Here is a 57671-nt window from a genome sequence, read left to right as displayed (position 1 = left end):
GGGTTATTAAGTCCTACCGCATCAGCTAGTGCTAGTTTTGACGAAAACGTCATGATTGAGTTTAACATTGACAATACAGGAGACAATGTTGAAGATTTAGTAATCCAAGCTATACCAAGAGATGGTAAAATGTACTTTTTTGGGCCAGTGGCTCCAGGTACAACAGGATTAAGTAGTACAATTTTGACTAATGCAACGCAAACTGTAGTAGATATTACTGCTTATGGTGAAACTGCAATGACTGAGTCAAGTAATGGTATTACTGCTTTTGCAGGACCAAGAGATGATCCTTTTTTCTTTGATTTTAACCAATATTCTGCAATTATTGGTGGTACTGCTACAGCGTTTAACAATCCTGGAACAGACACTTTTGCTGGTAGTAATGTGATGTCTATAGTAATTGAAGTACCAAAAGCAATGATTGGTGGATCTGGAACAATAAATACTTGGGTAGAATCTAAGTCTAAATAATAACAAACTTTTTAAAACTTACAAATTATGAAAAATTTCAAAAATATATTTACCGTACTTCTAGTAACATTGGTAGCGTTTAACTGTTCAGACGATGATGATGCAACAGGTATAGTTACACCAACAGGACCAGATTTTGCGGGTACTTATACTCAACAAGACCAAATGGGTAGACCGGCTGTAAATACAGTATTTGTGTCTTCAGGATCTAAAGATATGTTTAACACAACAGTACCAACTGCTCAAAGTGGTGCTTTTCAAGCCATGTTTGAAACTAACTTAACAGCATTAAGTCCAGCTTTTGCAAATGCAGGAGACGCTAATGCTTTAGGACAAGATGCTGCTACTTTTACAGGATTGTTAGCTACAGATGTGCTTAATGTGTCTTTAGACGGAACAACTACTTTTTATGACGGTACAAATGTATTAACAGGGCGTAATTTGGCTGATGATGTTATTACTGTAGAGTTATTATTGATTTTTGGTGGAGAAGATTTTACCGAAAACCCTACACTATCTAATGATAATGTAGATGTAAATGATAAAGCATTTTTAACAACTTTCCCTTATTTAGCGTCTCCTTGGTAGACCAAATTTTAACCTAGAGTACTTTTAACATACTCTAGGTTTTTATTATTTCCATTTCCTAAAACAGCAAACAACAAACAACAAAACATTATGAACACAAAACTATACATGCTACTACTTGTTATAATCACAGCAACTAGTTGTTCAGAAAACACTAAAAACATTACTAATCCAGAAGATTATAACCAGTTTTTATCTTTAAAAACAAATACTGAAACACTCAATGCAACTTCAGAATATGATTTTTGGTCCAATAAGCTGGAGATAGCACCAAACCAAATTTCTTATTTATCTCAAATAGCAGGTGCAGAATCTAGGTTATTTAAATCTACAGGGTCTATCAGTCATCTTAAAAATGCTGAACATGCATTAGTAACTTTAAACGAAAAAACACAATATAAAGCTGCCGGATACTTAAGGGCTTTGGCACGTAATTATATTTCTCAACATAAATTTAAATCAGCTTTAGTACTACTTAATAAAGCGGAAGAAAATGGTCAAAACCTTGATGGCACTCAAAAAATGCTTTTTGATGTACATATGGAATTAGGGAACTATGATCTAGCTAAAAACTATCTAGAAACGGTTAAGGATTTAAATAATTTTGGTTATTTAATTAGATTGTCTAAATGGAGTGATCATAATGGTGATTTAGATTCGGCAATAAAATATTTAGAAAAAGCAACAGCTAAAGCAGAGTCTTCTAAAGTAGATAATTTAAAAGAATGGTCTTATACTAATCTTGCCGATTTTTATGGACACGATGGACAAATACAACAATCTTATAATCATTATTTAAAAGCATTAGCTCTAAACCCAAACGACGCTTATGCTAAAAAAGGAATTGCTTGGATTGTTTATTCTCATGAAAAAAATCCAACAGAAGCTAATCGTATTTTGGATGCCATTACACAATTACATAATGCACCAGATTATTTGTTGTTTAAGGCTGAAATTGCAGAATTTCAGAATAAAGAGTTAATTAAAAACAATTATTTAAAGTCTTATTTTTTAGCAATTGAAGATCGTGATTATGGCGATATGTATAATGTGTATTCTTCAAAAATATTAGCAGAAAGTAAAAGCGAAAAAGCAATTGCCTTAGCTAAAATAGAAGTAGAAAATAGACCAACACCGCTATCTTATGATTTATTAGCATGGAGTTATTTTAATAATGATAATCCTACCGAAGCTTTAAAAATAGCAGAACAATACGTTGCGGGCAAAACATTTGAACCAGAAGTGCAGTACCATTTAGCAAAAATTTATAAGGCTAATGGTAAGCTAAAAGAAGTAGCAATGTTAAAAGAAGATTTGTTAGACAGTGGGTATGAATTAGGACCTTTAACTTTTAAAAATGTCAATAATTTATAATATTTGCGCCCATGAAAAACACACTTCTTTTAATAGTTTTAGTAGGTTTTATTTTTTCCGCTAAAGCTCAGACCATTAAGGGGATTGTTCTAAGTGACAATCAACCTTTAGAGAATGCTTATGTATATAATCAAAACTCAAAACAACATGCGCACACTAACCAATTAGGACAGTTTGTAATTAATGAAACTAAAGTTGGAGACAGTTTAGTTATTGGGCTACTAGGGTATCAAAAGCAAAACATCTTGTTAACAAAAGGGCTTTTAAATTCGTCATTAATTATTAATTTAGAAACGAAAGCTTTTTTATTAGACGAGTTGGTTTTAACAGAGCCGGTTAATGTTATTAATAGCATGGTTAAGATTGATTTGGCGACGAGTCCGATAAATTCGTCTCAAGAAATTTTAAGGAAAGTACCTGGTTTAATTATAGGTCAACACGCTGGTGGTGGTAAAGCTGAGCAACTGTTTTTAAGAGGTTTTGACGTAGACCATGGTACTGATGTTGGTCTATCTGTAGACGGTATGCCTGTAAACATGGTGTCTCATGCACATGGTCAAGGGTATAGTGATTTACACTTTTTAATACCAGAAACAATTAATACAATTAGTTTTGGAAAAGGACCTTATTATGCTAATCACGGTGATTTTAATACTGCTGGATTTGTAGATTTTAAGACTAAAGACAAGTTAGATGATAATTTAATTAGCTTTTCTGCAGGTCAGTTTAATTCACTTAGAACTTTAGGTATGTTTAATCTTTTGGATAAAAACAATTCTCAAAATGCCTATGTTGCTGTAGAATATATTGAAACGGACGGTCCTTTTAAGTCACCACAAAATTTTGATAGATTAAACCTTATTGGTAAGTATAATGCCTTTATAAACTCTAATTCTAAAGTCGCGTTAACGTTAAGTCATTTTACCAGTCAATGGGATGCATCAGGGCAAATCCCGCAGCGTTTAGTAGATAACGGAACGCTTTCTAATTTTGGAGCGGTAGATGATACGGAAGGAGGAGAAACTAGTCGTACAAATTTTAATATTCAGCACAGTACTATTTTAGATAATGATGTTGAAATGCAAACCAATGCGTTTTATTCTAATTATAAGTTTCAGTTGTATTCAAATTTCACCTTTTTCTTGGACGACCCAATAAATGGAGATCAAATTAAGCAAAAGGAAAACCGAAATATTTTTGGATTTAATACACAGTTCAAAAAAAACGTAGATTATAATACGTTTGATGTTAGTTATACTTCAGGAGTTGGTTTACGATATGATGATGTTAATGATATCGAATTGTCACATACTTTAAATAGAAAAACAACTTTAGAAAATATACAATTAGGAGATGTTAATCAGCGTAATTTATATGGGTTTTTTAATGCTGAAATTGATTTGGGAAAAGTAAAAATTACACCTGCAGTACGTTTGGAGTATATCAAGTTTCAGTACCAAGATCAATTAAGTGATACGTATAGTAATCTGACACAAAGTGAAGTTGCTGTATTACCAAAATTAAGTATTCAATATAATCAGAATAATAATTTACAATGGTTTTTAAAATCAGGAATTGGATTTCACTCAAACGACTCTAGAGTGGTTTTAAATCAAAATATAGATAATGCTTTACCAAAAGCATATGGCGTCGATTTTGGTAACATTTGGAAACCATCAAGTAAAGTTGTTATAAATACGGCATTATGGTATTTATTTTCTGAAGAAGAATTTGTGTACGTTGGTGATGCCGGAATTATTGAGCCTAGCGGAAAATCTGAACGTTATGGATTGGACTTAGGGATAAGATATCAGTTATCAGACAACATATATTTTAATACAGATGCAACGTTAACAAGAGCAAGAAGTTTAGAAGAAACGGATGGTAACGATTATATACCATTAGCTCCAGATTTTACTTTAGTAGGAGGGGTGTCTTTTAAGGATATTAATAATTTTTCAGGAGGAATAAATTACAGGTATGTGGATGACAGACCCGCAAACGAGGATAATTCGGTTCAAGCCGAAGGTTATTTTGTAACCGATCTAAACCTGAACTATGCTTTTAATACCCAATGGAAATTAGGCGTAAGTATTGAAAATGTTTTTGATACTGATTGGAAGGAAACTCAGTTTTTAACGGAGTCAAGATTACAAAATGAAGACCAGGCTGTAGAAGAAATTCATTTTACACCAGGAACACCATTTTATTTTAAAACGACATTAAGTTATTCGTTTTAAAAACAATAAAACCTTACTCATAAAATTTACGTAAGTATAGTGCAATCAATTTAGGGAAATAATTAATTGCACAACTAACAAGTATAATGTTTGATACTATGAAAAAGTAAGGTTGGTTTTTGTTAGTTTGTTTTGAAAGTGTTTGATAATTTAAATTATCAAACACTTTCTTGTTTCTAATCCTTTGGTAGTGTTTTTATAAGTTGAATGTACTCCAATAAAAAAGACACCCAATGTGGTGTCTTTTTTATTACTATTTAAAATTAGGATTTGTTATAATGACGCTAATACTCCTAATGTGTATAGTTGTTCCATTGTTGGTGTCGGACTTCCGCCAGCAGGCTCTAACGTTATACCAAAAGCTTGAGATTGATTAGCGTTTTTAAGCTTAAAAATTTTGTTGTCATCCTGTATAAAGTCGTTTATTGTACCTAAACTAGTGGGTGTTAACGGGTTTAATGTTAACGACCATACTTGGTACTCTTTACCTTCAGGTGGTTCCGGTAAACCTTTTAAATCTAAATAGACTGTATCATCTTTTTTATCCCAATATACGTTAGCATAAGCTCCTGGAGCGGCTGCTTGACCTTCTAGAGGGATGTTAATAATACTTTTGTCTCTAATTATATTTAGTAAGTTTTTAGTTTCGGCTAAATCTGTTTTAGAAGTTTCCATCTGGATTTCTAAAAAGTCTTTTTCCGTAGTAACCGTTTGTATTTGATTTTCTAAAGTAGATTTCATATTAATAGTCCAAATTAATCCACCTGCTAATACTACAGCAGCTGCCCAACCTGAATAATTTATCCATTTAGTTTTAGATCTATTTAAGCTAATAACTTTACCAGAAGTACTATTATTATTTAATCGCCCTTTAATAGTATTAAACGAAATATCTTTTTTAGGAGAGACGCTTGCTGTTAGTTTTACTATGGCTGCCTCAATCTCTAAAACTTCTTTTAATACTTCAGGGTGTTTTAACATTAGGTCATACACTTCTTTACTCTCTGTTTCAGAAAGCTGACCTGCAACGTATAGTTCTAGTATACCTGAGTTTATGTAGTCGTTAATGTTCATATTATAATACGGATTCTCTTAATTCTTTAATGCAATTTCTATTTCTAGTCTTTATCGTACCAATAGGCATATTCAATTCTTCTGAAGCTTCTTTTTGTGTAAAGCCTTTAAAGTATAATAGCTCTATAACTTCGATACATTTTTTTGCTAATTTGTCTACAAATTTCTTTATTCCAATAGCATCAGTACTACTGTCTAAATTATCTTGAGACTCTATTATATCTACGAAAAAATCGGAGTTAAGGTTTTTACTTGCATTTTTAAACGCTTTAGATCTTGTTTTGTCTATCGCCGCATTTCTAGCAATATTAATTAACCAAGTAAAAAAACGTCCTTTTTTAACGTCGTAGCTATCTGATTTGTGCCAAGCTTTTATAAAAACGTCTTGCATAAGTTCTTCAGCAATAGTGTTATCTCTAACAATATTGTAAATAACGCCATGCATACTATCACTATACATATTGTATAGTTTCTCGAATGCTTTTTCGTCCTTATTTTTAAATTGTATTACTAAATTGTCTAAATCCATATACGAATTAATGTGACTTCTAAGATATGATTTAATGGCATAAAAAAATCGCTTAAAAGCGATTTTTTTATAATAATATGGTAGGGTAATTATTCTATAATTCCACCACAGCTTACACGTCCACCAGCTGCACCAGTTGGTTGCGTTGTGTAGTCATCTGTACCTGCATGTACAATAATTGCTCTTCCTACAATGTCTTTGTTTTTGTCTCCACATCCAATACACCATTCATCAGTAGATAGCATAATTGTTGCATGTCCATTAGCATCTGCTTCCATGTTTCCAATATCTCCTTTATGGTAACCTTCCGGGCTTCCCCATTTTCCGTGAGGTGCTCCAGTTGGGTTCCAATGTCCTCCTGTAGATTTTCCGTCATCTGAAGAACAATCTGCTGTTTGATGAATATGGATTGCATGCATACCTGGCTCTAATCCACTTAACATTGCAGTAAATTTAATTTTTCCGTCTTCTTCTGTAAATACAGCATTTCCAGTTGCAGTACTTCCGCTTTTAGATTCTAATTTTAATTTGATTTTTTTAGCAGTTTCCGCTACTGTTTTTTCAGTTTCAGGTTGTGTTTTGTCCTTTTTACAGCTTATAAATACGCCAAAGGTTAACACTAATAGTAGTAATGATATTTTTTTCATTGTATGATTTTTTTATTTGATTTGTTTAAAGTTAAGCAGATAATTATGCTTTTGCAAATTACAAACAATTAATCTAAAGTAAAGGTTTTAATTTCATCTATTGCTTTAGTCATATTTATCTTAATAATGGACTGGTAATAAGGTTTAAAGGTCTCATCAAAAAAGCGATTTGTTTTATCAAGTGCTGCTTTTAAATCGGTTTTAGCATGCTGTAGCAACGTATGTTCTGTACTTGTTAGTCCAGATTGTCTTGTTGCTGTGTACCAAGAAGCGCCTCCTAATCTGTTATTAACACTTACATCTAAGGTTTTTGTAATTCCTTGTCGCTTATCTTGTTTTCCAACATAGATATCTAAAAGCGTATCTATCTCTTTAATAATGTCTTTAGAGGCTTTTATTTGGTCTTTATACTTGTCTTTATCTAATGCTGTTAATTCTGTTTTATACTTTTCAGCTAAGGTTTTATTTTTAGCTAATTGCTTTGTGGCATCCGCAGCAATTTGTCGCATGTTTTGTATTTCTTTTAAAGCAGCATAAACGTCGTCCGTGTTTTTTGCAGAGACCTCTAATCTAGGGTCTGAAGCTACCGTGATCATCGTTTCAGAAGATTGATCGCCATATTCTAAAACAGCTTTGTATGTTCCGGGTTTTACATCAACACCACCAGATTCTCTTTTTTGTTTTCTAATGGTTCTTGAAGGTCTATCGCCTCCTTTTTCGTCCATGTACCAAGTCCATTTGTGTAGGCCTTTTTCCTCAGGAACTTTACGTTTTAAGGTTCTAATTAATTTGTCTCCGTTGTATAGTTTAAGTGAAATAGAATCCCACTTGATAGCGTTTTTACTGCTTTCTGTTTCAGCTTCAGCGTTATCATCATCTGTATCTTTTTTATCTTCTTTTAAAGCTTTTACCGGATTAACTAAATACGTGAATTGTGCACCACGACCTCTGTTTTCTCCATGAAACATGGCGTCTGCACCAAATCGACTTCCTGTAGGCTGTTGGTAAGCAGCTTGATAAGCAGTAGGAGGTGAGAATAGTTGAATTTTATTAGCAATTACCTGCTTGCTTTTTGCAATAGCACGCAATGGTCTAATATCATCCAATACCCAAGCAGCACGTCCAAAAGTACCAATTACTAAATCGTGTTCTCTTGGATGGATTACTAAATCTTTTACAGATACCGTAGGGAAACCTGAAGTCCATTTAGTCCATTTATCTCCTGCATCAACAGATATGTATAACCCATCATCAGTCCCTAAAAACATTAAGTTTGGCTCTACTAAATCTTCAACAATAGATAAGGTGTAACTTTTAACATCATTTTCATCTACGATACGTTCCCAGGTCTTTCCGTAGTTTTTAGTACGGTAAGCATACGGTGTGTAATTAAAACGTCTATAATCATTCGCGATAAGCAATGCTTCTCCTTTATTTTTATTACTTGCTTTTATTTGCGCTACCCAACTTCCTTTTGGCAAACCTCTTAGGTTGTTAGAAACGTCGTCATAACTCTGTCCTCCATTTTTAGTGACATGTACACGACCATCATCTGTACCTACCCAAAACACATCTTTTTCAACAACAGATGGTTCGATAACCAAAATAGTACAATGGTTTTCTGCACCCGTTGCATCCATTGTTAAACCACCACTTTCGTGCTGTTTTTGTTTTTCAGGATCGTTAGTGGTTAAATCTGGAGAAATAACCGTCCAAGTCAATCCTTTATCTGTAGATTTATGTACAAATTGACTACCAAAATAAATGGTGCTATTATCAAATGGATCAATATTTATAGCACTATTCCAGTTAAATCTAAGCATTACATCTTTATCAGGATGTATTGGTTTTACAGTATAATTGTTTCCTGTCTGCCAGTCGTATCTGCTCACAGAGCCTTGCTGACTCATAGACCAACCGTAACGCGAATTGTCTTTATCCGGTACGACATCAAACCCATCTCCAAAACTAATTTCTTGCCAATAGCTATTTCTTATAGCTTGTGCACGCCAAACGTAAGCTGGACCTCTCCAAGATCCATTATCTTGCATCCCTCCATATACATTATATGGATACTCATTATCTACATTGATATGGTAAAACTGTGCAACTGGAATATTACCAACAAAACGCCAGTTTTTTCCACCATCTTTTGTAATGTTTAATCCACCATCATTACCATCAATCATAAAATCACCATTAGTCGGGTGGATCCACCAAGCATGATGGTCAGGGTGTACACCATTGTCTGCGCCATAAGCAGGCATTAATTGCTTGAAGTTTTTACCGCCATCTTCACTAACATTTATATAGGTGTAAACAGAATACACACGGTTTTCGTTTTGTGGGTCTACATATATTTCAGAATAATAAAAAGGTCTATTTCCAATATCACTTTTGTCATTTACTTTTTTCCATTTAAAACCTCCATCTTCACTTTTGTAAAGGGCATTTTTTTTAGCTTCGACTAAAGCATAAATAATATTTGGTTTATTAGCAGCAATTGCAACACCAATACGCCCTAATTCTCCTTTAGGAAAACCTTCTTTTTCTGTTACTTTAGTCCAGTGTTCTCCACCATCATGAGTAATATGTAATCCAGAACCTGATCCCCCAGATTTAAAAAACCAAGGGTCACGTTTGTGCTCCCAAAGTGTTGCAATTAATTTGTTAGGATTGGTAGGATCCATAACTAAGTCTGCAGCTCCTGTTTTATTGTTAGCAAATAATATTTTTTTCCATGATTTACCACCATCTGTTGTTTTAAAAATACCACGTTCTGGATGTTCTCCCCATGGACTACCAATTGCAGCAGCATAAACAATATCAGGATTTGTTGGGTCTATGACTACGCGATGGATATGTCTCGTGTTTTCTAAACCCATAGATTGCCACGTTTTTCCTGCGTCTAAAGATTTATATATTCCGTAACCACCATTTAAACTATTTCTAGGATTACCTTCTCCTGTACCAACCCAAATAACGCTAGGGTTAGATTGTTGTATAGCAACAGCTCCCACAGATGCGGTAACCTCTTTGTCAAATACAGGGTTCCATTTTATACCACCAGAAGTCGATTTCCATAAACCGCCAGATGCCGTACCAACGTACATAATATCTGGGTTGCTATGTACAACGTCTATAGATGTAACGCGTCCAGACATTCCGCCAGGACCAATGTTTCTTGGTGTCATGTTTTTGACTAAATCCATAGAGAATTCTTGCGAAAACCCTGTCAAAGAGAAGAGTAGTAAAAAGATAAAGGATAATTTTTTCATATTGGATTGATTAGTTTGCCTAAAGTTAATCAACATTATCTTAAATAGATGTTAAGACATTTATTTTGGTGTTAAAATGTCGTATTTTTATACTGCATGAAAAACAAAAATAATAACAGAAAAGGCTTTGTATTTAAACCATACGAAGCCCCTTCACAATCCCCTTTCGAAAAGCTTTTTGATGTTTTTAAAGAGTTGATTACGCATACCTCCGGAGATTTTGACGAAGCTATAGATTGGCTTCGCGAGTTAGATAAAGAATACAAATTAACGACTCCGGATTATACAATTGACGACTTTGTAGAAGACCTTAAAGCTAAAGGCTACATACGTGAAGAAATTAAACCAGACGGTAAAAAAGGTAACGCTATTACAGCAAAAACTGAGCGCGCTATTAGACAATCTGCGTTAGATCAAATATTTGGTAATATTAAACGCAGCGGATCCGGAAACCACAAAAGTAAAGGTGTTGGAATAGGAGATGAGCATACTGGCGATTTTAGAAACTACCAATTTGGAGACAGTTTGGATAAAGTGTCTATGACGGAAAGTTTGCGAAACGCACAAATTAATCATGGTATTGGCGATTTTAATTTAACCGAGGATGATTTGGTGGTTGAGGAAACCACACACAAATCGCAAATGAGTACGGTGTTAATGATAGATATCAGTCACAGTATGATTTTGTATGGTGAAGATAGAATTACGCCTGCCAAAAAAGTCGCGATGGCTTTAGCCGAATTAATTACAACACGCTACCCAAAAGATACCTTAGATATTTTAGTTTTTGGTAACGATGCTTGGCCAATTAAAATTAAAGATTTACCCTATTTAAATGTTGGACCTTACCATACAAACACTGTAGCCGGTTTAAAATTAGCAATGGATTTATTGCGTCGTAAGCGTAATACTAACAAGCAAATTTTTATGATAACAGATGGTAAACCAAGTTGCTTGCGTTTGCCTGACGGAACCTATTATAAAGATAGTAATGGCTTAAATCCATACATCACTAATAAATGCTATGCCCAAGCGCAGCAAGCTAGAAAATTGCATATTCCAATCACTACATTTATGATTGCTCAAGATCCTTATCTAATGCAATTTGTAGAAGAATTTACGCATGCCAATCAAGGAAAAGCCTTTTATACAGGTTTGAAAGGACTAGGTGAGATGATTTTTGAAGATTACGAAACAAACAGAAAAAAGAGAATTAAAGGATAGTGTTTTAGTTAAGAATTAAGAGTGAAAAGTGAAAAATTTCTCACTCCAATTAATAAAAAAAATAAAAGAATAAAGAGGATAGAAAAAACAGAGTAGAGAAGACGTAATGTTAAGTCTATTTTCTTTTGTCTATTATCTCTTTTCTAAAAATTAGATATGGAAATAAAAAATATAAAGATTTTAGGCGAATTAAAAAAAGCTGGATATAAAAGTAAGTCTATTAAAGACGAATTAAGAGATAATTTAATTGAAAGAATAAAAAGTAAAACAACTGTTTTTGAAGGTGTGCATGGTTACGAAAATACTGTGATTCCTGAGTTATAACGTGCTATTTTATCACGACATAATATTAACTTTTTAGGATTACGTGGTCAAGCTAAAACCCGCTTAGCGCGTTTAATGCTAAATTTATTGGATGAGTATATTCCTGTGGTTGAAGGGTCCGAAATTAATGACGATCCATTACAACCAATCTCACGTTTTGCAACAGAATTGATTACAGAAAAAGGAGATAAAACACCAATTACTTGGATGCATAGAAGCGAGCGTTTTGCAGAGAAATTAGCAACTCCAGATGTTACTGTTGCAGATATTATTGGTGATGTAGATCCAATAAAAGCAGCAAACTTAAAGTTGAGTTATGCAGATGACAGAGTAATACATTATGGGATGATTCCGCGTGCAAACCGTTGTATTTTTGTTATTAATGAACTACCAGATTTACAAGCTAGAATACAAGTGGCTTTATTTAATATTCTACAAGAAGGTGATATACAGATTAGAGGATTTAAATTGCGTTTACCTTTAGATATGCAGTTTATTTTTACTGCAAATCCTGAAGATTATACCAATAGAGGAAGTATTGTAACGCCTTTAAAAGATAGAATTGGATCGCAAATTTTAACGCATTATCCAAAAGATATTGAAACTGCTAAAATTATTACGCAACAAGAAGCTAAATCTGATGGTCGTCAAAAAGATAGTATTCATGTACCAGAATTAGCAAAAGACTTATTAGAACAAATTGTATTTGAAGCTAGAGACAGTGATTTTATTGACGAAAAAAGTGGTGTAAGTGCACGTTTAAGTATTACCGCTTTTGAAAACTTATTAAGTACTGCAGAACTTCGTGCTTTAAAGAATGGAGATGATACTACAACCATTAGATTATCTGACTTTTTAGGAATTATTCCTGCAATTACAGGTAAAGTAGAATTGGTTTATGAAGGAGAACAAGAAGGCGCAGCACAAGTGGCTTACAACTTAATTGGTGAAGCAGTTAAAAGTTTATTTCCTGAGTTTTTTCCTAAAATAGAAAAACTTCAAAAGCAAGAAGACGAAAGTCCTTATGACGATATCGTATCATGGTTTTTTAATAATTCAGAAGGGTTTGAATTGTTAGATGGTTTGCGTGATAAAGAATACAAAGCACTATTAGATGCTGTATCTCCTTTAGATGATTTATTAGGAAAACACCAAGCCAAACTAACAAAACAAGAAAGTTATTTTGTTAAAGAATTTGTACTTTGGGCTTTAGTAGAATATAAGCAATTAAGTAAATATAGATTTACGGAAGGGATTCAGTTTAAAGACCCTTATGGTAGTTTTATAAGTGGATTATAAAATAATAACACTAGAATAAATAAAAAAAAGCAATCTCAATTTGAGGTTGCTTTTTTTATATTATTAATTGTTTACTGCTCTGATAGGATGCGTTTATTTTTTTTAATCTGTTTCGGTTTTAACCATAATAAAAAACCACTAAAAGAAATAAATAATAAGCCTAGTCCAATAATCGTGGAGTAGATCAATTTTAGAGGCGTCGTTTTGAAGTTTAATAAATAATCGACAATAGAGCCATCATGAATCATTTCAATTAAATCCGCTGTTCTTGTTTTTGCCGAAATTATTTCCCCAGTATAACAATTGATTTGTAACTCCGTAAAATGGTCTTCAAATCTAACTTTAGCAATACCTTTTCTAGGTCTGTAGTCTATCCTATTTATAGCGGTTGACAGTTTAAGACTATCAATATATTGTATTGCGTTTTGCTCTATTTTAGCTAATGAAATTAAAGGGGTGTTGTTAGATGCTACTTTTACGGTAGAAGGTTTAAAACCAAGTTGGTCCTTCCATGCTAAAAGTAAACCCGTTGCACTCATGATAACTATAAATAGTAATAATGAGACAGCTACAATCCGGTGCGTTTTACGATACCAACGTGTCGATTTTGCTAAGTTTTTGTTCTTCTTTTTCACGGGATATAATTAACAACTATTCTAAAGAATTTGATGAACAAGAATTCTTAAAAATTAGTTAATTTTAACTTTCCGTAACATTAAAAACACACGGTACTAAACTATTTTAGTTACTACGTCTATATCGCTATGTAGTGTTTTATGCACTGGACATTTATCAGCAATTTGAAGAATACGCTGTATTTGTTTATCGTCTAAATTTCCTTTCAGTTTAATTTCTCTATTAAAAGTGTCTACTTTGATTTCTTTTTGCTCACCATTTTCAACAATCTGTTTCGCTACTTTAGTATGCGAGGTGTGCACTTCAATGTTTTGCAAATCCCAACCTTTTCGTTTAACATACATCTGAACAGTCATGGCCGTACAAGCAGATAATCCCGCAGAAACAAACTCATATGGTGAAGGACCAAAATCATTTCCACCAAAACTAGTAGGCTCATCAGCCATCATGGTATGGCTTCCCACGGTCATTTGTGTAGTGAAACCATCTTCTGCATCTAGACTTGCAACTGCTTGGTGTGTTGTGGAAACCGTATCTGTTTTAGGGATAGAAATATAGCGTTTTGCCCAACTAGCTATTACACTTCCAACATAAATAGAATCTTCCTTTCGCATTAATAAATGATCGGCACCATCAAGAGATACAAAACTTTTTGGATGTCTAGCAGCAACGTAAATTTCTTCTGCATTTTCAATTCCAACCGTAGTGTCTTGTGGCGAGTGCATTACTAACAAAGCTTTACGTAAGTTTTTAGCAACGTTTGGCAACGACTTTGTTTCTATGTCGTCTAAAAATTGTTTTTTGATTGTAAACGGACGCCCGCCAATACTCACATTTGCTTTTCCTGTAGCTTTTATTTCGTCAACACTACTTTTAATGAGATTCTCGACATGTTTTGGATTTGAAGGCGCTCCAATTGTTGCAACAGCTTTAACGGAATCTATTGTAGAAGCTGCAAAAATAACAGCAGCACCACCTAAAGAATGTCCAATTAAAAGGGTAGGAGCGGTATAGTTTTCTTTTAAATAATTAGAGGCACTAATTAAATCATCCACATTTCCTGAAAAATTAGTATTTTCAAAATCACCTTCACTTTCTCCTAAACCAGTAAAATCAAAACGTAATACACCAAAGCCATTAGAGGTTAATTCGCGAGTAATATTTTTTACTGCAGATAAGTTTTTATTACAAGTAAAACAATGTGCGAATATGGCAAAATTATGAGGATGTTGATTTATTGGAAGTTCTAAACGACCAACTAATTGTTGCCCTTCTGCATTAGTGAAATTTATTTTTTGAATATTCATTGTGTTGCGATTTTATATTAAGTCGAAAAAAAGTGAAAGCCTTTCAAATAATTATATTACCAAGTATTTCTAGATTTAATATTCGCTTCGCAAAATTTAATGATTTCTACAATTCTCTTTTGTTTTGTAGCTTCTCGTTTTGCTTGATTTAGCCAATACAAATAATGTTTTTTGTAAGATGGGGCAAAGTTGTTATAGTTTTCAAAAGCTTTAGGATTATCTTCAAATGCCAATTGTAATGCTTCTGGAATGATACCTTTCTCAACTTCATCTAAAGCAGTCCAACTTCCGTTTTTCTTACCTGTTTTAATTATTTCTAAGCCTTTTGGATGCATTAAATCTTCGGCAAGTAAGGTTTTTATATGTCTTTTGTTAAGTGCACTCCAGACACTTTTAGGATTACGTTTACAAAAGTATTGCCTTCGTTTTCCATCTCCTAAACTCTTGACAGTACTATCTATCCAACCATAGCACAAGGCTACTTTTACAGCTTCTTCCCAACGCATACTTTTGTTTTTGTGGTTTACTTTGTAAAAGATGAGGTAGATACCATCATCACTGTCGTGATTGATGTGTAACCATTCTCGCCATGCTGTGTCTGATTTAAAATAGTATTCTTCTAAATTCATTTTTAAAATTCTTTTACCGTAATATAAAAGTCTCTATCCACGACTACTTTAGAATTTTTAGACTTTAATTTTAAAGTTTGATTTTTTGAAGTTGGCAAAATCCATTGGGACTGACCATTAATTTCAATTTGAATAGGCATTACAAAGCCATCAACGGTATTAGTCCATTTGTAGTTAAGTTTTTTACCTTCAACTTTATATTCTAAAACAGGAATTTTAATACTCCTTAAATACTGATTAAAAAAGCCTTTTAAATCTAAACCAGATGCTTCTGCTAAATAATCTTCAATTTGCTGTGTTGTTACCGTTTGATGATAAAACTTACTATTTAACGTACGTAGTATCTGTCTCCATTTTTCGTCGTCATTAACTAATTGACGTAAGGTGTGTAACATATTTTCTCCTTTGTAATACATATCTCCAGAGCCTTCATTGTTTACATTATATTGCCCTATTAATGGTCTATCGTTTCTTACGTTTTTTCTTTTACCAATGACATATTCAGCAGCAGCTTCTTTTCCGTAATAGTAATCTAAAAATAGGTTTTCAGAATAAGATGTAAAACTCTCATGAATCCACATATCTGCAATATCTATATTGGTAATATTATTGGCAAACCACTCGTGTCCAGATTCATGGATGATTATAAAATCAAATTTTAAACCCCAACCAGTTCCGGATAAATCATCACCTAGATAGCCATTCATATATTTATTTCCGTAGGTTACAGAGCTTTGATGCTCCATTCCTAAATAAGGCACTTCGACTAACTTAAAACTATCTTCGTAAAAAGGATACGGTCCAAACCAATGCTCAAATGCTTTCATCATTTTTGGGGCATCTTTAAAATGCTCTTTTGCTTTTTCAAGGTTTTCTTTTAAGACGAAGTAATTCATATCTAAATCACCTTTTTCACCTTTATAAACTTCAGAGAAATTAGCATAGTTACCAATATTTATATTGACTCCATAATTATTAATTGGGTTGGCAACGTGCCAATTGGTAGTTATAGTTTCATCTTTATTATCAATAACACTTTTAAGTCTTCCATTAGAAACATTCATTAAACCTTTTGGTACAGTGACACTAATATCCATACTATCAACTTCATCATACATGTGGTCTTTGTTTGGCCACCAAACGCTAGCTCCAAGACCTTGACAGGATGAGGCAATAAAATGATTACCATTATTGTCTTTTTTCCAAGAGATTCCGCCATCCCAAGGCGCTCTAATAGCTTCACGTGGTTTCCCTTCGTAATAAGCAATTACGCTATTTGTTTCGCCTATATTTTGTTGGTCTTTAAGTGTAATAAAATGTGCATTTCCATCGTGTTTAATCTCTAATGCTTTATCATTTTGAGTCACTTTAGTCAATACTAATGGTTCTTGCAAATCAATTTGTAATACTTGGTTTGGTTTTAAAACAGTATACTGAATTGTGTTTTTACCAGCAATAGTTTTGGTCTCCGGATTAACCTTTATATCTAAATGGTAATAGGTTAAATTCCACCATTCACGCTCTGGCGTGATACTTCCGCGCAGTGTGTCTTGATGCGTAAACTTGTTTTTTTCTTGAAGTAAGCCTTGTGCATTTGCATTGACACAGAGCGTTATAACTAAAACTAAGGTTGAAATTAGTGTTTTATTCATTCTGAAATTTATCTTATTATTTTATTAGGAAACACCACAGGGCTTTCAAAACCGTCTTTTCCAACAGAAGCAATCCCGAAGAAATAGTTGTCAATAACGATGCCATCTAGCATAAATTCTGAGACATCACCAACATAACGACTGTTGTCCCAAGTAGGAGATGTGGTATCTCTCCAGTAAATTTTATAACCGATTGCACCTTCAACTTTATCCCATTTAAATTTAACGGAAGGTTCTACAATACCACCAATAGCAACTGTTTTTGGAGCAGGAGGTGCCCAAGCCAAATTAGCCATATTTATAGCGTTAACAGTAGTCAGTTTTTTTGCGTATTCAAAATTGACGTGCTCAATAACATCGCCATATTTTATGCCATTTTCTTCTCTAATATCTTGGTGTTGCTGTACATAGTTTTCGTGCGCTTCCATAATTCGGATCCCTGCAAATCCTAAGTCGTTAAAAGGTCTATGGTGTCCACCGCGTCCAAAACGATCTAATCTATAAACCATCATCGGATTCATTTCTGGCATGTATGTTTTTACTGTTTTATGTACGTAACGGGCTAATTGACGAGAAATCCCATCGACTTCTCCCCCATAAAAACGTCTAAGTGTACGTTCTCTCTCGGTTTCGTTAGCAGGAACAGGTTCTGAAAAAATTCTAAAAGTGCGATTATCAATAACACCATCAACACCTTTAATGTTTCCAATCATGTCATTGTTAAGTATTCCGATAATATCCCAACCTTGCGCTTTAGCATATTTTGCTAAGCCACTACCGCCAAAAAGACCTTGCTCTTCTCCAGATAAACCAACATAAACAATACTGTTTTCAAATTTGTATTTGGACAAAACTCTTGCAGCCTCAATAGTTCCGGCCATACCAGAAGCATTATCGTTTGCCCCAGGTGCATCTTTTGTAAACTCCATGGTATCACTTCCACGAGAGTCGATATCACCACTCATTATAATATAACGATTTGGATATTTCGTTCCTTTTTGAATAGCCACAACATTGACAATCCAAGCATCGTGTGGTACGCGCTTGTTACCTTCTTTAGTAACAAAGTCTTTTTGATACGTTACGTCTAAGCAATTTTTACAGTCGGAAGAAATAGCTTCAAATTCTGATTTTATCCATCGTCGTGCAGCACCAATTCCTCTAGTTTCTGAAATAGTATCACTAAAGGTGTTTCTAGTACCAAAATCGACTAATTTTTGAATGTCTTTTTCAATGCGTTCTGCGGAAACAGCATCAATAATATCATATATCTTTTGGCTAGTTTGTGCGGTTGTTATTAAGGTGAAAGTTAAAAAACTTATTACAAGGTATATCTTTTTCATAGTTATTCTTTTAAAATTAAAGTTCCGAAAACGGAAGCGTCTATCCATCCTCTATTTTTATCTTTTCCTTCAATAGCTTCAGACCCAATAAAGTTTTCTCGAGTTTTACTTTTGTCATTATCGCAGTATGCAATAGCAAATCCTATATTTTTATCCGTTTTTAGTGTTACTGGATTATTTTGTTTTCCATCTACAAAACTATCGTCATATATATTTATTTTAAGTTCCCAAATAGACGTGTTTTCAGAAGTGATACGTTTAGATTGGACATGATTATTGTATAATGTTGGTATGTCACCAGGTGCAATATCCACGACATTGCCATCTAATCCTACGTGATAGGCAAAAGCATTATGATTATATTGATGTTGCCCACCACTATTATCTTCATCTATAAACACCTCGACACAATCGTTATCCCACCATAGTTTTAAGGGCTCTTTGTTTATTGTAGTTAGTAAATCATCATGTATTTCTACTAAAGCATATAAAGCATTGGCGTCCCAGGCTAATTTATATTGACCTTTAAAATCGTCTTCAGAGTAGGTGTCTCCCAACCATTTTTGATCAATTGGATACCATTTTGAAGATTTCCAAATAGCTTCTGTAGCTTTTCCATCTATTGTTGGACTAGTAATAGCTTTGTGTACAACTTTAAGTTGTTTAGCTGGTTTTGGAATAATAGTTTTATCTTCCTTACAGCTTATTAATAGAAGTGTTGTAAAGAGTAGAATGATGAGTTGTTTCATTACTTTTAAAATTTCTTCTAAATTAATGAAAAATAAAAAACCACTTCAATTTGAAATGGCTTTTAACTAATAATTTACGACTTAGGTTTTGTTTGAATTAAAAAAAAAGCTGTTTCATTACAAAACAGCTTTTTTAGGGTAATTAAAACTTAATTTTTAGAAGCAGTATTTTCCTTCTGCTTTTACTTTTTCAGCAATCTCGATACGTAAATCTACGATATCTGGATAGTTAGCATATTTTGTAAAACGCTTAAGCCCCATTAACATCATACGTTGTTCGTCTCCTTCAGCAAAAGAAATAATACTTTCTTTTCCTTTTTCTTCAACGATATCTACAGCATGATATAAATATAATTTAGCCATTGCGATTTGAGCAGATTGCTCTTTTTCGCTAGTACGCTTAACATTTTTCTCTGTTCTTAAAATTGCAGATTCTGCCATGTAGATTTCAATTAAGATATCTGCAGCTGCAATTAATAATTGTTGATGATCTTCTAATTGAGGACCATATTTTTGAACAGCACCACCAGCAACCATTAAGAATGTTTTCTTAAGTTTTGCTATCATGATTTTTTCTTCTGAAAATAACTCAGAGTAATCAGGCGTTTCAAAAGATGGTATACCCATTAATTCTTCTTGTACTTTAGAAGCAGGACCTAATAAGTCTACATGACCTTTCATTGCCTTTTTTACTAACATACCAACAGCTAACATTCTGTTAATCTCGTTAGTTCCTTCATAAATACGTGCAATTCTAGCATCTCTCCAAGCTGACTCCATAGGCGTTTCTTCAGAGAATCCCATTCCACCAAAAATTTGGATTCCTTCATCTGCACAATTTTGTACATCTTCAGACACAGCAACTTTTAAGATAGAACACTCAATTGCATATTCTTCAACACCTTTAAGTTCTGCTTCTTGATGTGTATTTCCAGCAGCTTCACGCATTGCGATTCTGTCTTCAATATTTTTAGCAGCTCTATAAGTAGCAGATTCACCAGCATAAGCACTTGCAGCCATTTCAGCTAACTTTACTTTAATTGCTCCAAAATCTGCAATAGGTGTTTTAAATTGCTTACGCTCTTTAGCATAATTTACAGCAGTAGTTAAAATTCTTCTTTGAGAATCTAAACATGCAGCAGCTAATTTAATACGACCAACGTTAAGTGCATTCATCGCAATTTTGAAACCTTCACCACGACCAGCTAACATATTTTCAGCAGGAACAACAGTGTCGTTAAAAAATACTTGACGCGTAGAAGAGGCACGAATACCTAATTTATGTTCTTCTTCACCTAAAGTAATCCCATTTGGAGTATCTCCATTATATTCTACTATAAATCCAGTAATATTTTTATCACCTTCAATACGAGCAAAAACGATCATCACGCTACAGAAACCTGCATTTGAGATCCACATTTTTTGACCGTTAATTTTGTATGATTTTCCATCTGCAGAAAGCTCTGCAGTTGTTTTACCAGAATTTGCATCAGATCCAGCTCCAGGCTCTGTTAAACAGTAAGCTCCAAACCACTCTCCAGATGCTAATTTTGGTACGTATTTTTGTTTTTGCTCCTCTGTACCATATAAAGTAATTGGCATAGTACCAATTCCTGTATGAGCACCAAAAGCAGTACTAAATGATCCAGTTCCAGAAGAAATATAATCACAAGTTAATACTGTAGAAACAAATCCCATTCCCATTCCGCCAAAAGCTTCAGGTACTGCGACACTTAAAAAGCCCATGTCTCCAGCTTTACGCATAACTTCTTCAGTTAATGCATAATCTTTAGCTTCAAAACGTGCTTTATGAGGAATGATCTCACGATCATTAAATTCCATTACAGAATCTTTCATCATTGATTGTTCTTCTGAAAAATCTTCAGGAGTAAACACGTCTTCACAATTTGTTTCTTTTACAAGGAATTGACCTCCTCTTAATATATCTTTTTCTTCTGTTGCCATAACTATATTATAATCTTGTTATACTTATTATTGTTTGTCTGTTCAAGCGTAGTCGAGTACTATTTTTTTTACTATCCGATTTAAAAAGTCTCGACTGCGCTCGACCGGACAGAAATCATGTGTTGTATTAATTAAGGAATTCGAATATTCCGCAAGCGCCTTGACCTGTTCCAACACACATGGTAACTGCACCATATTTGCCTTGCATGTCACGCTTACGCATTTCGTCAAAAAGTTGTACAGATAATTTTGCTCCTGTACATCCTAATGGGTGACCCAATGCAATTGCACCACCATTTACGTTAATAATATCTGGGTTAAGACCTAACTCTCTAATTACCGCTAAAGATTGAGAAGCAAAAGCTTCATTTAACTCAATTAAAGATAAATCGTCTTGTTTTAATCCTGCTTGTTTTAGTGCTTTTGGAATAGCTTTTACTGGTCCAATACCCATAATACGAGGCTCAACACCTGCAGCAGCATAGTTTACCATTCTTGCAATTGGCTCTAAACCTAACTCTTTAACCATATCTTCACTCATAACCATTACAAAAGCAGCACCATCACTCATTTGTGACGAGTTACCAGCTGTAACACTTCCTCCAGCAGCAAATACTGCTCTAAGTTTTGCTAAAGCTTCTTTACTTGTTCCTGCACGAGGTCCTTCATCTTTAGTTACTGTGTAAGATTTTGTTGCTTTCTTTCCGTTAGCATCAATGTAAGTTTGTTCTACTTCAATTGGTACTATTTGATCTTGAAAACGATTTTCAGCTTGCGCTCTTAATGCTTTCATATGCGAATTGAATGCAAATTCATCTTGGTCTTCACGAGATACTTTAAACTGTTTTGCAACAGCTTCTGCAGTATTTCCCATTCCCCAATAATAATCTTCATGACCTGCTTTTACGATATCGTAGTTCAATTCTGGTTTAAAACCAGTCATTGGTACGCTACTCATACTTTCTGCTCCACCAGCAATAATACAATCTGCCATTCCAGCTTGTATTTTTGCAGTTGCCATACCAATTGTTTCTACTCCAGAAGAGCAAAAACGGTTTACAGTTACACCAGGAACATCCACAATATCTAATCCCATTAAAGAGATTAAACGTGCCATATTTAATCCTTGAGAACCTTCTGGCATTGCGTTACCAACAATAACATCGTCAATACGCTTTGGGTCTAAACCAGGCAATTCCTTCATCATATACTTGATGGTTTCGGCTGCCAATTCATCTGTTCTTTTAAAACGGAACACGCCTTTTGGTGCTTTACCAACTGCGGTTCTATATGCTTTTACTATATATGCTGTTTTCATTTTTCTTAGTTTCTTAAAGGTTTACCTTTTGTTAACATGTGCTGAATACGCTCTAAAGTTTTACGTTCTGTACATAAACTTAAGAAAGCTTCACGCTCTAAATCCAATAAATATTGTTCTGTTACGCGTGTTGGTTCAGATAAATCTCCACCAGCCATTACGTAAGCTAATTTATTAGCGATTTTCATATCGTGTTCAGAAATGTAGTTAGAGTCTTCCATAGAGTCTGTACCTACCATAAACATTCCTAATGCTTGTTTACCTAAAACTAAAACGTCATCTCTTTTTACTGGTTGTGTGTAACCTGAATTAGCCATTAGCATAGCGTGTTGTTTTGCAACTGCTATTTGACGGTCTTTGTTTACAACCACAACATCTTTTCCTTTTTGCAATAAGTTTAAGTCAAAAGCTTCGTAAGCAGAAGTAGATACTTTAGCCATACCTATAGTTAAGAAATGCTCTTGTAAAACGTTTAATTGTACATCGCCTTTATGGAAAAGGTCTTGCGCTCTTAAAGCCATTTCTTTAGAACCACCACCACCAGGAATAACACCAACACCAAACTCTACAAGTCCCATGTAAGTTTCTGCTGCTGCAACTACTTTATCTGCGTGTAATGATAATTCACATCCACCACCTAAAGCCATTCCGTGAGGAGCAGAGATAGTTGGGATAGAAGAATAACGCATACGCATCATAGAATCTTGGAAATATTTGATAGCCATGTTAAGCTCATCATATTCCTGCTCTGCAGCCATCATGAAAATCATTCCGATGTTTGCACCAACAGAGAAGTTTGCAGCTTGGTTACCAACTACTAAACCAGCAAAATCTTTTTCTGCTAAATCAATAGCTTTATTTAATCCAGCTAAAACGTCTCCACCAATAGTGTTCATTTTAGATTGGAATTCTAGGTTAAGGATTCCGTCTCCGATATCTTCGATAACAACACCAGAGTTTTTAAACACTTCGTTTGTTTTTCTAATATTATCAAGGATAATAAAACTGTCTTGACCAGGTATTTTAGTTTGTTTTTTAGACGCAATATCATAAAAGAAAGAAGCTCCTTCTTTTACAGAATAGAAAGATGTGTTACCAGAAGCAACCATATCGTTAACCCAAGCAGCAGGTTCTAAACCTTCCGCTTTCATTAATTCAATTCCTTTTTCTACTCCAATAGCATCCCAAATTTGAAACGGTCCGTGTTCCCAACCAAAACCAGCTTTCATGGCATCATCAATCTTATAAAGCTCGTCTGAAATTTCAGGAATACGATTAGATACGTAAGCAAATAATGCAGTGAAGCTTTTTCTGTAAAACTCACCTGCTTTATCTTTTCCTTTTACTAATACTTTAAAACGGTCAACTACTTTATCAATCGTTTTCGTTAATTCTAAAGTTGCAAATTTTGCACGTTTAGCAGCACGGTATTCTAGTGTGTTTAAGTCAAGAGATAAAATTTCTTTTTTCCCTTCAGCAGACACCGTTTTTTTATAAAAACCTTGTCCAGTTTTACTTCCTAACCATTTGTTTTCCATCATCGTGTTGATGAAATCTGGTAATTCAAATAACTCTAAACGTTCGTCTTTAGGACAGTTTTCTCTAATTCCGTTTGCCACGTGAACCAAAGTATCTAAACCAACAACATCAACCGTACGGAAAGTTGCCGATTTTGGACGACCAATAACTGGTCCTGATAATTTATCTACTTCCTCAATAGTTAAATCTAAATCTTTAACTGCGTGAAATAAACTTTGGATACTAAAAATACCAACTCTGTTTCCGATAAAAGCAGGCGTATCTTTAGCAATAACAGATGTTTTTCCTAAGAATTTTTCGCCATATTCATTTAAAAATTCTAAAACAGAAGGATCTGTTTTTGGTCCAGGAATGATTTCGAATAATTTTAAGTAACGTGCAGGGTTAAAGAAGTGCGTTCCGCAGAAATGCTTCTGGAAATCTTCACTACGACCTTCACTCATAAAATTAATAGGGATTCCAGACGTGTTAGACGTAATTAACGTACCTGGAGTTCTGTATTTTTCTAAGTTTTCAAACACCATTTTTTTGATGTCTAATCTTTCAACTACAACTTCCATAATCCAATCTACATCTGCGACTTTTGCAATGTCATCTTCTAGGTTTCCTGTAGTGATACGACTAGCAAAAGCCTGACTGTAAATAGGTGATGGTTTAGATTTTAAAGATGCAGTTAAAGCATCGTTTACTAATCTGTTTCTTACGACTTTGTCTTCTAAAGTAAAACCTTTAGCTTTCTCTTTGTCGTTTAGTTCTCTAGGAACAATGTCTAATAGTAATACATTTACACCAATATTGGCGAAGTGACAAGCGATACCTGATCCCATGATTCCGGAACCAATAATCGCAACTTTTTTAATTCTACGTTTGCTCATATTATTTTAAAATGTGTTCTTTTTGATTGTATATTTTTTTGTTTGAAATCAATTCGTTGATAGTATCAGAAACTTCAAAAAAGTGTTTTAGCTTTTCTTCAGAAATATGATTTTTAATGGCGTCATTAAAAACTAATACACGCTCTTTAGCATCTTGACGTTTTTGTTTTCCAAACTCTGTTAAATAGATTAGTACACCGCGTCCATCATTTGGATTTGGTTTACGCACTATTAAATTTAATTCTTCCATGCGTTTTAAAATACGAGACAAACTAGTTGCTTCCATTCCCATTATAGGACCTAATGAAGTAGAAGGGGTTCCTTCTTCTTGATCAATACTTAACAAAGTAAAACCAGTAGCCATTGTAGTCCCAAATTTAGCAGCCTCCTCATTATACATTTTGTTGACAGCTAACCACGTGGTTCTAAGCATGTAGTCTATGGTTTTGTCCTTCATATTTTAAACATAATTATTTAGTGATATTGTAAAGATAGTAAAAATTTATTATGCACGCATAGTAAATTTAAAATTAGTGCATAAAAAAAGCTATCTAAATTTAGATAGCTTTTGAAAGTTTAACTTCTGTATATTTTATCATAAAGGTCTTGATAGATGCCTTTAATGATATCCCGTTTCATTTTTAATGTTGGTGTTAAATGTCCACCATCAATAGACCAAACATCTGGCGTTAGTTCAAAACGTTTAATACGTTCCCATTTTCCAAAGTGCGAATTGCAGTCGTCTATTTCTTCTTGTATTCTATCAATTACTATTTGAGAGCTAATAATGGCTTGTGGATTTTTTTCAATATTTAACGCTTTTCTTTGGATCCATTCTTCAATAAATTCAAAGTTAGGCTGAATAATAGCAGCTGGCATTTTTTCGCCTTCACCAACAACCATGATTTGCTCTATAAATCTTGATTGTTTTAATTCGTTTTCTAAAAGTGTCGGAATTACATATTTACCACCAGAAGTTTTAAACATTTCTTTTTTACGCCCTGTGATTTTTAAGAATCCGTCAGCATCAATTTCTCCTTTATCTCCTGTATGAAAATAGTCACCAGTCATTACGCTAGCTGTTTTTTCAGGATCGTTAAAGTATCCTAACATGACGTTTCTACCTTTTATAAGTAATTCGCCATCTTCAGCTATCTTAACATCTACACCGTCAATAGGTTTTCCAACCGTACCAACTCTAAACATATTGTTAGCATATTGACCAACAGATACCACTGGAGATGTTTCTGTTAAACCATAACCTTCCATGACTTGCATTCCAGCAGCACAAAAAATACGTGTTAATCTTGGTTGCAATGCAGCGCTACCAGAAACCATAGTTGTTAATTCGCCTCCAAGTGCATCTCTCCATTTACTAAAAATCAGCTTGTTGGCTATTTTTAATTGAAACTCATACCAAGCTCCATTTTCACCATAGGGTTTCCATTGCTCTCCAAGTTTAATGGCCCACATAAATAATCCTTTTTTGATACCAGTTAATTCGGCACCTTTAGCATATATTTTGTCGTATACTTTTTCTAATAGCCTTGGGACGACACTCATTAAATTAGGTTTAATTTCTTGAGCATTTTCTCCAATTTTATCAATGCCTTCTGCATAATAAATAGAAACACCGGCGTGTTGGTATAGGTATATAAGTACACGTTCAAATACGTGACAAATTGGTAAAAAGCTTAGTATTCTTGGGTTTTCGTGTGCTAAAGGCAAGCGTGGTACACTACTTAGTACGTTACTTGTAATATTGTCATGCGATAACATTACACCTTTAGGTTTTCCTGTTGTTCCTGATGTATATATAATTGTAGCTAAGTCATTAGGCTTAACACTATCCATTCTTTTTTGAACTTCTACTTGATTGGCAGTGTCTTTTCCTAATTCAAATAATTCAGAGTAATGTTTACAACCTTCTATATGGTCAAAACTATACACCTCTTTTAATTGGGTCTTAGCTCTAACTTTGTTTACTTTTTCTAATACGCCTGCATCAGAAACAAAACAATAGGTAGATCCACTGTGGTTTAAGATATATTCATAATCTTCAGCAGATATGGTAGGATAAATTGGTACGTTTTGAGCTCCTAACTGCAGGATACCAATGTCCATAATATTCCACTCTGTTCTGTTATTTGTAGAAATTACAGCAATTTTTTCATCTTTATTGACCCCTAATTTTAGTAAAGCTCTACTTACAGCATTAGCTTTGTCCAAATATTCTTGGGTTGATGTTTTTTCCCACACACCATCTTTTTTAGTTACTAAAGCAGCATCTAAATTATGTTTTTCTTGTTGGTAATAAGGGAAATCAAAAAGGCGAGTAATTTCTATCATCTGATATATTGCGAAGTTAATAAGTATTGCAAAGTATGAAAATTAAATTCTAATTCAAACAGTTGCAAAAAAAAGGAGCCGTAATTAAACAGCTCCTAAGCTAACTGATTGATAGCGTGAATACATGCTTTTTGATTTTTATTTAATAACTAACTATGTTTAAATGAATCCCTTAACTTTCATTTAAATTAAATAAAATGCACAAATTCTAAGCTAAATTATGTAAAATCTAACGAAATTAATTGTAAATAATCGTAAAAATTATTCTTTTAAATAATTACTTAAAAATTTATTTTCGGTTTTAAAGTAGTCTGCGGGCTTTAAATTCATAAAAAGCTTGAAGTCTTTAGAAAAGTGAGAAAAATCGTAATAAGCGTAGTAATCTATTAATTGAGAGATGGTTGCTTTGTTAGATTCGTACTGTCTCATTAAGCATAAAAACTTATATAATTTAATGAATTTTAAAGGGGTTAAACCTATTATTTTTTTGAACTGAATTTCTAAGTTTTTTTGAGAAATAGGAAAGATCTTTAATAATTCTTCCACATTAATAATACCTTCTCTTTCATAAATTACTTTGATCACTTCGTCTACTAGTATGGTGTTTTTACTTTCGTAAATATCCAATTTAGCAAGTTGATTTTCAATTTTAGAGGCTAGCGCTTCTCCTTTTAAGTTTTCTTTAAAAATAGGATTAAGTAAACTATATAAAGGACTGTCTACCTTTGAAAGGTCGATATGTTTATCTGTAAATTTAGAGATGTCTGTCTTTAATAATTTATAAAGTGCAGTAGGGTGGAAGCTAATACCAAAATTAAAATAAGGTTTTATAGCTTTTAAGGTGTATGATTTATACGACTGGCCTAAGACTATTAACCCCAAACTTTTATAGGTAATACTTTTAAAATTTGTTTCTATACCTTCCTCTGAGTCCACAAATATAATATGTGACTGTGCGGTTGGTATTATTTTTGAACTTAGCGGTATACTAGTTTCCGCGACGTTAAGCTCATAAAAATTTTGAACTAACTGGTTAGTGTTAGCACTTTTTATGTATCTAAAATTCATTAATAGCTTTTTGTACTGAATTATTACACCATAAACTTATGAAATTACTTACAGTTTATGGTGTAATTTTTTTATTATTTATTAATTATCCATTCTTTAGCGTTAACAAATGCCTCAATCCAAGGAGAGACGTCGTCTGTTCTGTTTTCTGGATAATTTGCCCAATTCCATTGGAATGTAGAACGCTCGATATGCGGCATCATAACAAGGTGACGTCCAGTTTTATCACACAACATGGCAGTATTAAAGTCTGAGCCATTAGGATTTGATGGGTAGCTATCATAACCATATTTGGCAACAATATTATAATCTTGCTCTGATTTTGGCAAGTTAAATTTACCTTCTCCGTGACTTATCCAAACCCCTAAAGTAGTGTCTTTTAAAGAAGAAAGCATTACAGAATTATTGTCTTGAACGGTTACTGATGTAAACGCACTTTCGTGTTTCTTAGAGTCGTTATGGTGCATCTTTCCATGTACATCATGCTCAGGATTAATTAGCTCTAATTCCATAAAGAGCTGACAACCATTGCAAATACCAACAGATAAAGTGTCTTCTCTTTTAAAGAAGTTATTTATTACCTTATTAGCGTTATCGTTATATTTTATTGCTCCAGCCCAACCTTTTGCAGATCCTAAAACATCACTATTAGAAAACCCACCAACAGCACCTAAAAACTGAATATCTTCCAATGTTTCGCGACCAGATATTAAATCTGTCATGTGTACATCTTTAACATCAAAGCCAGCTAAATACATAGCATTTGCCATTTCGCGTTCAGAATTACTTCCTTTTTCACGTAAAATTGCAGCTTTAGGTCTTGGTTTTGTAGTGTCTATACTTGGTAGTTTTCCTGTAAAATGTTCAGGGAACTTATAATCTAAAGGTTGATTTTTGAAATTATCAAAACGTGTTTTTGCTAAGCCATTTGCTGTTTGCTTTTGGTCTAACAAAAAAGATGTTTTATACCATGTATCTCTTAATTTAGAGATAGTCATAGATAATTTTTCTGTTCCGTTTGTAATATTTAAAGTGTCACCAGTTGTTACTTTACCAATGTTATAAAAAGTGATATTAGCATCAGAAAGTACTTTTTCTATCGTGGTATCTTTAGATTGAAAAACAATACCAGAATTTTCAGCAAATAGTACTTTACAAGAATCTTTCTCGTTTAAAGCAGTAATGTCTAAAGTGGCACCTAAATTAGTGTCAGCAAAACATAATTCTAATAAAGTTGTAATTAAACCACCGGAAGCCACATCATGACCAGCAATAATTTGATTGTCTTTTATTAGTTGTTGTATTGTATTAAATACTGTTTTTACATATTTAGCATCCTTAGTATTAGGAGTGCTGTTTCCTATTTTATTAAGTGTTTGTGCAAAACTACTACCACCTAATTTAAAATCGTCTTGAGATATGTTTATGTAATAAATGTCTCCACCGTTATTTTTAAGAACAGGTTCGATTACATTTTTTATATTGTTACAATTTGCTGCTGCAGAAATAATTACCGTCCCTGGAGAAATAACTTCTTCATTTTGGTATTTCTGTTTCATTGATAACGAATCTTTTCCTGTTGGAACATTGATTCCTAAGTCAATAGCGTATTCCGAAATAGCTTTAACTGCTTCATATAAACGTGCGTCTTCACCTTCGTTTTTACAAGGCCACATCCAGTTAGCGGATAATGAAACTGATTCTAACCCATCTTTTAATGGTGCCCAAATAATATTAGTTAAAGCTTCTGTGATACTGTTTCTACTTCCAGCAACAGGGTTAATTAAACCAGAAATGGGAGAATGCCCAATTGAGGTTGCAATTCCTTCTACACCTTTATAATCTAAAGCCATTACACCTAGATTATTAAGTGGTATTTGTAATGGTCCAACACATTGTTGTTTGGCAACTTTACCACCAACACAACGGTCTACTTTGTTTGTTAACCAGTCTTTACAAGCTACAGCTTCTAATTGTAATACTTGGTCTAGGTAGCTATGAAATTGGTTAGGAGTATACTCTAAATTACCATAATCTCTGGCAACCGTAGTATCCGTCATTATAGTTTTTGGAGAACTTCCAAACATATCCTCTAAAGCTAAATCCATAGGTTTATCACCTTTTGTTTTAGATTGGAATGTAAATCTGTGATTTTCTGTTACGTCACCTACGGTATACATTGGAGAACGTTCTCTGTCTGCAATTCTATTTAAGTGCTCTAAATGCTTTTCTGCAATAACTAGTCCCATACGTTCTTGAGACTCATTACCAATAATTTCTTTTGCAGATAAGGTTGGGTCTCCAACAGGTAAGGCATCTAAATCAATAGTTCCTCCGGTATCTTCCACTAATTCTGATAAACAGTTTAAGTGTCCACCTGCACCATGATCATGTATAGAAACAATAAAGTTTTCTTCACTTTCTACCATTCCACGTACAGCATTGGCAGCACGTTTCTGCATTTCTGGGTTTGAACGTTGTACAGCATTAAGTTCAATCCCTGACGCAAACTCTCCAGTGTCTGCAGAAGATACTGCAGCACCACCCATACCAATACGGTAGTTTTCTCCTCCTAATATTACTATTTTATCACCTTTTTTAGGCGTGTCTTTTAATGCTTGGTCTGCTTTACCATATCCAATACCACCAGCTTGCATGATTACTTTATCGTAACCTAATTTACGTTGAGATCCTTTGACAGCATTAGGTTTGGCATCTTTAGTTTCGTCATGCTCAAAAGTTAGTACGGAACCACAGATAAGTGGTTGTCCAAATTTGTTTCCAAAATCCGAAGCACCATTACTAGCTTTAATTAAAATATCCATTGGTGTTTGGTATAACCAAGGACGTGCGTCCATAGCTTGTTCCCAAGGTCTGTTATCTTCTAATCTAGAGTAAGAAGTCATGTAAACAGCTGTTCCAGCTAAAGGTAAAGATCCCTTTCCTCCAGCAAGTCTGTCTCTAATTTCTCCTCCAGAACCTGTTGCAGCACCATTAAAAGGTTCTACAGTGGTTGGGAAGTTATGTGTTTCCGCTTTAAGCGAAATAACAGAATCGTAATCTGTTTTTGTGTAATAATCAGGTACATCAGCTCGTTTTGGTGCAAATTGCTCCACTTTTGGACCTTTTATAAAAGCGACATTATCTTTATAAGCAGAAACAATAGTGTTTGGATGTTGCTTTGCTGTTTCTTTAATTAATTTAAAAAGAGATGTTGGTTTTTCTTCACCATCAATTATAAATGTTCCATTAAAGATTTTGTGACGACAATGTTCTGAGTTTACCTGAGAGAATCCAAATACTTCAGAGTCTGTTAATGGTCGTCCTATTTTTTTAGAAACACCATCTAAATAAGCGATTTCCTCATCGTTTAGCGCTAAACCTTCTTGTTGGTTATATGCTGAGATATCATCGATATTTAAGATAGGCTCTGGCTGAATATTAATAGTAAATGACTCTTGAGTTAAGGTACTATATTTTTCAGAAATCATAGGGTCAAAACCTTTAAAATCTTTGCTTGAAGCTTCAAATTCTTCAATTCTGATGATGCCTTCAATACCCATGTTTTGGGTGATTTCCACAGCATTAGTACTCCAAGGTGTAATCATAGCAGCTCTTGGGCCAACAAAAAAAGCATCTAACGATGCTTGTTCTATTTTTGGTTGGTCGCCAAATAACCATGTCAACTTTGAGATGGTTTGAGTTGATAATTCTTTTGTTGCTTGAACAGCAAAGACTTTACTGTTTTGGTTTCCGAAGAAATGAATCATTATGTTTTTAGTTTGAGTGTTGTTTTTTATAAAGAAACAAATTTAGGTTTTTTAGTGCTAATTGTAGGTAATATTTCTTGCTTAATTTAAGAGTTATTCACTAGGTTTTTAACAAAAAAAAAGCGACTCATTTCTGAGTCGCTTTTTTAAAGAAATTAAAAAATTAATTTTTAATTATTTTTTTTGTGATCGTTCCATTAGCAGACTCTAATTTCATGATGTAAACACCTTTACTAAGACGCGATACATTTGCTTCTTTGTTAGTTGGTGTAACATTACCAGTTATGATGCTTTTTCCTAAGATATCGTAAATCTCAAAACGTGTGTCTTGTTTTACTTCAATATTTAAAAGCGATCCATTTAATGGATTTGGATAGATTTTAGTTTGATTTAAATCAAATTCTGGTGTACTTAATGTTTCGTAACACGTCCAAAATAAATTGTCAATTGCAACTCTTGCTCCGCTAGAGTCACTATCATCTTGAATTACTACTGTAATGTTTCCTTCAGTATTAATACCAGAAACGGTAGCTGTTTGCACAGTTGCGTCATAAGTTACATCTCCTTTTAAAACACCATTTACATAAATGTTAAGCGTCCCTCCTGAACCAGAAAACACTTGTTGCGTTGTTAATGTAAGATCTGCAATACCTCCTGCTATTAGTGGTGAAGTTAATGTACCTGCACTATTAGTTCTCATGTCAATTACTATTGCTCTAGATCCGTTTATGTTTTGGTCTGTTCTAGCTCTAGTTGCATTCCATTCTCCGTAGCTATCTGTCCAAGTTCTTGAAGAGTATGAGCTACTGTTTGCAGGCATTAATTCAAAATCTTGTTCGACAGGGTTAACACAACTTGTTCCAGCAGGTGTCCCTGCTAATGTTGTAGCAGTATCTGATGTACTTTGTGCTGATGAGTTATTGGCTGCATCTTTAGCTAAAACGGTAAAGACATATGTAGTTTCAGGGTTTAATCCTGTAACTGTAAATGTAGTTGCTGTTCCGTTAGTTGATGTGTATAAAACACCATCTACGTATATAATATAGGTTACAACCGCAGTATCATCTGTAGAAGCCGTCCAAGTTAAATCAACAGTATCTTCTGTTGGATTACTTGCAACTAATCCTGTAGGAACTGTTGGCGCTTCTGTATCTGCTTCAGGTTGTTCTCCCCATCTGTTTTCTGCAGGAGTACCTCCCCAAATAACAGTTGCTAAATATGGATTGTCAATAAAAGGGTTACGGTTACCTTGTGCATATGTATTAGATAAATCACCATGGTAAGCGTTTCTGTTATCTTCAATTAAAGACACAGGATCTTCAGCATTCCACTCTAACAATAAATCAATCATGTTAGGGTCAATACTGTTAGTTGCTCCTGAAACAGCAAAATAAGGTAGACATTGTGTACCATATCTAGCGTACATGTACATAATTATTCTTGCAGCATCACCTTTATACTCATCTCCAGCATACCATAAGCTAGAGCTAGTACTTGTGTTTCCTGCATTACCAGATCCCGCAGCAAATTTTTTGTTTCCACGATCAGAGTTCATTTGTACGTCAGACGGTCTTAAGTTGTGTCCGTCCGCATATGGAGGTCCAGATGTACCAGAACTGTTTAAACTAGGATTAGCTAAAGAGTTTGGAAATACATGTTCTCTGTTCCAATCTCCGTTACCACCACCGTTTAAATTTTTATTTCTAGATCTATCAGTTACACCGTTTCCGTCTGTATCGCTATATCCGTAAAATAAAATAACATTGTTTGGGTTGTCAATATCCTCATCAGTTACTTTACTAGCTTCCCAGATTCCTGGTGTGTAACTTAAAGCATTAGTATGATTTGCAGCTGTAGTTGCCGCTAAATCATCAAACAAATCTAATTGTGTTTTTGTAAAGTCAACCCCATTGTAATAAGCTTGAAGCTCAGTCGGTGGTGTTAGTTGTGCATAACTTAATGCAGAGATTAAAAATGAAAAAAGTAAGTAAAAGTGTTTCATAGTAGTTGTGTTTAAATATAATTGTAATTATTTTCTTTCTAATAAAGCCATATAAAAGCCATCAAAACCAGATTGATGAGATAAAATTTTCTTGTCTTTTACTAAAGAAAATTCTTTTCCGTTATCTGAAGCTAGAAATTTAGCAACTTGTTCTTGATTTTCAGAAGGTAAGATAGAGCATGTCGCATACACTAATTTACCACCAGATTTAACCATTCTTGAGTAGCTATTTAAAATTTCGGCTTGTGTTTCCTTGATTTTTTCAATAAATTCAGGTTGCATTTTCCATTTCGCATCAGGGTTTCTTCTTAATACACCTAATCCAGAACAGGGCGCATCAATTAATACACGATCCGCTTGATCGTATAATTTTTTGATAACCTTTGTGGAGTCAATATGTCTTGGCTCGATATTATGCGCGCCAGCTCTTTTTGCACGACGCTTTAGTTCTTTTAATTTATTAGCATAAATATCTAAAGCTATAATTTGACCTTTGTTTTCCATTATAGATGCAAGGTGTAGTGTTTTACCACCAGCACCAGCACATGTGTCAACCACACGCATTCCTGGTTCTACCTCTAAGTATTCAGCAACTAATTGAGACGATCCATCTTGAACTTCAAAATGTCCTTTTTGAAACATATCTGTTGTAAACACATTGGCACGCTCGACAAGTTTTAAAGCATTAACATGCTTTGGTACTTCTTCAGTTTCAATATCTAAATCGAATAATTCTTCTTTTAATTTCTCTTTAGTCGTTTTAAGAGTGTTTACTCTTAGGACAACATCAGCTTGTTGGTTTAAAGCAGTTGCTTCTTTAGACCATATTTTTTCACCTAATTCTTTTTCGGCTAACGCATCCATCCAATCTGGAAAAGATTCTTTAATCTTTCTAGTCTTAGATAACTCGTCAAAACGACCTTTAATTTTTCTTGTTGGTGTATTTTCAAAATACTTCCAGTCGGGAAGTGTAATTCCTTTTAAAGTAGCCCAAACCGCAAACATACGCCAGATTTCGTCTCTGTTAAATGGTTCTTTTACTTCAGCAATTTCTGCATAAAGACGTTTCCAACGTACTATATCGTAAGTAGTTTCGGCAACAAAACCTCTGTCACGACTTCCCCAACGTTTGTCACGTTTAAGTAATTGTTGTACAACTTTATCAGCATAATGACCTTCGTTAAAGATTAATAATAACCCATCAACGGTAGCAAAGCATAAATTTTTGTGTAAGCGCATTTTTTTGTATTTAATAACGTGCAAAGTTACTTAAATAACACTAATTTTTGATGCTTTTTTGTATTAAGATATATAGTTTTACCTTTTGAAAAAATATTTTTAAAATAAACGCAAGTTTTTTAAAACTTATGCATCTAAATATAGTTAACACAATAATTGCCTTTTTTGACCGAAACTGAATTTATAGAACAACTTAAAAACCAAACAAGTGCTGCTTATGGTAAGCTTTTGGACGATTTCCAACAAAAGGTGTTTGGGACGTGCTTGTCGTTTGTGCCCAATAAACAGGATGCAGAGGATATTGCGCAGGAGGTGTTTGTAGAAGTTTTTAATTCTATAAATAAATTTAAAGGACAGTCTAAATTGTCTACTTGGATTTATAGAATAGCAACTAATAAATGTTTAGAGTTTATCAGGAAGGGGAAAGCTAAGAAACGTTTTGCCTTTTTACAATCCCTATCAGGAAACGATTATAACTTAGATAAAGCTAGTTATTTTACAGAGATTAATCATCCTGGATTAGTAATGGAGCAAAAAGAAACTAGCGAAACCTTGTTTTTAGCAATTAATAAACTGCCAGAAGCACAGCGTATTGTTTTTACATTAAATAAAATTGATGATAAAAGCTATAAAGAAATAAGCGAAATAACAAAAAAGAGTATTGGCTCTATCGAGTCTTTATTGTTTAGAGCTAAAAAGAATTTACAAATTATTTTAAAAGAATTTTATAAAAACCATAATTAGACGCAAGTTTTTTGAAAATAAAACATCTAAAACTAAGAATTATGAAAACAAATACAAACATACAAGATAAAATAGATCAGACTATTAACGCTGCCCAAAGTATCGACGCGGTTACTGTCTCTCCTTTTTTTAAAGATAAAACAATGCAACGCTTATTTACTGAAAAAGAAGTAGCATCTAAGTCATGGTATTGGTTTACGCCACAGTTACAGTTGGCAACATTGGTTTGCGTGGTTGTTTTAAATGTATACGCAATACAACAAATAAAAAGCACAAAATATAATGAAGCTATTTCTAGTTTTGCCTCAGATTACGGGTTAAACTCAAATACAGAGGGCTCATTAATCAATTTATAATCATGAAAAAAAATACAGTTTTATATCTTTTATTAATTGTACTAATTATAATGAATGGTTTTTTTCTATTCAATTATATTGGACGTCCTGGTCAGAATGGTCCAAAAGAGTCGGGTAATTTTATTGCTAAAGAGTTAAAGTTTGACGACGCGCAGTTAGAACAGTTTAAAAGTTTAGAGATTAAGCATCATAAGGTTATGCGTGCTGTAGGAGATGAAATTAAATCGTTAAAAGATCAACTGTTTGATAACATCACTGCAGCCTCCGTAAATCAACAGGACATAAATAATTTAACAACGTCCATAGCTGGTAAAGTTGTTTTAAAGGAAAATGAATTGTTTAAAAGGCTAAGAGGTATTTACCAGTTGTGTGATGACACTCAAAAAGAGCAGTTTAAAAGTATTATAACAAAAGCACGACGATTTGATATGCCTGGTCCAGAACATCCGAGTAGATCAGAGTAGTACAAAACCTAGATAATTAATAGTATAAAGACCTTCAGTAATATGAAGGTCTTTTTTTTGTGTTTTGTTTAACATAACTAAGCACAAGTTATTTTAAAACTAGACATCTAAATACCATAACAAATAAAATATTTAGATATGAAAAAGAACATATTAAGTACAGCGGTATTAGTTTTTGGATTAACAGTATTAAATGTAAATAGTGTTAACGCACAATCTAATGATAGACAGAAAAAAGAACCGCCAACATTTAGTCAGTTATTAGAAGAAATGGATAAGGACGAGGATGGTAAATTATCTAAAGCAGAAATCAAAGGACCTTTAAAGAATGATTTTGATAAAATTGATACAGATGAAGATGGATTTATTTCTGAAGCCGAATTTAAAAAAGCGCCTAAACCAGAAAGAAAATCACGTAACTAATTTTTTTACCATAACCACTTTACCAAAGAAAATATGAAATACATTAAAAGCAAATTAAATCTATTAGTAGTCGCAGTAGTATTTAGTATAACATTAGTAACCTTTAGCTCTTGTAATAACGATGATGATGTCGTAACGACTACAGAAGAAGAAGGTGAAGTTGTTGTAGATACTGACGATTCTGATTTTGAAACCACAGATTGGACAGCAGAAACGCATAGTAAAGATGCCGATGCAAATTTTGATGAAGTTTTTGAAGATAATGCAGTAAAACGATTGGATATTGTTGTTACAGAAGCACGTTGGCAAAGTATGTTGGATGATATGACAAATCTTTACGGAACATTTGGCGCTGGCGCTGGAGGACCTGGTGGCGGTCTAACCGAGACAGATGAAGATCCAATTTTTGTGCCGGCAGAAGTATTTTATAATGGTAAAGAATGGTACCGTGTTGGTGTAAGATTTAAAGGGAATTCTAGCTTACAAACTAGCTGGCAAAATGGGATTTTAAAATTATCTTTTAAATTAGATTTTGACGAGTTTGAAGATGATTATCCGCAAATAGATAACCAACGTTTTTATGGCTTTAAAAAATTAAGTCTTAAAAATAACTTTGACGACAAGTCTATGTTACGTGAAAAAGTAGCAACAGATGTTTTCAGAAATGCAGGATTAGTAGCATCACATACCGCATTTTATACAGTGTATGTAGATCATGGAGATGGACCACAGTATTTTGGAGTTTATACTATGGTGGAAGAAGTGGATGATACGGTTTTAGATACACAGTTTTCTGATGACGATGGTAATTTATACAAGCCAGATGGTGATGCCGCAAGTTTTGCGTTGGGCTCTTATAATGAAAGCGAATACGTTAAAAAAACAAACGAAGATGAAGGCGATTTTGATGATGTTGCTAGTTTATTAGCTATCGTAAATGATGGGTCTAGAACATCTGACCCTGCGACTTGGAGAACAAACCTAGATGCTGTATTAGATACGGATGTGTTTTTAAAATACTTAGCAGTAAATACAGTGGTTCAAAACTGGGATACGTATGGTAGAATGACACACAATTATTTTTTATACAATAATCCGGATACTAGTAAATTAACATGGATTCCTTGGGATAATAATGAAGCCTTACAAACAGGGAAAATGGGAGGGTCTTTACCACTAGATTTTTCCGGACTAAATAGTACTGAATGGCCATTAATTGGCTATTTGTATCAAGATGCAGTATATAAAACACAATATGATACATATGTACAAGAAGTGGTGGATGATGCCTTTAGTATCAGCACAATGCAATCTTTGTATGCAACTTATGCAGCTTTAATTGAGCCTTATGCAGCATCGGAAGTTGCAGGGTATAGCTTTTTAGAAAATAGTTCAGACTTTCAAAATGCAGTTAACGAGTTGAATACACATGTTACATCGCGAGCTGCAGCAGTTAGTGATTATTTAGATTAAATATAAAATGATAAGTTTTGGTTGATTGGTAGTTAAAGGCTTCATGAGGTAAAACTCAAGAGGCCTTTTCTCTTTTAATTAGGATGAGTTAATAACTTTTAAAACATAAATAATAATGAAAGTATTCAGGAAAATTAGACTTTCATTAGTCTTCTCAGGAAAAACAAAGAGTTATCTAGTGTATGCTTTAGGAGAGATACTGTTAATTGTTATTGGAATATTAATAGCGTGGAAGATTAATAGTATGAATGAAATAAGAAAAAATAGGATTGTAGAATTAAAAATATATCAAACGCTAAATGAGGAATTAGATGCTAATCTGACACTATTAGACTCGTCGATTGACAGATACACCTTAGATGTGAAAAATATTAATCAGACTATTAAAAGTATTGGTTTAGAGAAAGAACAATTAACAGATAAAATTAAAAAAGCTATTGTAGAAGTTAATTATAAACCAACTCAACTTCATAATGGGGCAGTAAACTCGATTAATAGTACTAATAAATTTGAGTTTATAGAAAGTGTTTTATTAAAAGATCTAATTGCTAGCTATCCAAATGAGCTTGATAGTTTTGAAAGTCAGGAAAATAAAATCGAAAATATAATTATTAATCGCTTACAACCAGCGATCGAATCTCACATATCCTTAATAGATATTATATCGGAGCGAGGTTTAAGTTATAAAAAAACTAAAACGTTTACTAGAACCTCTAATTATATGGATCTTTTAAATAGTCGTGCTTATCAAAATGCTCTGGTAGATAGACTTTTGCAGACCGAAAACCAACTATTAAATAGTAAGATTTTAAGAGTAAAAACACAGACGATGTCTTATAAGTTAAATAAGGAGATAGATAATTAGATTTAAAGTATAACGCTAGCGCAAGTTTTGATTAGATAAGTCATCTAAAGAATAGTTCAATTAAATAAAAACAACTTTAAAAGTAATAAATATCATGAAAAACACATTAATTAAAGGGGCTATAATCCCTGCTCTAATAGTAATTGTTGTCAGTTTTATTTCTTGCAGTAGCGATGATAATACTAACGCAACAGATACAGATACAGATACAGATACAGATTCTCAGGTGGTAGCAGTGGATGTAACTTACTTTACTACAGATAGTGGTTCTGTTACTATTACTACAGTACCTTGTACATTATCTGATGGTACAATAACAGATTGTTATCAAATTGTAACTAGTAGTGCGCCATCAGATCATGCAATGGGACCTTGGTGTCCGGATAATATAAGTGATACCTCAGACAATGGAGGGATTTGGTTAGAAGGTGGTACTGTTTACGATGTGGATGGTGCTTTTATAGAAAACCTTGCCACTTTTTATAACGACGATAATTGGATGATGTATGATGCCAACGGAGATGTTTATGTCACAGCAACAGAAGATGATTGTATTAATGCAGCAAATCCAAATGTAGGCGAGGAGTATGCAAATTTTTGTGTAGAGTGTCTTCCGTCTTACATCGCGGATTTAACACAAACATGGTTAATACCTATTACTCCAGTGCTTCAAGATGAAGCGGTACTATTTGCTACAGCAGGAGGCGCAGGAGGACCTGGAGGACCAGGTGGAGAACCTGTAGACGAGGTGCCATCAACACGTGGGCTAGCATTAAACGGTATAGAGTTTTCTGCACCAGCACCTACAGATAATATTCTTGCAGCATATACATTAGCACCTTTTGATGATGCAGGTGGGCATATTAACGTAAATCAAGGATATCACTATCATGCAGCTACAGGGTTTAGTACTAAAATAGTACAAGAAGATGGCCATTCTGCTTTAATTGGTTATGCTTTAGATGGACATGGTATTTTTGAGTTAGTAGATGAGGCTGGTAATTTGCCTTCGGATTTAGATGAGCTAAGAGGTCATACAGATGACAGCAGAGGGTACCATTATCATGTAGATGAAGCAGGTAATAATAATTTTATCAATGGGTTAAAAGGAGCTTACGCCATAAGCGAATAGGTTCAACGCTTTGAGTTAAAACATATAATTATGCTAAATAAATTTATATTAATTCTTTTTTTACTGATTGGTGTTTCAGCGAAAGCGCATCAGCCAGAAGTTTCTACGACTATGTTGGTTCAAAACGAAAATAACGTTTGGGTACTACAAATTAGTGCGTCTTTAACAGCATTTCAAAAAGAAGTCAGAACACATTTTCCTGAATATAAAACTCCGGAAGAATTTCAGGAAATGGTCTTAGAACACATTAAAAATAATTTGGTAATTACATTTAACGATAACCAAAACATTACACTTAGTAAGGGTGTTGTCAAATTAGGACATGAAACAAAAGTGGTTTATGAAATACTTGGAGTGCCTTCAGTTATAAAGACTGTTTCTGTTCAAAATACAGCATTTAAAGATATTTATAATAATAAAAGTGCTTTAGTCCTGTTAAAAGATGGCTTTAATAAAGAACATTTCGTTTTAAATAAAAAAAATAATCATAGACTAAAGTTAGCGAGTAAGGATAACAAGTTTGTTGTAGTTACAGTAAATGAAGCTAGCTTCTTTTCTCCTTTAATACTTTCTGCTTTATTAATGGTTTTAGGTTTAGGGATTTTATTAAAAGCAGTAATCTCAAAAAAAGTACAATATGAAAAATAAAACTCTAATTTTTGGATTAATAGTATCGGTTGTATTTTCTTTTATTAGCTGCAGCAGTGATGATAGTGATAGTATAAGTGCAGAAGATCAAAGTGATGATATAATCCAAGAAGCTTTTTTTAATGCGACATCGCTGGTGTCTTATGAGAAAGTAGATTGTACATTGGAAGATGGCTCGCAAGGAGACTGTTATCAATTAGTGTTTAGCAGTAATCCGGTAGAAAATGGTCCTTATTGCCCAACGACTATTGATGATGTTGGAGGATTAGGGATTTATGATGGTGCAACAAACCCAGGGTTTCAGGTCATGAAAGCTAGTTTGTTTAATGCAATGGAAGCTGATGGCTATGATATTGTGGATGATAATGGCGATATACATATCGATGATTTCAATTCTGGCGCAACAAATCCAGATTTTGCGTATTGTTTAGAAGCTGCTCCTAATAATAATTTATTGCTAACTTTTTTAATTCCAGCGACGCCAGTTTTAGCATCAAGTAACAACGTGATTGACACGGTAGAATTAGTTGGTTTGTCTTTAGATGGCGTACCAATTAATGGAGATCCACCATCTGTAGTCAATGGTCCCGGTGTTCCTGGAATCTCTGGTGGTAATATTCCTTCTTTAGATCCTTGTGGTGGTCATCATGATCCTGCAGGTTATTACCATTGGCATTTTGTGCCAGAAGTAATGAATCAAGTTTTAGAAGCTAACGGTATAGATGATGTTGCTTGTACATTAATTAACCAAGTGTCAGGAAGTCAGTTAATAGGTTTTGCTAAAGACGGATTCCCAATATATGCTTATCAAGTAGAACCTTCTGATTTAGATGAGTGTGGTGGTATTACTGCAAGTACTACAGAATATCCTGATGGTGTTTATCATTATGTAGCAAGTACAACAGACGCGCCTAATGTACCAAAATGTTTAAAAGGTGTCGCAGCGGTTAATAGTTTTTCATTCCAATAAATTATGAAAAAAAAGACCATTATACTGCTAATATTATTAGCTGTTTTTACTTCGGTGAGAGCACATAATCCATTGTCAGCAATGTATTATTTAGAAGTGAAAGAAGATATTAATATATTAAATATCAGTTTAAGTCAAAACGGTTTGAATGAAGCTTTAAAAAAACATTTTAGTAATTTGAATCTGGAAACACTATCAGCAGCGGATTATAAGCAAAAAGCAATTGGGTATATAAAAGATAATTTTAGTTTAATTGTAAATGGTGTTACAATTAAGCTTTTAGAAGGCGGAATAAAATTAGGAAACCATGAAACTGATTTGAAATTTATTATAGATCTTTTTCCTAAACATATCAATACATTGGATGTGCATATTGACGCTTTTAAAGAAAATAATCTGCATCAATCGGTGTTTTCAATTTTAATAGATAATAAAACAAGCAGAGTTATTTTAAATAAAGAAAATAACTATAAAGTCGCACTAGAATTTAGTGATAATAAAGCGATATTAAAAAAAGAAAAAATTAATAAAAGTTATCTATTTGTTCTTTTTCTGATTCCTGTAGTAATAGTTACAAATAAATATATAAAAAAATCAAACCAAAATGAAACACAATCTTAAAACAGTACTTACACTCTTTTCTATGCTATTATGTTTTAGCGTATTTGCTCAAGGACCTCCGGGTGGTGGTCAAGGCGGAAGAGGTGGCGGAAAAGGCCAAGATCGAGGTGGTAAACCGGATGCATCAGAGATTCTTTCAAAATTAGACACTAATAAAGATAAGGTTATCGATAAAGACGAAGCTGCAAATGATAAAAGAGGAAAAATAGCAGAGGATTTTGATGTTATTGATACTAATGGAGATGAGGTAATAGATTTGGATGAGCTTAAAGCTTCGTTAGACGGAAAGAAGCCTAAAAAGATTTCAGCTAAAAAACTACTTAAGGAAGTTGATGATAACGGAGACGGAACATTAAACGAATTAGAAGTTGCTGTTAAAAAGAAATTGGAATTAATGGATCATTTTAGTGAGATTGATACCAATAGTGATGGTGAACTAGATTTGGAAGAGCTAAAAACTTTTTATGATAATCAGGAGCAACCTAAACGTAAAAACAAAGATTAATTTTTATTAATTTAAACTAACAGATGAAACATATATTTAAAATTTTAGCAGTCGTAATTATAGGTCTTTTGTATGGTTGTAATAGTCAAAAAAAGACAACATCTCATAGTCATGATGGTTCAGAAAACCATTCCCATGACACAGAAAGTGTCGTTAAGTCTACAACTAATTATTACGGTAATTATGATTTAGAGGATGGTGCTTTTGGAACTAAAACTAAAGTGACTATTGTTGGAGATACTCGTGTAATGGTTACTAACTCATTACCAAATCATGAAACAGGAACCTTTCCTAATCCAGGTAACCCAAATACTATAGCATCTCAAAATATTACTTATAAATTTCCGGTAACACCAAAGTTCACAGGAAAAGCACAATGGATGAGAGAGCCAGGCGTTGCTTTAAACGGAATTAAATTTGAGCCTCAAACTGCAGAGGTGGTAGTTTGTGATACGGGAGAAAATTACCGTGTAGAGGCTATTCAAGATGTTATAGATCTTGGTTTAGATTTTAATCATGCACATGTACAACCAACCGGAGCGTATCATTATCACGGGACACCTACATCAATGATTTCTAAATTTGATAGCGGACAAGATTTAGTTCATATTGGTTTTGCACATGATGGTTTTCCTATGTATTATTCTAAAAGCGGACAATACAAACCAAGCTTTAAGTTATTAGATGGAACAAGAGAAGGAGAAGATTGTACTTATGATAATCCAAAGCAGCATATGGATATTGCTGTTGGTGGCCATCATGACGGGACATATGGCTCTGATTACGAGTATGTAGCTGGTTATGGAGATTTAGATGAGTGTAATGGTATTACTGTAGATGGTAAATATATGTATTTAGTGACTAATCAGTTTCCTTATGTTGGACGTTGCGTTATGGGAGAAGTAGAAACAGAGCAACAAGGACCACCAAATGGACAACCAAATGGACAAGGAGAACGACCAAACCCATCTCAAATAATAGAACAAATGGATGCTAATAATGATGGTAAATTGTCTGTTAACGAAGCTAAAGGCCCTTTAAAAGAAGACTTTTCAAAAATAGATAGTAATAGCGATGGTTTTATTACTAAAGAAGAGATAGAAAAGGCCTCAAAAAGTAGAGTGCAAAGACCACAAGGAGGACGTCCTCAAGGCGGAAGAAATTAATTTTGAAAAAAAGCGCAAGTTTTTTTTCTAACACGCATCTAAAGAATATAAACCACTAATAATTATATAAAATGAAAAACGTATTTAAATTATCTTTTTTAATATTAACCGCATGTGCAGTCTTTGTATCATGTAGTGATGATGACGCATCATCTAGTACAGATACAGATACAGACTCAGAAGGGACTACAGCAACGTTACATGCTGCTTTTGGCGAGTTTAGTACAACTAACACATCAATAGCACTAAGTGGTACAAATGTAACAATACAGACTAATGGATTGCCTGATCACACATCACCATATTGGTCAAATACAGTATCTAGATCTTTAGTTGGTCCTGGAGGAGAAACAATGACTACCGTTTCTAGTTCAAATCACGCTTTGTGGGTAGAGCCAACGGTAACAAGTTATGATCAAATGGCACCTGGAAATATTGATGATTTTAATGGGTCATATTCATTAACAGTATCTGCAGATCCACAACTAGCAAGTAGCTCTACAGCAACGGGGTTAGGTGCAATTGGAATATCAGTATCTGGATCAGTGATTTATAACGATGAGGAAGGACCAAATGTCCCTTTAGATAACGCAGTTGGATCTTTAGATTATACAGCAGCACATACAGGACCGCAAAGTTACCATTACCATTTAGAGCCTAAAGCTTGGTCTGATGATGACGAAGAGTTAATTGGTATTATAGCAGATGGTTTTTTTCTTTATGGACGTAAATGTAACGCTACAGGAACATACCCTACAGATTTAGACGTATCAGGAGGGCATACAAGTACTACACAACATACAACAACTGCAGAGTACCATTACCATATTGAAAACGAATTATATTTAAACGCATACTATATATTATTCCCAGGTGACTATCAAGGAACTCCAAGCAATATTCAATAAAAGCTGTTTTTTATTCAGTTTTATATTCTTTTTTAATTGCCAAGATAAAGCAGTTAAAAAGGACGTTGCAAGTAGTGCTCAAATTGGAATGTCTGAAGTCCTTATTCTTAAGTCTAAATTAGTCTTTAAACAAAACATAGGGCTTGTGTATTATCAAGACAAGCCTTTTAGTGGGGTTTCGGTTTTATATTATCCAAACGGTAAAAAAGCAGAAACTGTCGATTATATAAATGGAGAAAAAGAAGGCGCTTTTAAAAAATGGTTTCAGGATGGATTATTAAGCTTTGAAGCGTTTTATTCTAAAGGAAAATTAAACGGTATTTCTAGATCTTGGTGGTCTAACAGTAATTTAAGATCAGAGTCTATTTTTGTTAACGGAATTGCAAATGGGATTCAAAAACAATGGTATGTTTCTGGCGAAAAATTTAAACAGATGACTATTGTAAATGGTAAAGAAGAAGGTATGCAACAAGCATGGCGACGTAATGGTAAGATTTACAATAATTACGAAGCTAAAAACGGGCGTATTTTTGGACTAAAAAGAGCCAATTTATGTTTTCAATTAGAAGAAGAAATAGTTCAAGATGAAAAAATATAACCTAATAATTATAGCTCTAATTACACTTATCGTGTTAAGTTGTAAAGAGCAAGTAGAAGAAAAAAGTAGTAGGGTAGATGGACTTCCTTACTATAGTGACGCCAGTTTTACACCACATTGGTTGGATAGTAAAAGTGAAGCTTTAAGTACATTTCATAAAATACCTAAGTTTAATTTAACGGACCAAGATGGTCAAGAAGTTACAGAGAAGACGTTTGATAATAAAATTTATGTTACCGATTTCTTTTTTACATCATGTCCTGGGATTTGTCCAAAAATGACGGAAAACATGTCTGTTTTACAAGACGCATTTAAGGATGATGCTGAGGTTTTATTATTGTCACATTCTGTTACACCAGTAAAAGATTCTGTGTCAACATTAAAACATTACGCAGAAGGTAAAGGTGTTATTTCTAATAAATGGCATTTAGTAACCGGAGATCGAAAACAAATTTATGACTTAGGACGACAAGCTTATTTTGTTGAAGAAGATTTGGGGGGAGAAAAGACGGATGATGATTTTTTACATACTGAAAATTTTGTGTTAATTGATAAGGATAAACACATCAGAGGAATATATAATGGTTTAAATAAAACTGCTGTACAACAATTAATTGCAGATATTAAAACCTTAGAAATTGAAGATAAATAATTTTGGTTGATTATTTTTCAGGAAAGCTTCGCTGTAATGGTGGAGCTTTTCTATTTTTATAGAAATATTAAAATTTATGAAAAAAGTAATATACCTTGTTTTTAGTTTCTCACTAATAGTTGGTTTAGGAGGCTGTGGTGTTGGTAAATATAAAACGGTACCAAAACCAATTAAAACAACCTTTACTGCTGTTCAGATTGAAACGTTAATTGAAGATGATGCCTTAAATGTAAGAGCTATTGAAATAATGGATACTACAGGTTTGGTTTATCTTACATCTAATGGGCAATTTGGAATGTATTTTAATAAAAATGCAGCGGTTACTGATCAAGTAAAATCAGTATTTCCAATTACTGTAAAACATGATACTATAACGCCAAATTTTAGAGCTTTGGCAGTCACCAAAAACCGTGCGTTTGGGGTTAGTATTGCTTCTCCAGCATTGGTATTTAATTTGGATGTTGATTTACATAAAAATACTGTTGTGTATCAAGAAAACCATGAAAAAGCATTTTATGATTCTATGGAATTTTGGAATGACAGTGAAGGTATTGCAATAGGAGATCCTACGGACAACTGTTTAAGTATCATTATTACTAGAAATAGAGGGAAAACTTGGACAAAACTTTCGTGTGATGTGTTACCAAAAGCAAAAGCGGGTGAAGCTGCATTTGCAGCAAGTGATACTAATATAGCAATTGTAGGTGATAAAACTTGGGTAGCCACTGGTGGTAAAGCTAGTCGTATTTTATATTCTCCGGATAAAGGAAACACTTGGGAAGTCTTTGAGACGCCAATTATACAAGGCTTAGAAACAACAGGGATTTATAGTATAGATTTTTATGATGAAAATAATGGTTTTGCAGTAGGCGGGGATTACACCAAAGCAGATGATAATGTGGCTAATAAAATAAAGACTACTGATGGCGGAAAAACATGGCAACTTATGGCTGATGGTTCTGGACCAGGTTATAGAAGTTGTGTACAATACGTACCAAATAGTAATGCGCAGCAATTAGTTGTTATTGGTTTTAAGGGTATTGATTACAGTAGTGATGCTGGTAATACTTGGACGCATTTAAGTGACGATGGGTATTATACACTTAGATTTATAGACGAAACTACAGCGTATGCAGCCGGGAATAAAAAGATTAGTAAATTAACGTTTAAATAGACTGTTTTAAAAGCATAGTTTACAGCAATGTTTTTAAATAAAATCTATATCATTGGTTGAAATGGTTAAAGGGCGTCATTCTGAATTTATTTCAGAATTCCATAATTATTAACTCAAAGAATATAAGATTTAAATAAGTTAAGTTTAATGCAAAAAAAAAGAAGCCAAATGGCTTCTTTTTTTTTCTTATTTTTTATCGTTTCTATGTCTGTTACGATATTCTTGTATCATTTTTTTCTTGAATGTGCGTTCTGCCGAAAAAAGTAAAACTATTTTTTTGTAGCCAATTATTTTAGAAAGTTTATCTATGTAAACCTTATAACTCTGCACTTTTTCTTGTTCTAAGGCTTGCATTTCTTTTATTAAGGTTTCCGCGTCTTTATCTGTTAGTTTTTCTAAATCTACATCATTTCTTTTAGCAGTAGAAGTTTCACGTAGTTTGTGTTTTTCTGCTTCAAAATTATTGTAAACAGGCCAAAAAGCTTCCGCTTCTTTGGTGCTAAAGTTTAATTGTTCTGTAATATGCGCTACTTTTAACGCTTTTAGTTTTTCATGTTGCTTATCATGATCACTTTGTGCAATAGCACTAAAAGAGAATAGCAAGATTAATACTGTTATAATGTGTGTTTTCATAGCTGTTTTTTTTTAGTCTTGATATAAATCGTTTAACTCTATATCGTCTATATAATCATCGATTTCTATTAAATCGTAATTAATAAAATCATTTTGTGATAGTTCTGAAGTATCAATTAATAAATCAAGTTCATTAATTTCAATTTCATCTAAAATATAATTCTCTACCGTTGCTGTGTCTAAATTTTCAAGAGTAGGTGTGCTTTTAAAAAGATTTAGACTAAATAATAAAACAATAGCTGCAGCAATACTAGATACAGATGTAATTACTTTTTTACTAAACAAGTTAAAAACTTTTGGTTCAGGCTTATTTAGTTTAGCTACTATTGAGTCTTCAATAGTTTCAAAATAATTATCCGGAACTTTAAAACTAACGGTTTTAGAATGCGCTTCTAACTTAGCTTGCGTTAGGATAGCATCTTCTAAACCTTCAAAATAGTCTTTTGGGGCTTTAAATCCGGAATTGTTAATTGTATTTAGGTTTTCTTTTTTCATTCTATTACTAAGACTACTAAAATCTTAAATGGTTTAATTTGCTTTTAAATATGCTTCTATTTTCTTGGATGCTAGATGGTAAGATGCTTTTAAAGCGCCCTCGCTTGTGTCCAGTATTTCTGATAATTGACTGTATTTTAAATCCTGAAAATATTTCATATTAAAAACTAATTGTTGCTTTTCAGGAAGTGTTGCAATTGCTTTTTGTAATTTTAATTGAATGGCGTCACCTTCAAAATAAACATCAGATTGTAAGTTGTTAATTGTTAAATCTTGTATGTCCTGATTATTAATATCTTTTAATTTTGCGTTTCTTTTAAGAAGGGTTAAGGCTTCATTTGTTGCAATTCTATAAAGCCATGAGTATAATTTACTATCTCCTTTAAAGTTATTAATATTTTTAAAAACCTTAATAAAGGTATTCTGTAAAACATCATCAGCATCATCATGAGACTTTACAATATGTCGGATATGCCAATATAATCGCTCTTTGTAAAGCGATATTAAAGACTTAAAAGCAGCGTTTTTATCCTTATCAGATTGTAGTTGCTGCACTAAAATAGTTTCGTTGTCCGACATGTTAATTCTTAGACTCTAAAATAGCAGGAAAGTTTAATATACAAAAGAACTATTTGTTTAGTTTTTTAATAATCTGTAAGAAAGGTAGTTATGATAAAACTAAGCGGTTAAGTGTTGTTTTTTATCGATTAAACGTTGTTTTTTGCTGTTATTGAATAATATTACTTTATATTTACAGCATAGTTATTATTTTGTTGTTAGCCCCAAATCTAACATTGACTTAAAAAAAAAGGATAAACATATGTTTATCCTTTTTTAATGTATTCTATTTTGTAAAATTATTCAAAGCTTTGCATTTCTACTAGTCGCTTATACATACCATCTTTTTCTATTAATTGTGTGTGTGTACCTTGCTCTACAATTTGACCTTTTTGCATGACAATTATTTCATCTGCATTTTGAATAGTTGACAGCCTGTGTGCAATGACAATAGACGTTCTGTTTTTCATCATGTTTTCTAAGGCAACTTGCACTAATCGTTCGCTTTCAGTATCTAAAGCTGACGTTGCTTCATCCAATATCATAATTGGAGGATTTTTTAGTACAGCTCTAGCAATACTTAAACGTTGTTTTTGTCCACCAGAAAAATTATTTCCAGCATCACCGACGTTAGTTTCAATACCGTTTGGCAATTCGCTAACAAACTCCCAAGCATTTGCTATTTTTAAAGCATCAATTATTTGCGCTTCTGTAGCATCTGGTTTACCTATTAATATATTATTTTTAATAGTATCATTAAATAAGATAGAGTCTTGAGTAACAAGTCCCATTAAACTACGTAATGACTTTTTAGTGACGTTTTTAATATTTTGCCCATCAACAGTAATATTACCATCATTAATGTCGTAAAAACGTGTAACTAGATTTGCTATTGTACTTTTTCCACTACCTGATTGCCCTACAAGCGCTATAGTTTTTCCTTTTGTAACATTGATACTAAAGTTTTTTAATACATAGTCATCATCATATTTAAAGGAGATATTATCAACTTTTAATTCGCTTTCAAAACCATTTAAAACAGTAGCATTAGGTAAGTCTGGTAATGTGTCTTCTTCGTGTAAAATTTCAAATACACGATCAGCAGCAGCCATCCCATTTTTAACTTTGTAAGAGGCTTTACTTATTGCTTTCGCAGGTGTTAGTATTGCGTAAGCAAGTCCCATAAATGCTAAAAAGTCTGTTCCTTTTATAATGTTTTCAACAAGTACAAGTTGTCCACCATACCATAATAGTACCGCAATAGTTGCGATACCTAACACCTCACTTACAGGTCCAGCAAGATTGTTTTTTATACCTATTTTATTGGATAGTTTAAGGATTCTATTTGATGAATTTGTAAAATTATTAGAGAAAATATTTTCAGCATTATAACTTTTTACAATCTTTAGACCCGTTAAAGATTCTTCTACAATCGAAATTAATTTTCCTGATTCTTGCTGTGCTTTTAATGAGTTGCTTTTAAGACTTTTTCCTATTCTAGAGATTAGAAATCCTGCAAACGGTATAAATAATAAAACAAACAGCGTTAATTTCCAACTAAATGAAAACATGAATATTAAAGAAAATATAATGGTTGCAGGTTCTCTTACTATTAACTCTAGAGCAATAAAAAATGAATTTTGCATTTCGTTTATATCTCCTAAAATCCTAGCCATAACATCCCCTTTTTGTCTTTTAGAATAAAAGCTTAAAGGAAGTTTTATTATTTTCTGATACATATCTTTTCTTAGGTCGTTTAGAACCCCATTTTTAAGATACATCATGTGTTGATTAGCAAAATAACCAAATAAATTTTTAAGAATAAAAGTAGATATTACTAATGCAATTACAATAACTAATGCCATTTGTGGATTACCAGAATCTAAGTATCCGCTAACTTTATAGTTTAATAATTGCTCTCCATAGTTTTTTATGTCTGAAAGCCCAGTCCAAACTGGAGCTGTTGTTTCTGTAGTAGTTTGACCAAATAATACATTTAGCATTGGTATTAAAGAGATAAATGCTAACGCACTAAATAGCGCATATAATAAGTTAAAAAGCACGTTAAAAACGACGTGCTTTTTAAATTTTTTTATAAATGGTAAAAGTTGATGTATTATTTTTTTCATTTAGTTTAGCTGCATATCTTTTAATATAGCATCAATCTTGCTTTCCAATTTTTGTTCCGTAGCTTCAAATTCTGACACATTGTCTAATGTTGTGTTAACGCTGATGTAGAATTTTATTTTTGGTTCTGTACCACTTGGTCTTAACGCAATTTTACTACCATCTTCTGTGTAGTAAATTAAAACATTAGATTTTGGTATGTCTATTACAGTTGTTGTATTGTCTAACGTGTTTTTTGCTTCGGATAATTGATAGTCTTCAATCTTGATTACTTTAGATCCATTAACTGTTGTTAGTGGATTTTCTCTAGCATCAATCATCATTTGTTTGATTTCTTGAGCACCTTCAATACCTTTTTTAGTGATAGATATCAAACGCTCTTTATAAAAGCCATGTTTAGTGTAAAGTTGTATTAATTCTTTATAAAAAGTACTCCCTTTTGCTTTAGCTTGGGCTGCAATTTCGCATGCAAGTAAAGCAGAGGTTACAGCATCTTTGTCTCTTACAAAGTCACCAACCATAAAACCAAAACTTTCTTCTCCACCACCAATAAACTCTTGGTTAGGAAAGTCTTTAATCATTTTTGCAATCCATTTAAATCCAGTTAGTCCAATTTTGCACTCTACATTAAAGGCATCCGCAAGAGCAGACATCATTGGAGTAGATACAATGGTGCTTCCTATAAATTGATTATCATTTATTTTGTTTTTACTTTTCCATTGTTGTAATAAAAACTCGGTCATCATGACCATGGTTTGATTTCCGTTTAATAAAATCATTTTATTATCAAGGCCTCTTACTGCAACACCAACTCTGTCACTGTCAGGGTCTGTACCTATAACAATGTCACCATCAACTTTTTTAGCTAAATCTAAAGCCATTTTAAGTGCCTCAGGTTCTTCTGGGTTTGGAGATTTAACTGTTGGAAAATCGCCATTAGGCTCACGTTGTTCTTCAACAATATGTACATTTTTGTATCCAGCACGTTCAAAAGTTTCTGGAATAGTGGTTATTGACGTCCCGTGTAACGATGTAAATACAACGTTTAAATTGTCTTTATCTTTTTGAGGCGTGTCAAAACTTCCGTTTTTTACTGCTGCGTCAATAAATACGTTATCTACAGCTTCTCCTATATATTCAATTAATTCTGGTTTTGCTTCAAATTTAATTTCGGCATAATCAAGCGCATTAATTAGGTTAATAATTTCGCCATCTTGTGGTGGTACTAATTGTCCACCATCTTGCCAATACACTTTATAACCATTATATTCTGGTGGGTTATGTGATGCTGTTAGTACAATACCACAGTGGCATCCTAAATGTTTTAAAGCAAAAGATAACTCTGGAGTAGGGCGTAAGTCTTCAAATAAATAGACTTTAATATTGTTTGCAGAAAAAACATCTGCAACAACTTTTGCTAAACTCTTACTATTGTGTCTACAGTCAAAAGCAATAGCTACTTTAAGTGTTTCTCCAGGAAAAACTTGGTGCATGTAATTACTTATTCCTTGTGTGTTTTTACCTAAAGTATATTTATTTATTCTATTGGTTCCAATACCCATAACACCGCGCATACCACCAGTACCAAATTCTAAGTTTTTGTAAAAACTTTCTTTTAATTCTGTAGGCTCTACCGCGATTAGGTTTTTAATATAATCTTGTGTGTCTTTATCAAAAGCAGGTGTTAACCAGGTGTTTACTCTTTCTAAAAGTTTTGGGTCTATATGTCTCATTGTTATAAGTATTGATTGCAAAAATAAGAAATTGCAAAAAGGTTAATATTTAAGAAGCTGTTATTTAATAGCTTGGGCTTCTAAATTTAGGGATTCTTTGATTAAATAACGTTTTTTGTCTGATTTTTGACGTAAAATTATTTCGCCTAAAAATCCAGCAACAAAAAATTGCGAACCTAATATCATTGTTACTAACGCAAGATAAAAAGGTGGTCTTTGAGTAATTAGTCTACCTGTGGTGTTAAAAAATAGTTTGTCTATACCTAAATATATGGCAAAGATCAAACCTAAACCAAACATTATAACGCCTAATGCGCCAAATAGATGCATTGGACGTTTGCCAAATCTTGATAAAAACCAAATGGTAATAAGGTCTAAAAAGCCATTTACAAAGCGATCCATACCAAATTTTGTTTCGCCATATTTTCTAGCTTGATGTTTTACAACTTTTTCACCTATTTTAGAAAAGCCTGCGTTTTTAGCTAATACTGGAATATAACGGTGCATTTCGCCATTAACATCAATGTTTTTTACCACATTTTGGTGATATGCTTTTAATCCACAATTAAAATCGTTTAGTTTGACACCGGAGGTTTTACGTGCTGCCCAATTAAATAATTTGGAAGGTAAGTTTTTGGTTAGCTTATTGTCATAACGTTTCTTTTTCCATCCAGATACTAAATCAAAACCTTGCTTGGTTATCATGTTGTATAAGTCTGGTATTTCGTCTGGATTATCCTGCAAATCGGCATCCATTGTAATAATAACATCGCCCTTTGCTTTAGCAAAACCGGCGTGTAACGCTTGAGACTTACCAAAGTTTTTCAAAAATCTAATACCTTTAACGTTGTTGTCTTTTTCTTGAAGCGTTTCTATAGTTTGCCAAGATTGGTCTGTACTACCGTCGTCAATAAAAAGTATTTCATAAGAAAAACCATTGGATTGCATAACATTTGCAATCCAATGGTGTAATTCTGTTAAAGAGTCTTCTTCGTTAAGTAGTGGTATGACTACTGATATGTTCATAATTTAATTTGAAATATATTTTCAAATATAAAACTATTATAGGTCTTCGTTAGTTTTTTTCATTATTAATGAAATGATAAGTCCAATAACACTATATATTACTAATTGAATAAGTAATGATTGTATTACATTTCCGATTGCATATTGACTTGGTGCTTCTTCCATTTGTGATAAAGCTTCTGCGATAGATTCCTCTGGAGCGTTAAAGCCTCTCATCATTTCGATAGATTTTTCTATTACCAATTCTTTTAATGTAATTGCTGCTTCCGGATCTATAAAGTTAAAAATAATGATGCTTACTAAGCTACTTATAACAATACCAATAAGTACAGTAACAAAATAGGCTGTAAATGCTTCTTTAAAGCTGATATAACCACCCAAGGCATGCTTAGATTTAGAAATAGATATAATTCCAAATACAATTATCATAACAAATAAACCAATACCAAGCCACCACTCAGTTAAAATTTCTAAATTTGTTGCATAAGCAATAACGGTAATAGCAGCTAGTATTGCGCCTAGGTAAATACCAAAATTAGTTGCGATAGATTTAATAGTTTTTTCCATGTCTTTAATTGTTTTAGTTAGTTAATTACTTGTTAGTATAAATGTACGATAAAACGTTACAAAAATTAACAATAAAGTTTTTTACGAAATTAGTTGTTAGTTTGTAAAAAACGATTAAATTTGCACCTCGAATTTAGTTAAGATAAAAAAGCATTTAGCGATGAAAAAAGGTATACATCCAGAAAATTATAGAATGGTAGCATTTAAAGATATGTCAAACGATGACGTGTTTTTAACAAAGTCTACTGCAAACACAAGCGAAACTTTAGAGGTTGACGGTGTTGAATATCCAGTAATAAAAATGGAGATTTCTAGAACGTCTCACCCATTTTATACAGGTAAGTCTAAATTAATTGATACAGCTGGTCGTATTGATAAGTTCAAAACAAAATACGCAAAATTTAAAAAATAAGTTTAGCGCAAATTATATTTTAAAAGCCTTTCATTTTTGTGAAAGGCTTTTTTTGTTATCTAAATTTCGACTATTTTTGAGAAATCAATACAAAGGTTGGATTAAGACTTTTAACTATTAAATTACATTTTAAGATGAATTATATTCTTTTTGACGGACCAGTACGTAATCAATTACTTCCATTTACTTATACAAGACCAGTTGCAGATATCAGAGTTGGTATCTTAACTATTAGAGAAAAATGGGAATTATTTCTTGGTACAACTACAACAACGGTTACAGAAGACTATTTGTCTGATAAATATCCGATGGTCGAGTTGGAAGAAAATGTAATGCTTAATGCGTCTTATTTGCCAAATAGTGAATTAGTTGAGTTGATTTCAGGATTGAAAGAAAATCAAGCCATATTTAAAGGCGATGATATTATAGCTTTTTACACCACGGATACACAAGAAGATATAAATTTTGATACTTATGAAGCCATAGAATTTGATAAGGACGTTACAACTATAGAGCATACTTGGGATATTTTTTCTAAAAACGCAGACGCTATCCAACAGGATTTTGATTTAATTACAGATGGTAGAACATCTCAACCAATTCCGGTAAGCAATAATGTAATTGCTCCAGAACATATTTTTATTGAAGAAGGTGCTAAATTAGAATTCGCGACATTAAATGCAAGTTCGGGACCTATTTATATTGGTAAAAATGCCGAAATAATGGAAGGAAGTTTGGTTAGAGGACCTTTAGCTTTATGTGATAATGCTACATTAAAACTTGGTGCTAAAATATATGGTGCTACAACCATTGGACCACACAGTAAAGTAGGAGGAGAGGTTAATAACTCCGTGTTATTTGGGTATTCTAATAAAGGACATGATGGCTTTTTAGGGAATTCAGTTTTAGGAGAATGGTGTAATATAGGTGCAGATTCTAATAATTCTAACCTTAAAAATAATTATGTCGAAGTAAAATTGTGGGATTATGACACAGAACGTTTTGCTAAAACAGGACTGCAATTTTGTGGTTTAATGATGGGAGATCATAGTAAATGTGGAATTAATACCATGTTTAATACAGGTACCGTTGTAGGTGTTAACGCCAATGTCTTTGGTAGCGGTTTTCCAAGAAACTTTGTGCCAAGTTACAGTTGGGGTGGTGCTTCAGGATTTACTACATATTTAACATCTAAAGCTTTTGAAGTTGCAAAAGTTGTTATGTCTAGAAGAGGTATAGAATTCTCTGCAGAGGACGAAGCTATTTTAACGCATGTCTTTGAAGAAACTAAAAAATACAGAAAAGACTAATCGTATATTGATTATCAGTAATTAAACCACATTTAGTAAGGCTTTTGTGTTAATTTAAAAATTAAATTTTTATCTTAGATTCCCCAATAATCTATATGAAATTTATTTTTAAAAGTACATTAAAATTTTCTGTACTATACTTGTTGCTGTACCTTCTTGATTCTTTTTTTAAGAATAGTGAAGGGTTAGTTGTGTATAGGTACTTCTCAAAAACGCTTTTAAGTTTCAGTTTGCTTTTGTTTTATATTATTAATACAAAACAGAAAGATCAAAGAAAAAAAAAATTAATAGTAATAGCGCTGACTTGTTTTTTAATAGGGGATATTTTTTTTATCAGTGGAAATAGTGGGAATGCTATTAATGTTTTGATAGCTACAGCTTTATTTATTATAGCCAAAGTTTGTTATTCTGTACGCTTTTTTAATAATAAGGATTTTAAAATTTCAAAACTGATTCCTTTTTTGCTTTTTTGCTTTTGTTACATGAGTGTTATCATGTCTATTGTTTATAATGAGTTGGGGTTTTATTTTCTGCCATTATTGATATATCTTTTTGTTGTAATGATGTTAATGCAGTTTGCTTATTTAAGAAGTAATGAGGTTAACCTACAAAGCTTTTGGTA

The 57671-nt window shown here is 33.2% G+C and carries 48 protein-coding genes and 3 pseudogenes (2 of these 51 cut by a window edge); 25 read left to right on the top strand and 26 right to left on the bottom strand.

The features are described 5' to 3' along the window. From BMZ09_RS16415 to BMZ09_RS09125, 4 genes and pseudogenes are all read left to right on the top strand, one after another. Nucleotides 1–96: pseudogene (locus BMZ09_RS16415) on the top strand (DUF4331 family protein); its annotated part reaches 177 nt to the left of the window's first position; the annotation flags it as partial. Between the two features lie 33 nt (nt 97–129). After that, a pseudogene (locus BMZ09_RS16410) lies at nt 130–1059 on the top strand (DUF4331 family protein). 90 nt (nt 1060–1149) lie between these two features. Beyond that, the gene (locus tag BMZ09_RS09130) at nt 1150–2433 is read left to right on the top strand and encodes a tetratricopeptide repeat protein (RefSeq protein WP_090839736.1); all 1284 of its coding nucleotides are present in this window, start codon (nt 1150–1152) and stop codon (nt 2431–2433) included. An 11-nt stretch (nt 2434–2444) separates the two neighbouring features. Beyond that, nucleotides 2445–4673: a TonB-dependent receptor gene (locus tag BMZ09_RS09125; RefSeq protein WP_090839734.1), complete on the top strand. Its 2229-nt coding sequence runs from the start codon at nt 2445–2447 to the stop codon at nt 4671–4673. Nucleotides 4674–4946: 273 nt separating this feature from the next. On the opposite strand, the gene BMZ09_RS09120 is transcribed toward BMZ09_RS09125, so the two are convergent. From BMZ09_RS09120 to BMZ09_RS09105, 4 genes are all read right to left on the bottom strand, one after another. Beyond that, nucleotides 4947–5747, bottom strand: a complete 801-nt coding sequence (locus BMZ09_RS09120; protein ID WP_090839732.1) for an anti-sigma factor — start codon at nt 5745–5747, stop codon at nt 4947–4949. A 1-nt stretch (nt 5748) separates the two neighbouring features. Next, nucleotides 5749–6276, bottom strand: coding sequence for an RNA polymerase sigma factor (locus BMZ09_RS09115; RefSeq protein WP_090839730.1), 528 nt, complete (start codon nt 6274–6276; stop codon nt 5749–5751). Nucleotides 6277–6365: 89 nt separating this feature from the next. Further along, the gene (locus tag BMZ09_RS09110; RefSeq protein ID WP_090839728.1) at nt 6366–6923 is read right to left on the bottom strand and encodes a superoxide dismutase family protein; all 558 of its coding nucleotides are present in this window, start codon (nt 6921–6923) and stop codon (nt 6366–6368) included. A gap of 68 nt (nt 6924–6991) precedes the next feature. Then, nucleotides 6992–10201, bottom strand: a complete 3210-nt coding sequence (locus BMZ09_RS09105) for a VPS10 domain-containing protein (RefSeq protein WP_090839726.1) — start codon at nt 10199–10201, stop codon at nt 6992–6994. A 96-nt stretch (nt 10202–10297) separates the two neighbouring features. Between BMZ09_RS09105 and BMZ09_RS09100 the strand changes: the two genes are divergently transcribed. Then, nucleotides 10298–11425 (top strand): vWA domain-containing protein, encoded by a 1128-nt coding sequence (locus tag BMZ09_RS09100; protein WP_090839723.1) that lies wholly within the window; start codon nt 10298–10300, stop codon nt 11423–11425. 156 nt (nt 11426–11581) lie between these two features. After that, nucleotides 11582–13048, top strand: a pseudogene (locus BMZ09_RS09095) (magnesium chelatase). Between the two features lie 71 nt (nt 13049–13119). Here the strand turns inward: BMZ09_RS09095 and BMZ09_RS09090 are convergent. From BMZ09_RS09090 to BMZ09_RS09020, 15 genes are all read right to left on the bottom strand, one after another. Beyond that, nucleotides 13120–13683, bottom strand: coding sequence for a PepSY-associated TM helix domain-containing protein (locus BMZ09_RS09090; RefSeq protein ID WP_090839721.1), 564 nt, complete (start codon nt 13681–13683; stop codon nt 13120–13122). A gap of 96 nt (nt 13684–13779) precedes the next feature. Next, nucleotides 13780–14991 (bottom strand): bifunctional alpha/beta hydrolase/OsmC family protein, encoded by a 1212-nt coding sequence (locus BMZ09_RS09085; RefSeq protein WP_090839719.1) that lies wholly within the window; start codon nt 14989–14991, stop codon nt 13780–13782. Nucleotides 14992–15047: 56 nt separating this feature from the next. After that, complete coding sequence (locus BMZ09_RS09080) at nt 15048–15620, bottom strand: YdeI/OmpD-associated family protein (protein WP_090839717.1); 573 nt, start codon at nt 15618–15620, stop codon at nt 15048–15050. Nucleotides 15621–15622: 2 nt separating this feature from the next. Next, the gene (locus BMZ09_RS09075; RefSeq protein ID WP_090839715.1) at nt 15623–17272 is read right to left on the bottom strand and encodes a M1 family metallopeptidase; all 1650 of its coding nucleotides are present in this window, start codon (nt 17270–17272) and stop codon (nt 15623–15625) included. Between the two features lie 8 nt (nt 17273–17280). Continuing rightward, complete coding sequence (locus BMZ09_RS09070; RefSeq protein ID WP_090839713.1) at nt 17281–18615, bottom strand: M28 family peptidase; 1335 nt, start codon at nt 18613–18615, stop codon at nt 17281–17283. Nucleotides 18616–18617: 2 nt separating this feature from the next. Beyond that, complete coding sequence (locus tag BMZ09_RS09065; protein WP_090839711.1) at nt 18618–19364, bottom strand: sugar-binding protein; 747 nt, start codon at nt 19362–19364, stop codon at nt 18618–18620. A 156-nt stretch (nt 19365–19520) separates the two neighbouring features. Further along, nucleotides 19521–21329, bottom strand: a complete 1809-nt coding sequence (locus BMZ09_RS09060; RefSeq protein ID WP_090839709.1) for an acyl-CoA dehydrogenase family protein — start codon at nt 21327–21329, stop codon at nt 19521–19523. Between the two features lie 127 nt (nt 21330–21456). Then, nucleotides 21457–22647 carry an acetyl-CoA C-acyltransferase gene (locus tag BMZ09_RS09055; RefSeq protein ID WP_090839706.1) on the bottom strand — a complete coding sequence of 397 codons (1191 nt, stop codon included), beginning with the start codon at nt 22645–22647 and terminating at the stop codon, nt 21457–21459. A 5-nt stretch (nt 22648–22652) separates the two neighbouring features. Further along, nucleotides 22653–25061, bottom strand: coding sequence for a 3-hydroxyacyl-CoA dehydrogenase NAD-binding domain-containing protein (locus BMZ09_RS09050; RefSeq protein WP_090839704.1), 2409 nt, complete (start codon nt 25059–25061; stop codon nt 22653–22655). A gap of 1 nt (nt 25062) precedes the next feature. Next, entirely contained in the window at nt 25063–25518 is a 456-nt protein-coding gene (locus BMZ09_RS09045; protein WP_090839702.1) for a MarR family winged helix-turn-helix transcriptional regulator, read from the bottom strand. Between the two features lie 119 nt (nt 25519–25637). Next, the gene (locus tag BMZ09_RS09040; RefSeq protein WP_090839700.1) at nt 25638–27410 is read right to left on the bottom strand and encodes an AMP-dependent synthetase/ligase; all 1773 of its coding nucleotides are present in this window, start codon (nt 27408–27410) and stop codon (nt 25638–25640) included. A 261-nt stretch (nt 27411–27671) separates the two neighbouring features. Continuing rightward, nucleotides 27672–28478 carry a helix-turn-helix domain-containing protein gene (locus BMZ09_RS09035; RefSeq protein WP_090839698.1) on the bottom strand — a complete coding sequence of 269 codons (807 nt, stop codon included), beginning with the start codon at nt 28476–28478 and terminating at the stop codon, nt 27672–27674. Nucleotides 28479–28552: 74 nt separating this feature from the next. Further along, nucleotides 28553–32248 carry a phosphoribosylformylglycinamidine synthase gene (purL, locus tag BMZ09_RS09030; RefSeq protein ID WP_090839696.1) on the bottom strand — a complete coding sequence of 1232 codons (3696 nt, stop codon included), beginning with the start codon at nt 32246–32248 and terminating at the stop codon, nt 28553–28555. Between the two features lie 163 nt (nt 32249–32411). Further along, nucleotides 32412–34250 carry an endonuclease gene (locus BMZ09_RS09025; protein WP_090839694.1) on the bottom strand — a complete coding sequence of 613 codons (1839 nt, stop codon included), beginning with the start codon at nt 34248–34250 and terminating at the stop codon, nt 32412–32414. A gap of 27 nt (nt 34251–34277) precedes the next feature. After that, complete coding sequence (locus tag BMZ09_RS09020; RefSeq protein ID WP_090839692.1) at nt 34278–35489, bottom strand: RsmB/NOP family class I SAM-dependent RNA methyltransferase; 1212 nt, start codon at nt 35487–35489, stop codon at nt 34278–34280. 165 nt (nt 35490–35654) lie between these two features. On the opposite strand from BMZ09_RS09020, the gene BMZ09_RS09015 reads away from it, so the two are divergent. From BMZ09_RS09015 to BMZ09_RS08940, 16 genes are all read left to right on the top strand, one after another. Beyond that, nucleotides 35655–36233, top strand: a complete 579-nt coding sequence (locus BMZ09_RS09015; protein WP_090840120.1) for an RNA polymerase sigma factor — start codon at nt 35655–35657, stop codon at nt 36231–36233. Nucleotides 36234–36274: 41 nt separating this feature from the next. After that, nucleotides 36275–36589, top strand: a complete 315-nt coding sequence (locus BMZ09_RS09010) for a hypothetical protein (protein WP_090839690.1) — start codon at nt 36275–36277, stop codon at nt 36587–36589. 2 nt (nt 36590–36591) lie between these two features. Then, complete coding sequence (locus tag BMZ09_RS09005; RefSeq protein WP_090839688.1) at nt 36592–37053, top strand: Spy/CpxP family protein refolding chaperone; 462 nt, start codon at nt 36592–36594, stop codon at nt 37051–37053. 138 nt (nt 37054–37191) lie between these two features. After that, nucleotides 37192–37476 (top strand): EF-hand domain-containing protein, encoded by a 285-nt coding sequence (locus BMZ09_RS09000; protein ID WP_090839687.1) that lies wholly within the window; start codon nt 37192–37194, stop codon nt 37474–37476. 33 nt (nt 37477–37509) lie between these two features. Then, the gene (locus tag BMZ09_RS08995) at nt 37510–38949 is read left to right on the top strand and encodes a CotH kinase family protein (RefSeq protein ID WP_090839684.1); all 1440 of its coding nucleotides are present in this window, start codon (nt 37510–37512) and stop codon (nt 38947–38949) included. Between the two features lie 115 nt (nt 38950–39064). Next, nucleotides 39065–39814 carry a hypothetical protein gene (locus tag BMZ09_RS08990; RefSeq protein WP_090839682.1) on the top strand — a complete coding sequence of 250 codons (750 nt, stop codon included), beginning with the start codon at nt 39065–39067 and terminating at the stop codon, nt 39812–39814. A gap of 94 nt (nt 39815–39908) precedes the next feature. Then, on the top strand, nt 39909–40946 hold the full coding sequence (locus BMZ09_RS08985) for a YHYH protein (protein ID WP_090839680.1): 1038 nt from the start codon (nt 39909–39911) through the stop codon (nt 40944–40946). A 30-nt stretch (nt 40947–40976) separates the two neighbouring features. After that, entirely contained in the window at nt 40977–41594 is a 618-nt protein-coding gene (locus BMZ09_RS08980; RefSeq protein WP_090839678.1) for a hypothetical protein, read from the top strand. Further along, a complete protein-coding gene (locus BMZ09_RS08975; protein WP_090839676.1) occupies nt 41584–42564 on the top strand; it encodes a YHYH protein in 981 nt (326 codons plus the stop codon). The genes BMZ09_RS08980 and BMZ09_RS08975 overlap by 11 nt, the downstream gene beginning before the upstream one ends. A gap of 3 nt (nt 42565–42567) precedes the next feature. Further along, nucleotides 42568–43185 (top strand): hypothetical protein, encoded by a 618-nt coding sequence (locus BMZ09_RS08970; RefSeq protein WP_090839674.1) that lies wholly within the window; start codon nt 42568–42570, stop codon nt 43183–43185. Beyond that, nucleotides 43169–43690 carry an EF-hand domain-containing protein gene (locus BMZ09_RS08965; RefSeq protein ID WP_090839672.1) on the top strand — a complete coding sequence of 174 codons (522 nt, stop codon included), beginning with the start codon at nt 43169–43171 and terminating at the stop codon, nt 43688–43690. The genes BMZ09_RS08970 and BMZ09_RS08965 overlap by 17 nt, the downstream gene beginning before the upstream one ends. 23 nt (nt 43691–43713) lie before the next feature. Continuing rightward, nucleotides 43714–44856: a YHYH protein gene (locus BMZ09_RS08960; protein WP_090839670.1), complete on the top strand. Its 1143-nt coding sequence runs from the start codon at nt 43714–43716 to the stop codon at nt 44854–44856. Nucleotides 44857–44927: 71 nt separating this feature from the next. After that, entirely contained in the window at nt 44928–45764 is an 837-nt protein-coding gene (locus tag BMZ09_RS08955; protein WP_090839668.1) for a YHYH protein, read from the top strand. A gap of 88 nt (nt 45765–45852) precedes the next feature. After that, entirely contained in the window at nt 45853–46362 is a 510-nt protein-coding gene (locus BMZ09_RS08950) for a toxin-antitoxin system YwqK family antitoxin (RefSeq protein WP_245741125.1), read from the top strand. Continuing rightward, nucleotides 46349–47014: an SCO family protein gene (locus tag BMZ09_RS08945; RefSeq protein WP_090839666.1), complete on the top strand. Its 666-nt coding sequence runs from the start codon at nt 46349–46351 to the stop codon at nt 47012–47014. The genes BMZ09_RS08950 and BMZ09_RS08945 overlap by 14 nt, the downstream gene beginning before the upstream one ends. A gap of 76 nt (nt 47015–47090) precedes the next feature. Then, nucleotides 47091–48188, top strand: a complete 1098-nt coding sequence (locus BMZ09_RS08940) for a WD40/YVTN/BNR-like repeat-containing protein (protein ID WP_090839664.1) — start codon at nt 47091–47093, stop codon at nt 48186–48188. 186 nt (nt 48189–48374) lie between these two features. Here BMZ09_RS08940 and BMZ09_RS08935 read toward each other — a convergent pair whose 3' ends face one another. The 7 genes from BMZ09_RS08935 to BMZ09_RS08905 all read right to left on the bottom strand — a co-directional run bounded on the left by BMZ09_RS08935 (nt 48375) and on the right by BMZ09_RS08905 (nt 55327). After that, entirely contained in the window at nt 48375–48821 is a 447-nt protein-coding gene (locus BMZ09_RS08935; RefSeq protein WP_090839662.1) for a hypothetical protein, read from the bottom strand. A gap of 12 nt (nt 48822–48833) precedes the next feature. Beyond that, nucleotides 48834–49316, bottom strand: a complete 483-nt coding sequence (locus BMZ09_RS08930) for a hypothetical protein (RefSeq protein WP_090839660.1) — start codon at nt 49314–49316, stop codon at nt 48834–48836. Between the two features lie 33 nt (nt 49317–49349). Then, nucleotides 49350–49895: an RNA polymerase sigma factor gene (locus BMZ09_RS08925; RefSeq protein ID WP_090839658.1), complete on the bottom strand. Its 546-nt coding sequence runs from the start codon at nt 49893–49895 to the stop codon at nt 49350–49352. Nucleotides 49896–50173: 278 nt separating this feature from the next. Then, on the bottom strand, nt 50174–52003 hold the full coding sequence (locus tag BMZ09_RS08920) for an ABC transporter ATP-binding protein (RefSeq protein WP_090839656.1): 1830 nt from the start codon (nt 52001–52003) through the stop codon (nt 50174–50176). Then, on the bottom strand, nt 52004–53734 hold the full coding sequence (locus BMZ09_RS08915; RefSeq protein WP_090839654.1) for a phospho-sugar mutase: 1731 nt from the start codon (nt 53732–53734) through the stop codon (nt 52004–52006). Nucleotides 53735–53794: 60 nt separating this feature from the next. Next, nucleotides 53795–54760, bottom strand: coding sequence for a glycosyltransferase family 2 protein (locus BMZ09_RS08910; protein WP_090839652.1), 966 nt, complete (start codon nt 54758–54760; stop codon nt 53795–53797). Between the two features lie 36 nt (nt 54761–54796). Next, nucleotides 54797–55327, bottom strand: a complete 531-nt coding sequence (locus BMZ09_RS08905; RefSeq protein WP_090839650.1) for a DUF4199 domain-containing protein — start codon at nt 55325–55327, stop codon at nt 54797–54799. Between the two features lie 160 nt (nt 55328–55487). Between BMZ09_RS08905 and BMZ09_RS08900 the strand changes: the two genes are divergently transcribed. From BMZ09_RS08900 to BMZ09_RS08890, 3 genes are all read left to right on the top strand, one after another. After that, nucleotides 55488–55739: a type B 50S ribosomal protein L31 gene (locus BMZ09_RS08900; protein ID WP_090839648.1), complete on the top strand. Its 252-nt coding sequence runs from the start codon at nt 55488–55490 to the stop codon at nt 55737–55739. A gap of 134 nt (nt 55740–55873) precedes the next feature. Further along, on the top strand, nt 55874–57049 hold the full coding sequence (locus BMZ09_RS08895; RefSeq protein ID WP_090839646.1) for a GlmU family protein: 1176 nt from the start codon (nt 55874–55876) through the stop codon (nt 57047–57049). A gap of 95 nt (nt 57050–57144) precedes the next feature. Continuing rightward, on the top strand, nt 57145–57671 hold the 5' portion of the coding sequence (locus BMZ09_RS08890; protein ID WP_090839644.1) for a lysoplasmalogenase family protein. The gene runs 190 nt beyond the window's last position; 527 of the gene's 717 nt are visible here — the first part of the coding sequence; its start codon is at nt 57145–57147; its stop codon lies off the right edge, out of view.

It is taken from the genome of Olleya namhaensis, from assembly GCF_900114005.1.
Taxonomy (GTDB): domain Bacteria; phylum Bacteroidota; class Bacteroidia; order Flavobacteriales; family Flavobacteriaceae; genus Olleya; species Olleya namhaensis.
The sequence above is the reverse complement of the archived record's forward strand: the minus strand, read 5'-3'. Positions and strand labels throughout refer to the sequence as shown.

Coding starts and splice junctions, on each gene's coding strand:
- BMZ09_RS09130 (WP_090839736.1), top strand. CDS start 1,150: ATGAACACAAAACTATACATGCTACTACTTGTTATAATCACAGCAACT.
- BMZ09_RS09125 (WP_090839734.1), top strand. CDS start 2,445: ATGAAAAACACACTTCTTTTAATAGTTTTAGTAGGTTTTATTTTTTCC.
- BMZ09_RS09120 (WP_090839732.1), bottom strand. CDS start 5,747: ATGAACATTAACGACTACATAAACTCAGGTATACTAGAACTATACGTT.
- BMZ09_RS09115 (WP_090839730.1), bottom strand. CDS start 6,276: ATGGATTTAGACAATTTAGTAATACAATTTAAAAATAAGGACGAAAAA.
- BMZ09_RS09110 (WP_090839728.1), bottom strand. CDS start 6,923: ATGAAAAAAATATCATTACTACTATTAGTGTTAACCTTTGGCGTATTT.
- BMZ09_RS09105 (WP_090839726.1), bottom strand. CDS start 10,201: ATGAAAAAATTATCCTTTATCTTTTTACTACTCTTCTCTTTGACAGGG.
- BMZ09_RS09100 (WP_090839723.1), top strand. CDS start 10,298: ATGAAAAACAAAAATAATAACAGAAAAGGCTTTGTATTTAAACCATAC.
- BMZ09_RS09085 (WP_090839719.1), bottom strand. CDS start 14,991: ATGAATATTCAAAAAATAAATTTCACTAATGCAGAAGGGCAACAATTA.
- BMZ09_RS09080 (WP_090839717.1), bottom strand. CDS start 15,620: ATGAATTTAGAAGAATACTATTTTAAATCAGACACAGCATGGCGAGAA.
- BMZ09_RS09075 (WP_090839715.1), bottom strand. CDS start 17,272: ATGAATAAAACACTAATTTCAACCTTAGTTTTAGTTATAACGCTCTGT.
- BMZ09_RS09070 (WP_090839713.1), bottom strand. CDS start 18,615: ATGAAAAAGATATACCTTGTAATAAGTTTTTTAACTTTCACCTTAATA.
- BMZ09_RS09065 (WP_090839711.1), bottom strand. CDS start 19,364: ATGAAACAACTCATCATTCTACTCTTTACAACACTTCTATTAATAAGC.
- BMZ09_RS09060 (WP_090839709.1), bottom strand. CDS start 21,329: ATGGCAACAGAAGAAAAAGATATATTAAGAGGAGGTCAATTCCTTGTA.
- BMZ09_RS09055 (WP_090839706.1), bottom strand. CDS start 22,647: ATGAAAACAGCATATATAGTAAAAGCATATAGAACCGCAGTTGGTAAA.
- BMZ09_RS09050 (WP_090839704.1), bottom strand. CDS start 25,061: ATGAGCAAACGTAGAATTAAAAAAGTTGCGATTATTGGTTCCGGAATC.
- BMZ09_RS09045 (WP_090839702.1), bottom strand. CDS start 25,518: ATGAAGGACAAAACCATAGACTACATGCTTAGAACCACGTGGTTAGCT.
- BMZ09_RS09040 (WP_090839700.1), bottom strand. CDS start 27,410: ATGATAGAAATTACTCGCCTTTTTGATTTCCCTTATTACCAACAAGAA.
- BMZ09_RS09035 (WP_090839698.1), bottom strand. CDS start 28,478: ATGAATTTTAGATACATAAAAAGTGCTAACACTAACCAGTTAGTTCAA.
- purL (WP_090839696.1), bottom strand. CDS start 32,248: ATGATTCATTTCTTCGGAAACCAAAACAGTAAAGTCTTTGCTGTTCAA.
- BMZ09_RS09025 (WP_090839694.1), bottom strand. CDS start 34,250: ATGAAACACTTTTACTTACTTTTTTCATTTTTAATCTCTGCATTAAGT.
- BMZ09_RS09020 (WP_090839692.1), bottom strand. CDS start 35,489: ATGCGCTTACACAAAAATTTATGCTTTGCTACCGTTGATGGGTTATTA.
- BMZ09_RS09010 (WP_090839690.1), top strand. CDS start 36,275: ATGAAAACAAATACAAACATACAAGATAAAATAGATCAGACTATTAAC.
- BMZ09_RS09005 (WP_090839688.1), top strand. CDS start 36,592: ATGAAAAAAAATACAGTTTTATATCTTTTATTAATTGTACTAATTATA.
- BMZ09_RS09000 (WP_090839687.1), top strand. CDS start 37,192: ATGAAAAAGAACATATTAAGTACAGCGGTATTAGTTTTTGGATTAACA.
- BMZ09_RS08995 (WP_090839684.1), top strand. CDS start 37,510: ATGAAATACATTAAAAGCAAATTAAATCTATTAGTAGTCGCAGTAGTA.
- BMZ09_RS08990 (WP_090839682.1), top strand. CDS start 39,065: ATGAAAGTATTCAGGAAAATTAGACTTTCATTAGTCTTCTCAGGAAAA.
- BMZ09_RS08985 (WP_090839680.1), top strand. CDS start 39,909: ATGAAAAACACATTAATTAAAGGGGCTATAATCCCTGCTCTAATAGTA.
- BMZ09_RS08980 (WP_090839678.1), top strand. CDS start 40,977: ATGCTAAATAAATTTATATTAATTCTTTTTTTACTGATTGGTGTTTCA.
- BMZ09_RS08975 (WP_090839676.1), top strand. CDS start 41,584: ATGAAAAATAAAACTCTAATTTTTGGATTAATAGTATCGGTTGTATTT.
- BMZ09_RS08970 (WP_090839674.1), top strand. CDS start 42,568: ATGAAAAAAAAGACCATTATACTGCTAATATTATTAGCTGTTTTTACT.
- BMZ09_RS08965 (WP_090839672.1), top strand. CDS start 43,169: ATGAAACACAATCTTAAAACAGTACTTACACTCTTTTCTATGCTATTA.
- BMZ09_RS08960 (WP_090839670.1), top strand. CDS start 43,714: ATGAAACATATATTTAAAATTTTAGCAGTCGTAATTATAGGTCTTTTG.
- BMZ09_RS08955 (WP_090839668.1), top strand. CDS start 44,928: ATGAAAAACGTATTTAAATTATCTTTTTTAATATTAACCGCATGTGCA.
- BMZ09_RS08950 (WP_245741125.1), top strand. CDS start 45,853: ATGTCTGAAGTCCTTATTCTTAAGTCTAAATTAGTCTTTAAACAAAAC.
- BMZ09_RS08945 (WP_090839666.1), top strand. CDS start 46,349: ATGAAAAAATATAACCTAATAATTATAGCTCTAATTACACTTATCGTG.
- BMZ09_RS08940 (WP_090839664.1), top strand. CDS start 47,091: ATGAAAAAAGTAATATACCTTGTTTTTAGTTTCTCACTAATAGTTGGT.
- BMZ09_RS08935 (WP_090839662.1), bottom strand. CDS start 48,821: ATGAAAACACACATTATAACAGTATTAATCTTGCTATTCTCTTTTAGT.
- BMZ09_RS08930 (WP_090839660.1), bottom strand. CDS start 49,316: ATGAAAAAAGAAAACCTAAATACAATTAACAATTCCGGATTTAAAGCC.
- BMZ09_RS08925 (WP_090839658.1), bottom strand. CDS start 49,895: ATGTCGGACAACGAAACTATTTTAGTGCAGCAACTACAATCTGATAAG.
- BMZ09_RS08920 (WP_090839656.1), bottom strand. CDS start 52,003: ATGAAAAAAATAATACATCAACTTTTACCATTTATAAAAAAATTTAAA.
- BMZ09_RS08915 (WP_090839654.1), bottom strand. CDS start 53,734: ATGAGACATATAGACCCAAAACTTTTAGAAAGAGTAAACACCTGGTTA.
- BMZ09_RS08910 (WP_090839652.1), bottom strand. CDS start 54,760: ATGAACATATCAGTAGTCATACCACTACTTAACGAAGAAGACTCTTTA.
- BMZ09_RS08905 (WP_090839650.1), bottom strand. CDS start 55,327: ATGGAAAAAACTATTAAATCTATCGCAACTAATTTTGGTATTTACCTA.
- BMZ09_RS08900 (WP_090839648.1), top strand. CDS start 55,488: ATGAAAAAAGGTATACATCCAGAAAATTATAGAATGGTAGCATTTAAA.
- BMZ09_RS08895 (WP_090839646.1), top strand. CDS start 55,874: ATGAATTATATTCTTTTTGACGGACCAGTACGTAATCAATTACTTCCA.